Source organism: Metasolibacillus sp. (assembly GCF_025291715.1).
GTDB classification, from domain to species: domain Bacteria; phylum Bacillota; class Bacilli; order Bacillales_A; family Planococcaceae; genus Metasolibacillus; species Metasolibacillus louembei.
In genome coordinates this window covers 57,672-109,998 of the sequence record NZ_JAMBIZ010000010.1, presented here as the reverse complement: position 1 = coordinate 109,998, position 52,327 = coordinate 57,672, and the positions used below count along the sequence as shown (strand labels likewise).

Annotated in this window: 50 protein-coding genes, 1 pseudogene and 1 other annotated feature (1 of these 52 running past the window's edge); of the genes and pseudogenes, 44 read left to right on the top strand and 7 right to left on the bottom strand. The window is 39.1% G+C overall.

Annotated elements, in window-relative coordinates; genetic code table 11:
- Nucleotides 1–75: 75 nt before the first annotated feature.
- Together M3Z76_RS08960 and M3Z76_RS08955 are read right to left on the bottom strand one after the other, a co-directional pair.
- Nucleotides 76–1,893, bottom strand: a complete 1,818-nt coding sequence (locus M3Z76_RS08960; protein ID WP_293922466.1) for an SEC-C metal-binding domain-containing protein — start codon at nt 1,891–1,893, stop codon at nt 76–78.
- Nucleotides 1,890–2,318, bottom strand: coding sequence for a hypothetical protein (locus M3Z76_RS08955; protein ID WP_293922468.1), 429 nt, complete (start codon nt 2,316–2,318; stop codon nt 1,890–1,892). Before M3Z76_RS08955 ends, M3Z76_RS08960 begins: the two co-directional genes overlap by 4 nt.
- A gap of 170 nt (nt 2,319–2,488) precedes the next feature.
- On the opposite strand from M3Z76_RS08955, the gene ric reads away from it, so the two are divergent.
- The 15 genes from ric to M3Z76_RS08880 all read left to right on the top strand — a co-directional run bounded on the left by ric (nt 2,489) and on the right by M3Z76_RS08880 (nt 18,222).
- Entirely contained in the window at nt 2,489–3,187 is a 699-nt protein-coding gene (gene ric / locus M3Z76_RS08950; protein ID WP_293922470.1) for an iron-sulfur cluster repair di-iron protein, read from the top strand.
- Between the two features lie 82 nt (nt 3,188–3,269).
- Nucleotides 3,270–4,040, top strand: coding sequence for a molybdate ABC transporter substrate-binding protein (modA, locus tag M3Z76_RS08945; protein ID WP_293922471.1), 771 nt, complete (start codon nt 3,270–3,272; stop codon nt 4,038–4,040).
- A gap of 1 nt (nt 4,041) precedes the next feature.
- Nucleotides 4,042–4,713 carry a molybdate ABC transporter permease subunit gene (gene modB, locus M3Z76_RS08940; protein ID WP_483310155.1) on the top strand — a complete coding sequence of 224 codons (672 nt, stop codon included), beginning with the start codon at nt 4,042–4,044 and terminating at the stop codon, nt 4,711–4,713.
- Between the two features lie 5 nt (nt 4,714–4,718).
- A complete protein-coding gene (locus tag M3Z76_RS08935) occupies nt 4,719–5,366 on the top strand; it encodes a sulfate/molybdate ABC transporter ATP-binding protein (RefSeq protein WP_293922473.1) in 648 nt (215 codons plus the stop codon).
- Nucleotides 5,367–5,503: 137 nt separating this feature from the next.
- Nucleotides 5,504–9,178 carry a nitrate reductase subunit alpha gene (locus M3Z76_RS08930; RefSeq protein ID WP_293922475.1) on the top strand — a complete coding sequence of 1,225 codons (3,675 nt, stop codon included), beginning with the start codon at nt 5,504–5,506 and terminating at the stop codon, nt 9,176–9,178.
- Nucleotides 9,168–10,754, top strand: coding sequence for a nitrate reductase subunit beta (gene narH, locus M3Z76_RS08925; RefSeq protein ID WP_293922477.1), 1,587 nt, complete (start codon nt 9,168–9,170; stop codon nt 10,752–10,754). Before M3Z76_RS08930 ends, narH begins: the two co-directional genes overlap by 11 nt.
- Nucleotides 10,747–11,322: a nitrate reductase molybdenum cofactor assembly chaperone gene (narJ, locus tag M3Z76_RS08920; protein WP_293922479.1), complete on the top strand. Its 576-nt coding sequence runs from the start codon at nt 10,747–10,749 to the stop codon at nt 11,320–11,322. Before narH ends, narJ begins: the two co-directional genes overlap by 8 nt.
- Nucleotides 11,309–11,998 carry a respiratory nitrate reductase subunit gamma gene (gene narI / locus M3Z76_RS08915; RefSeq protein ID WP_293922482.1) on the top strand — a complete coding sequence of 230 codons (690 nt, stop codon included), beginning with the start codon at nt 11,309–11,311 and terminating at the stop codon, nt 11,996–11,998. Before narJ ends, narI begins: the two co-directional genes overlap by 14 nt.
- 49 nt (nt 11,999–12,047) lie before the next feature.
- A complete protein-coding gene (locus M3Z76_RS08910) occupies nt 12,048–12,500 on the top strand; it encodes a GAF domain-containing protein (protein ID WP_293922484.1) in 453 nt (150 codons plus the stop codon).
- On the top strand, nt 12,497–13,555 hold the full coding sequence (locus M3Z76_RS08905) for a sensor histidine kinase (RefSeq protein WP_293922486.1): 1,059 nt from the start codon (nt 12,497–12,499) through the stop codon (nt 13,553–13,555). Before M3Z76_RS08910 ends, M3Z76_RS08905 begins: the two co-directional genes overlap by 4 nt.
- Before the next feature lie 4 nt (nt 13,556–13,559).
- Entirely contained in the window at nt 13,560–14,207 is a 648-nt protein-coding gene (locus tag M3Z76_RS08900) for a response regulator (protein ID WP_293922487.1), read from the top strand.
- Between the two features lie 19 nt (nt 14,208–14,226).
- On the top strand, nt 14,227–14,754 hold the full coding sequence (locus M3Z76_RS08895; protein WP_293922489.1) for a hemerythrin domain-containing protein: 528 nt from the start codon (nt 14,227–14,229) through the stop codon (nt 14,752–14,754).
- 403 nt (nt 14,755–15,157) lie between these two features.
- Entirely contained in the window at nt 15,158–16,663 is a 1,506-nt protein-coding gene (locus tag M3Z76_RS08890) for a nitrate/nitrite transporter (RefSeq protein ID WP_293922491.1), read from the top strand.
- Between the two features lie 15 nt (nt 16,664–16,678).
- Entirely contained in the window at nt 16,679–17,695 is a 1,017-nt protein-coding gene (locus M3Z76_RS08885) for a ThiF family adenylyltransferase (protein ID WP_293922492.1), read from the top strand.
- Between the two features lie 11 nt (nt 17,696–17,706).
- The gene (locus M3Z76_RS08880; RefSeq protein ID WP_483310154.1) at nt 17,707–18,222 is read left to right on the top strand and encodes a MogA/MoaB family molybdenum cofactor biosynthesis protein; all 516 of its coding nucleotides are present in this window, start codon (nt 17,707–17,709) and stop codon (nt 18,220–18,222) included.
- Here the strand turns inward: M3Z76_RS08880 and moaC are convergent.
- Nucleotides 18,204–18,695 (bottom strand): cyclic pyranopterin monophosphate synthase MoaC, encoded by a 492-nt coding sequence (gene moaC, locus M3Z76_RS08875; protein WP_293923712.1) that lies wholly within the window; start codon nt 18,693–18,695, stop codon nt 18,204–18,206. The genes M3Z76_RS08880 and moaC overlap by 19 nt on opposite strands.
- 82 nt (nt 18,696–18,777) lie before the next feature.
- On the opposite strand from moaC, the gene M3Z76_RS08870 reads away from it, so the two are divergent.
- From M3Z76_RS08870 to moaA, 6 genes are all read left to right on the top strand, one after another.
- Nucleotides 18,778–20,022, top strand: coding sequence for a molybdopterin molybdotransferase MoeA (locus M3Z76_RS08870; RefSeq protein ID WP_293922493.1), 1,245 nt, complete (start codon nt 18,778–18,780; stop codon nt 20,020–20,022).
- On the top strand, nt 20,010–20,252 hold the full coding sequence (locus tag M3Z76_RS08865) for a molybdopterin-guanine dinucleotide biosynthesis protein B (protein WP_293922496.1): 243 nt from the start codon (nt 20,010–20,012) through the stop codon (nt 20,250–20,252). Before M3Z76_RS08870 ends, M3Z76_RS08865 begins: the two co-directional genes overlap by 13 nt.
- 228 nt (nt 20,253–20,480) lie before the next feature.
- Complete coding sequence (locus tag M3Z76_RS08860) at nt 20,481–20,924, top strand: molybdenum cofactor biosynthesis protein MoaE (protein ID WP_293922498.1); 444 nt, start codon at nt 20,481–20,483, stop codon at nt 20,922–20,924.
- Nucleotides 20,917–21,150, top strand: a complete 234-nt coding sequence (locus M3Z76_RS08855; protein ID WP_293922501.1) for a MoaD/ThiS family protein — start codon at nt 20,917–20,919, stop codon at nt 21,148–21,150. Before M3Z76_RS08860 ends, M3Z76_RS08855 begins: the two co-directional genes overlap by 8 nt.
- Nucleotides 21,147–21,728 carry a molybdenum cofactor guanylyltransferase gene (gene mobA / locus M3Z76_RS08850; protein ID WP_293922503.1) on the top strand — a complete coding sequence of 194 codons (582 nt, stop codon included), beginning with the start codon at nt 21,147–21,149 and terminating at the stop codon, nt 21,726–21,728. Before M3Z76_RS08855 ends, mobA begins: the two co-directional genes overlap by 4 nt.
- Nucleotides 21,728–22,741, top strand: a complete 1,014-nt coding sequence (gene moaA / locus M3Z76_RS08845) for a GTP 3',8-cyclase MoaA (protein WP_293922506.1) — start codon at nt 21,728–21,730, stop codon at nt 22,739–22,741. Before mobA ends, moaA begins: the two co-directional genes overlap by 1 nt.
- Nucleotides 22,742–22,999: 258 nt before the next feature.
- Here the strand turns inward: moaA and M3Z76_RS08840 are convergent, their stop codons facing one another.
- On the bottom strand, nt 23,000–24,127 hold the full coding sequence (locus tag M3Z76_RS08840) for an IS4 family transposase (RefSeq protein WP_293922508.1): 1,128 nt from the start codon (nt 24,125–24,127) through the stop codon (nt 23,000–23,002).
- Complete coding sequence (locus M3Z76_RS08835) at nt 24,069–24,434, bottom strand: hypothetical protein (RefSeq protein WP_293922510.1); 366 nt, start codon at nt 24,432–24,434, stop codon at nt 24,069–24,071. The genes M3Z76_RS08840 and M3Z76_RS08835 overlap by 59 nt, the downstream gene beginning before the upstream one ends.
- A 275-nt stretch (nt 24,435–24,709) precedes the next feature.
- Nucleotides 24,710–24,916 (bottom strand) — a binding site (T-box leader).
- Between the two features lie 194 nt (nt 24,917–25,110).
- Here M3Z76_RS08835 and M3Z76_RS08830 point away from each other — a divergent pair.
- The 17 genes from M3Z76_RS08830 (at nt 25,111) to M3Z76_RS08750 (ending at nt 44,297) form a co-directional block, all read left to right on the top strand.
- Nucleotides 25,111–26,055 (top strand): YybS family protein, encoded by a 945-nt coding sequence (locus M3Z76_RS08830; protein ID WP_293922512.1) that lies wholly within the window; start codon nt 25,111–25,113, stop codon nt 26,053–26,055.
- Between the two features lie 12 nt (nt 26,056–26,067).
- On the top strand, nt 26,068–28,038 hold the full coding sequence (locus M3Z76_RS08825; RefSeq protein ID WP_293922514.1) for a DHH family phosphoesterase: 1,971 nt from the start codon (nt 26,068–26,070) through the stop codon (nt 28,036–28,038).
- Nucleotides 28,038–28,484 carry a 50S ribosomal protein L9 gene (gene rplI, locus M3Z76_RS08820; RefSeq protein WP_293922516.1) on the top strand — a complete coding sequence of 149 codons (447 nt, stop codon included), beginning with the start codon at nt 28,038–28,040 and terminating at the stop codon, nt 28,482–28,484. Before M3Z76_RS08825 ends, rplI begins: the two co-directional genes overlap by 1 nt.
- Nucleotides 28,485–28,497: 13 nt before the next feature.
- Nucleotides 28,498–29,856 carry a replicative DNA helicase gene (dnaB, locus tag M3Z76_RS08815; protein ID WP_293922518.1) on the top strand — a complete coding sequence of 453 codons (1,359 nt, stop codon included), beginning with the start codon at nt 28,498–28,500 and terminating at the stop codon, nt 29,854–29,856.
- A gap of 154 nt (nt 29,857–30,010) precedes the next feature.
- Nucleotides 30,011–31,297, top strand: coding sequence for an adenylosuccinate synthase (locus M3Z76_RS08810; protein WP_293922519.1), 1,287 nt, complete (start codon nt 30,011–30,013; stop codon nt 31,295–31,297).
- A gap of 367 nt (nt 31,298–31,664) precedes the next feature.
- Entirely contained in the window at nt 31,665–33,137 is a 1,473-nt protein-coding gene (locus M3Z76_RS08805; protein ID WP_293922520.1) for a peptidoglycan DD-metalloendopeptidase family protein, read from the top strand.
- A gap of 777 nt (nt 33,138–33,914) precedes the next feature.
- Nucleotides 33,915–34,718, top strand: coding sequence for a hypothetical protein (locus M3Z76_RS08800; RefSeq protein WP_293922522.1), 804 nt, complete (start codon nt 33,915–33,917; stop codon nt 34,716–34,718).
- 204 nt (nt 34,719–34,922) lie between these two features.
- Nucleotides 34,923–35,174 carry a hypothetical protein gene (locus M3Z76_RS08795; RefSeq protein WP_293922525.1) on the top strand — a complete coding sequence of 84 codons (252 nt, stop codon included), beginning with the start codon at nt 34,923–34,925 and terminating at the stop codon, nt 35,172–35,174.
- Nucleotides 35,175–35,457: 283 nt separating this feature from the next.
- Entirely contained in the window at nt 35,458–36,168 is a 711-nt protein-coding gene (gene yycF / locus M3Z76_RS08790; RefSeq protein ID WP_293922529.1) for a response regulator YycF, read from the top strand.
- Nucleotides 36,169–36,173: 5 nt separating this feature from the next.
- The gene (gene walK, locus M3Z76_RS08785; RefSeq protein ID WP_293922532.1) at nt 36,174–38,024 is read left to right on the top strand and encodes a cell wall metabolism sensor histidine kinase WalK; all 1,851 of its coding nucleotides are present in this window, start codon (nt 36,174–36,176) and stop codon (nt 38,022–38,024) included.
- Nucleotides 38,021–39,352 (top strand): YycH family regulatory protein, encoded by a 1,332-nt coding sequence (locus M3Z76_RS08780; RefSeq protein WP_293922534.1) that lies wholly within the window; start codon nt 38,021–38,023, stop codon nt 39,350–39,352. Before walK ends, M3Z76_RS08780 begins: the two co-directional genes overlap by 4 nt.
- On the top strand, nt 39,339–40,151 hold the full coding sequence (locus M3Z76_RS08775) for a two-component system regulatory protein YycI (RefSeq protein ID WP_293922537.1): 813 nt from the start codon (nt 39,339–39,341) through the stop codon (nt 40,149–40,151). The genes M3Z76_RS08780 and M3Z76_RS08775 overlap by 14 nt, the downstream gene beginning before the upstream one ends.
- Before the next feature lie 12 nt (nt 40,152–40,163).
- A complete protein-coding gene (locus tag M3Z76_RS08770) occupies nt 40,164–40,952 on the top strand; it encodes an MBL fold metallo-hydrolase (protein WP_293922540.1) in 789 nt (262 codons plus the stop codon).
- 126 nt (nt 40,953–41,078) lie between these two features.
- Entirely contained in the window at nt 41,079–42,353 is a 1,275-nt protein-coding gene (locus tag M3Z76_RS08765; protein WP_293922543.1) for a S1C family serine protease, read from the top strand.
- A 155-nt stretch (nt 42,354–42,508) separates the two neighbouring features.
- Entirely contained in the window at nt 42,509–42,673 is a 165-nt protein-coding gene (locus M3Z76_RS08760) for a CxxH/CxxC protein (RefSeq protein ID WP_293922547.1), read from the top strand.
- Nucleotides 42,674–42,763: 90 nt separating this feature from the next.
- Entirely contained in the window at nt 42,764–43,243 is a 480-nt protein-coding gene (gene rlmH, locus M3Z76_RS08755) for a 23S rRNA (pseudouridine(1915)-N(3))-methyltransferase RlmH (protein ID WP_293922550.1), read from the top strand.
- 157 nt (nt 43,244–43,400) lie between these two features.
- A complete protein-coding gene (locus M3Z76_RS08750; protein ID WP_293922552.1) occupies nt 43,401–44,297 on the top strand; it encodes a DNA adenine methylase in 897 nt (298 codons plus the stop codon).
- 46 nt (nt 44,298–44,343) lie between these two features.
- Here the strand turns inward: M3Z76_RS08750 and M3Z76_RS08745 are convergent, their stop codons facing one another.
- Both M3Z76_RS08745 and M3Z76_RS08740 read right to left on the bottom strand, forming a co-directional pair.
- Complete coding sequence (locus tag M3Z76_RS08745; protein ID WP_293922556.1) at nt 44,344–44,931, bottom strand: AlwI family type II restriction endonuclease; 588 nt, start codon at nt 44,929–44,931, stop codon at nt 44,344–44,346.
- Nucleotides 44,897–46,702, bottom strand: coding sequence for an AlwI family type II restriction endonuclease (locus M3Z76_RS08740; RefSeq protein WP_293922559.1), 1,806 nt, complete (start codon nt 46,700–46,702; stop codon nt 44,897–44,899). Before M3Z76_RS08740 ends, M3Z76_RS08745 begins: the two co-directional genes overlap by 35 nt.
- A 234-nt stretch (nt 46,703–46,936) precedes the next feature.
- Here M3Z76_RS08740 and M3Z76_RS08735 point away from each other — a divergent pair, with 234 nt between their 5' ends.
- From M3Z76_RS08735 to M3Z76_RS08710, 6 genes and pseudogenes are all read left to right on the top strand, one after another.
- Complete coding sequence (locus tag M3Z76_RS08735) at nt 46,937–47,440, top strand: NUDIX hydrolase (protein ID WP_293922562.1); 504 nt, start codon at nt 46,937–46,939, stop codon at nt 47,438–47,440.
- 173 nt (nt 47,441–47,613) lie between these two features.
- A pseudogene (locus M3Z76_RS08730) lies at nt 47,614–47,921 on the top strand (JAB domain-containing protein); the annotation flags it as partial.
- Between the two features lie 134 nt (nt 47,922–48,055).
- Complete coding sequence (locus tag M3Z76_RS08725) at nt 48,056–49,168, top strand: tyrosine-type recombinase/integrase (protein ID WP_097419321.1); 1,113 nt, start codon at nt 48,056–48,058, stop codon at nt 49,166–49,168.
- Nucleotides 49,143–51,056 carry a tyrosine-type recombinase/integrase gene (locus tag M3Z76_RS08720; protein WP_097419322.1) on the top strand — a complete coding sequence of 638 codons (1,914 nt, stop codon included), beginning with the start codon at nt 49,143–49,145 and terminating at the stop codon, nt 51,054–51,056. The genes M3Z76_RS08725 and M3Z76_RS08720 overlap by 26 nt, the downstream gene beginning before the upstream one ends.
- A gap of 1 nt (nt 51,057) precedes the next feature.
- Nucleotides 51,058–51,423: a DUF6262 family protein gene (locus M3Z76_RS08715; protein WP_097419323.1), complete on the top strand. Its 366-nt coding sequence runs from the start codon at nt 51,058–51,060 to the stop codon at nt 51,421–51,423.
- A gap of 656 nt (nt 51,424–52,079) precedes the next feature.
- A protein-coding gene (locus tag M3Z76_RS08710) for an SDR family oxidoreductase (protein ID WP_078081115.1) crosses the window boundary here: on the top strand, nt 52,080–52,327 show its start. It continues 628 nt past the right edge of the window; the window shows 248 of its 876 coding nt (coding positions 1–248); its start codon is at nt 52,080–52,082; the stop codon falls past the right edge of the window.

Below are 52,327 nucleotides of genomic sequence, written 5' to 3'. Positions count from 1 at the left end.
AATTGAACCGCCGTATACGGATCCGTACGTACGGTGGTGTGAGAGGACGGGAGTTAATCGCTCCCTCCTACTCTATTATAAACTGGGCTCAATATATGTCCAGATGATTTGAGCTTCTTCTGGAGAACGAGGTACCACTCGAAGTTTCCGCGGAAAAGCCAAAGAAGGAAGTTTGCCTACTACATATTTTTTCACATACGGATTTTGCTCTAGTGCTTCTTCGTAGTGATATTGCGTTTGAGCTGAAAAACGCTTTGTATTAAAGGAAATCACCCAGCGGAACCAAGCATAATAGGCGTTATCTGTATGAGCGACTTCGTAATGTTTCATCAGACTCTCAGCATCTTCATATTGCTTCATTGTAATCAAACAAGCTAGTGCTAGATAACGTGCCCCTTGATGGTCTCCTGGGTTCAACTGTAGCAAGGTATAAAATTTCGTGAACGCTTCTTTAAACTTACGTTGTTCAAAGTAAAAGGTGCCGACTGTGAAAAGAGCTCGTAAGTATGGACGGTTCGGCACATACATCCACGCTACATCCATTCCTCGTTCAAACGTAGACCTTCCTGTTTCAAGAGCCTGTAGTAGAAGCTTCTCCCGTTTATGGGGTTCCGTCTCTAAATAACTTTCGAGTATATACCCATCAACTAAATAAGGGGAAAGTTCTTGAATCTTAGTCACTTTGTCCTGCGTTACTTCCTCCCGGAACGTTAGGTAGGCTAAACGCTGGGCTTTGTCTTCTGAAGTACCTGCTGTGTAAGGTTTCCCACCGTAGAAATCCATCTGTCTTTGCAGTACGTGTTCATTCGTAATCTCAAGAGATTCCAAATGCTTGAAAAGTTCCCAATTGGAAAGTTCCGTTGCTTTTGGATTGGTTCCTACTTCAAATGCATAGGTGAATTCTTTTTCTTGATTAGCCAAGGTTTGATCATACAGTTGGTGCAACTCTTTTAGGAACAGTTTTGCATCATGAGATAGCTCAGATGTTGAACATTGTTCAAAAGTAAACCAGCCTTTTTCCTGACCAAACTGCAAAGCACAATCTACTGCATAGCTAGGCACTTTTTCAAAAGACTGTAAAGCATGATAGAGCAGTTCAAGAACCTCTTCATTGCGAATATCTGCATCGACTAGGCGCTCTTCTAAATCGCGAATTGCCTGTTCTGTCTGATTCTCCGCTCTAGAATCTGCTTTAAACAACCGGTATACATCCAAAGCGTGTTGTAGTAAATATGCCTGAGGCGAAACTCCCTTCGCTTGTTCAAAACGTTTCACCAACGTTTCTTGTATGGCATGGGTTTGCCCGTTCACAGTGATGATGCTGTTTAGCACCATCCAGTAATTGTCTTCCTCGCGAACATCTGGCACCATAAACCCGAGCACTAAATCATTTTCCATAGCAGGAAAAGATTCATTTACATCCACTATGTATTGGCTGCCAGATAGGATAGATTTTACGGTGGCACGATGTTTTTCGATAGCTATCACGTGACCTGCTATGAGTTCAGGGTTCTGCCAGCTTTTCAAGATCGTCTGAATATCTTCATACTTTGTTTCAACGGTTGTCTTCTTCAAATACGCATTCCAAATATCCACACGTTCTCCAAAAAAGAACAGATCTCCAATGACACTATTCGCTTTTTCTTCATCGTAAAGAGGCACAAGATAATCTTCCGCTATATGTTTCCAGCGCATAAGATTTTGTTGTTCACTAGGAACAGGTTGGGACGTGAAAAACTCCTGCAAAACTTCACGAAGAAGGTTGTCTTGTCGCTCACGAAAAGTTGAGACATTTGATTGATTCCCGCAACATTTCTTGTACTTTTTCCCGCTACCACAAGCACAGCGTTCATTCCGATTCTGAGCAACAGTTGCTGTAGATGCAGGTTTCATAATGAATTTGGTTCCTCAAGTAACAGTCGTTCTTCATCTCGGCTGTGAATCGAATTAACGACAAGGAGTGCGTGGAATTGTTTCATCACTTCGTAAGTCAGTCCTTCTTTTGCTAAAAGTGTACGAGTATCCGTTGCAATAATACGCATCAAGTCGTGGTCACGAGTAAGCTTCGGTATGACTGGCTCGAGATGAGGGTGCTTTTCTGCCATCTCCTGATAGAAACCTTCTTCTTCTGCATTGGCGTGGGCGATGATGCGAGTTTCCCAGTAATCGAGTAAGTGGTCAGCTGCTTGGCGTGCAACAGCAAACTCTTTTTGACGCAATAAATCTTCCACTTCTTCTGTTTTTTCAATAGCTCCTGATAATGCGCCTTCATGGATGGCATGATGGGCATGAAGTTGTTTTAACGATGGACCTGACATAGCGAAAACCCTCTTTCTTATGCATTTTTTTCAGTATAGCATGCACTGACTAAGGGAAAATGCGTGTAAGGGCATTTGCACAACGAAAGAGGGAACTCCCTGATAGAGTATAGCTGCAAGAAGTTGTACTCTCTAGTTGAGAATCAATATCAATTAATGGAGGGATTTATATGCAAACTATCACACCCGAAATGCACGTCGCTGACATTGTCAGTACATTGCCCGAATCGAGCGATTTATTTCGTAAGCTACGCATTGATTTCTGTTGCGGAGGAAAAGTACCACTACGATCAGCTGTCATGGAAAGAGGACTTGAAGAAGAACACGTGATGACGGAACTATTAGAGATTCAAGCCCGTCAAGAACTGCATCAAATGAATGAAGTGACGGAGAGTGACCCGCGTGAGTTGATTGTGCATATACAGCAGAAATACCATGAGAAGCTTCGTGATGAACTGCCAGCTTTAACCCCATTTGTCACAAAGCTTGCGAAAGTACATGGTGAACGCTACCCATACGTAATGCGTTTACAAGATCTTTATCGAGCGTTAAAAGAAGAGCTAATTGCGCACACGGATGATGAAGACCATAACGTCTTTCCAGCAATACTTTCTTATATCAAGGAACCTACTGTAGAGCGTCTGGAGGCACTTCGGCCACATATCGAAGAACTAGAAGATGAACATGAAACAGCAGGCACTGTGTTAAAAGAGATGAGAGAGATCACGAATGGGTTTACTCCACCTGATGATGCATGTAACACACATCGTTTAGTTCTGAAGCGTTTAGAAAATCTTGAGAAAGATACATTCCAGCACATCCATTTGGAGAATAATGTACTGTTCGAGCAAGTGAGACAAGCCATCTAAACAAAGGAGTCGCTTTTTCTGTCCCATCTATTGACAGAAGATAGTGACTCCTCTATTTTTGTCGATAGGGAGTTGAATCGAAATGAAAAAATGGATGGTCGCGTGGGGGGCTCTTGCTTTCCTGTTAGCAGGTTGCACCCAGCCTCCTGAACAGGAGAAGATAGTTGTAATCTCGGCCGCCTCAAGTTTAATAGATGTAACAGAGCAACTGAAAGAGCAGTTTTCGGCAACCTACCCAGACTGGGAATTGGTTTTCACCTATAATTCGTCTTCCAAACTGGCCACGCAGATTCGTCAAGGTGCGGAAGTTGATCTGTTTTTGTCAGCCGATCTGCAAGTTTTAGAAGATTTGCGTCATGAAGATTTTATTCAACATGACATCATTCCTTTTGCACAAAATCGACTTGTAGTGGGGAGCTCGAATAAGTCTTATAAAGGTGAAAATGTTCATGAACTGCTTAAAGAGTATCAGGGTCAAATGGTGGCGGGCGAACCGAAAAGTGTCCCGCTTGGTCACTATACGAAGCAGTGGTTTAAGGAAGCGGGTCTTCTAGAAAGCTATACAGATCGTTTCATTTATGCGAAAGACGCGAGACAGGTCCTTTATCTAGAAAGCGGAAATGCCGAACTCGGTGTCTTATACTATTCAGATGCAGTCAGATCCGAAAAACTCCATTGGTTCACAATTTTGCCTCCGCTCCATGAAGACATTGGCTACTATGCTGCAATCTTAGAAGAGTCGGACAACTCTGAGGAAGCACAGGCGTTCATTGATTTTCTTCTTTCTGAAGGAAGTCAACAATTATTACAAGAATATGGATTTCTATCCATTAGTGAGGAGTTGACTGAGTAACATGGATTATTCTCCTCTATACCTTTCACTTCAAATTTCTGTGGTGTCTACGCTTTTTGTAGCCATCATGAGCCTTATCCTAGCTCAGTGGATGCGTACACGTCACGTTTACGGGAAGAGTGCCATAGAAGCAGTCATTCTTTTGCCAATGGTATTACCACCGACCGTAGTAGGTTTTGTGTTAATTCTATTATTTGGCCTGAATGCGCCCATAGGGTCATTTCTTAACGAAGTGCTTGGCATTAAGGTTGTATTTACATGGGTTGGAGCGGCTATCGCTGCTTTTGTAGTATCCCTGCCTTTAATGTATCAAAGTACAGTTGCAGCGTTCGAAAAGGTTGATCCTCGTTTTGAACATGCCGCAAGGACAATGGGAGTATCGGAGTGGTCTATCTTCAGGAGGATCACTTTGCCACTTGCCTGGCCAGGACTCATTGCTGGACTATTACTAGCGTTCACCCGAGGTCTGGGGGAATTCGGCGCGACATTAATGATTGCGGGGTATATTCCGGGTCAAACGGTAACGATTCCACTTGAAATCTACTTCTCTTACGAAGCAGGTGATATGGAAACTGCAACGTTCTGGGTGGTTGTCGTATCTCTCATCGGATTTGCGATGATTACATGGATCAACTATTGGCGCAATCAAATGGAAAGAAGACAGAGGGGATAATAACGATGTTGCAGATGACCATTCACAAAAAATTAGAACATATTTCGCTTGAAGTGGAAGCAGTTGTAGGGCAAGAAATTGTAGCTCTCCTCGGCGCATCAGGTTCAGGTAAAACAACTTTATTGGATTGCATTGCCGGTTTGATTCAACCGGATACAGGGCGCATTCAATTGGGTGATCAGATTCTATTTGCAGATGACGAAAAACCGATGACTATTCAAAAACGTCGCGTCGGATATGTGTTTCAAGACTATGCTTTATTTCCTCATATGACCATAGAAGACAATATTTACTTTGCGACATCGAAAAAAAAGGCAAACGGAATTCTTCTGGAAACGTTGCATCAGTTAGGTATTGACCATCTATTAAGGAAATACCCTCATCAGATCTCGGGAGGAGAGAAACAACGAGTTGCTCTTGCGAGAGCATTGTCGGTCAAACCCAACCTATTACTTCTCGACGAACCGTTCTCGGCGCTCGATGACGATACTCGGATTCGTTGTCAAAATGAACTCAGACGCATCCATGAGTTATGGCAGATATCTATATTGTTTGTTACACATAGAAAAGAAGATGCGGAACGTCTTGCTACTCGTGTGTTCCATATGCGCGATGGCAAGCTAACTGAATCTCAAACACTAAGTCTCTCATGAAGTCATGAGAGACTTTTTTAATGGAACAAGGGAATTCGAGAACGGGTATAGGAATTTCCCTAATGGGAACTGCTCCATTTCGCACGGATAATATCATCATAGGCAATTAGTGTGAAAAGAAGGAGTGGATAGTAGCAATGAAGAAACGATATGGCTTTAACTTTTTTAAGCCCGTAGAGAGCTATTCGGGTAGTTGGTCCATCCTCGAAGAAAAAAGCCGTGACTGGGAAAATATGTACCGCCAGCGCTGGAGTCATGACAAAGTGGTACGCACAACGCACGGTGTAAACTGTACTGGCTCTTGTAGCTGGAAGGTATTCGTCAAAAACGGAATCATTACCTGGGAAAACCAACAGATCGATTATCCTTCTTGTGGTCCGGATATGCCGGAGTTTGAACCTCGTGGATGTCCGCGTGGCGCTACGTTCTCTTGGTATGAATATAGTCCCCTGCGTGTGAAGTATCCCTATATGCGCGGTAAGTTATGGCGCCTATGGAAAGAAGCGCGGGCTATCCATGAAAATCCTGTAGATGCTTGGGCAAGTATCGTAGAAGATCCGGAAAAAGCGAAAGAGTACAAAGCGGCTCGCGGTAAAGGAGGTCATGTCCGAGTGAACTGGGAAGATACACTCGAACTGATTTCCGCTCAGCTCATTCATACCATTCGTAAGTACGGTCCTGACCGCATCGCGGGATTCACTCCGATTCCTGCCATGTCGATGATCAGTTATGCCTCAGGCGCACGGTTTATATCACTACTCGGTGGAGAAATGCTCAGTTTTTACGACTGGTATGCGGATCTTCCACCAGCTTCTCCTCAAATTTGGGGAGAGCAGACTGACGTACCGGAATCGTCAGACTGGTACAATGCCGGTTATTTGATGATGTGGGGGTCGAATGTACCTCTTACACGTACGCCTGATGCCCACTTTATGACAGAAGTACGCTATAAAGGAACGAAAGTAGTATCTGTCGCACCCGACTTTGCAGAAAATGTGAAATTCGCAGACAATTGGCTTGCGCCAAATCCTGGAACAGATGCTGCCCTTGCACAAGCCATGACACACGTAATTTTAGATGAGTTCTATCATCAACGCAAAGAAGAGATGTTCATCAATTACGCTAAACAATATACAGATATGCCATTTATGATTCTTCTGGATCCTCATGAAGATACCCTAAAAGGTGGTCGTTTTCTTCGTGCAAGTGATATCGGCCAAGAGCAAGAACATGCTGATTGGAAACCGGTAATCTTTGACGAAGCGAAACAACATTTCATGGTACCAAACGGTACGATGGGGCAACGATGGGAGAAAGACAAGAAGTGGAATTTGATTTTAGAAAATGAAGACGGCACGAAAGTAGAGCCAGCGCTAACTGTTGAAGGTCACAGTCACGAGTGGGTTGAGATTGCGTTCCCTTACTTTGACAATAACGGCAATGGCATTTTCAAACGTATGATTCCGGCACGTAAGATCACCCTTGCTGACGGAACAGAACGATACGCAGCAACCGTGTTTGACTTGATGATGAGTCAGTACGGTATTGCCCGGACTGACAGCAAATATAATGCAAAAGGTTATGACGATGCGGAATCTCATTACACACCGGCTTGGCAGGAGAAGATCACGTCTGTAAAAGCCTCTGTTGTTACTCAGATTGCTCGAGAATTTGCTCAAAACTCGTTAGATACTGGTGGACGCTCGATGATTATTATGGGAGCAGGTATCAACCACTGGTTCAACAGTGACACAATTTATCGTTCGATTCTAAACTTAGTTATGTTGACAGCTTCACAAGGCGTTAACGGCGGTGGCTGGGCACACTACGTTGGGCAAGAGAAGTGCCGCCCTATCGAAGGATGGTCGACAGTAGCCTTCGCAAAAGACTGGCAAGGTCCAGCACGTCTTCAAAATGCAACATCATTTTATTATTTTGCAACGGAACAGTGGCGCTATGAAGAGAGTGGTACTGACAGTTTGAAGTCGCCACTTGCAGGAGACGTTAATTACCAGCATCCTGCGGATTATAACGTACTCGCGGCACGACTTGGTTGGCTGCCATCTTATCCGCAGTTCAATAAAAATAGTTTATTGTTTGCAGAAGAAGCAGCAAAAGAAGGCAAGACTTCCACGCAAGACATTATCGATCATGCTGTGAATCAAGTGAAGTCTCGGGAAGTAAAATTTGCTGTGGAAGACCCTGCAGCACCGGAAAACTTCCCGCGCTCTCTATTTGTCTGGCGTTCGAATTTGATCTCAAGTTCGGCAAAAGGCCAAGAATACTTTATGAAACATTTGCTCGGTACAAAAGATGGCCTGCTTGCCTCGCCAAATGAAGACAGCAAACCAGAAGAAATCCAGTGGCGTGAAGACGTTCACGGAAAGCTCGATTTATTAGTAGCACTTGATTTTCGAATGACATCCACACCACTTTATGCAGATATTGTGTTACCTGCAGCTACTTGGTATGAAAAAACAGATCTGTCATCAACTGATATGCATCCATTTGTACATCCGTTTAACCCTGCTGTAAACCCATTATGGGAATCAAAATCGGATTGGGATATTTTCCGCTCATTATCACAGAAGTTCTCGAATATGGCAAAGACGCATCTGCCCGGTGTCTACAAAGATGTAGTCATGACACCACTTGCTCACGATTCAATCAATGAGATTGCACAGCCGATGGGTGAAGTAAAAGACTGGGCAAAAGGGGAAGTTGAGGCTATTCCAGGCAAAACCATGCCAAACTTTACCGTCGTTGAACGAGACTATACAAAGATTCATGATAAATACATTACACTCGGCCCGAACTTAGCTGTAGGAAAAGTAGGTGCTCACGGTGTAAGCTTCTCTGTTGCGGAAGAGTACGAGGAACTAAAACGCATTAACGGGACGTATTTTGACGATTCTATTAAAAATGGATTGCCGAAGATTCAGACCGCTCGCCAAGTAGCAGATGCTATTTTAAATCTTTCTTCAGCAACTAATGGTCGTGTTTCTCAAAAAGCATATGTTTCTGCAGAAGAGGACTGCGGTGTGGAACTACGCGATATATCAGCGGACCGTGCAGCAGAAAAAATCACATTCCAGAGTATTACGGTCCAACCTCGTGAAGTTATTCCGACACCAGTTTTCAGTGGCTCCAATAAAATGGGACGTCGCTATTCACCGTTCACAACAAACATTGAGCGTTTGGTACCGTTCCGAACATTAACAGGTCGTCAACACTTCTATATCGACCATGAAATTTTTCAACAGTTCGGAGAGGCATTACCAGTTTATAAACCAACACTACCACCAATGGTATTCGGCCCGAAAGATAAAGAAGTCAAAGGCGGGGTAGATTCCCTTGTATTACGTTACTTAACGCCCCATGGTAAGTGGAACATTCACTCGACTTATCAGGATAATCAGCATATGTTGACCTTATTCCGTGGGGGGCCGACGGTATGGATCAACAACGAAGATGCCGCGGCTCATGATATTAATGATAACGATTGGCTAGAAGTCTATAACCGAAATGGTGTCGTCACAGCACGTGCTGTGGTCAGTCACCGGATGCCACGCGGGACAATGTTTATGTACCATGCACAAGACAAGCACATTCAAGTACCTGGCTCTGAAATAACTGACACACGCGGAGGTAGCCATAATGCACCGACTCGTATTCATTTGAAGCCGACACAAATGGTCGGAGGCTACGCACAGTTAAGTTATGGCTTTAATTATTACGGACCCATCGGGAATCAACGGGATGTTTATGTCGCCGTTCGCAAGAAAAAGGAGGTTGACTGGCTTGAAAATTAAAGCACAGGTTGCCATGGTCATGAATCTAGATAAATGTATCGGCTGTCATACGTGTAGTGTGACGTGCAAAACAACCTGGACGAATCGTAAAGGCGCAGAATATATGTGGTTTAACAACGTCGAAACGAAACCAGGTATCGGCTATCCAAAACGTTGGGAAGACCAAGAGCTATACAAAGGGGGGTGGCAACTTCGCAAGGGTAAGCTTGAATTAAAATCTGGTAACAAGTTATCCAAAGTGGCACTCGGAAAAATCTTCTACAATCCGGACATGCCTGAGATGAAAGATTACTACGAACCTTGGACGTATAACTACGAGGACCTAACGAATGCAGCAGATCAAGAACATTCACCAGTAGCTCGTGCCCATTCTGCAATCACAGGCGAGAAAATGGATCTTGAGTGGGGTCCGAACTGGGAGGATGATCTGGCAGGAGCGCATATTACAGGGCCTCTTGATCCAAACATTCAGAAAATCGAAGAAGAAATCAAATTTAATTTTGAAAAATCATTTATGATTTACTTACCACGACTTTGTGAGCACTGCCTAAATCCGAGCTGCGTGGCTTCTTGTCCATCTGGCGCAATTTATAAGCGTGAAGAGGATGGTATTGTGCTTGTCGATCAAGAAGCATGCCGTGGCTGGCGTTATTGTATGACGGGTTGTCCGTACAAAAAAGTGTACTTTAACTGGCAGACCAATAAAGCCGAGAAATGTACATTCTGTTTCCCACGTATTGAGTCAGGACTACCAACAGTATGTTCAGAGACATGTACAGGCCGCATTCGTTATCTAGGCGTTCTTCTCTATGATGCAGACCGTGTTCTGGAAGTAGCATCAACACCTGATGAAAAAGATTTGTATAAAGCCCAGTGTGACTTATTTTTAAATCCAAACGACCCTGCAATTATCACTCAGGCTCGTAAGGATGGTATTTCGGATGACTGGATAGAAGCTGCTCAAAATTCGCCTGTTTATAAATTGGCAATCGAACATCAGCTGGCTTTCCCACTTCATCCAGAATATCGTACGCTTCCAATGGTTTGGTATGTTCCACCACTGAGTCCAATCATGAACTATTTTGAAGGGAAGGATTCAATCAAAAATCCCGACATGATATTTCCAGCTATTGAAGAAATGACTACACCAATCCAATTTTTAGCGAACATGCTGACAGCTGGAGACACAGTGACAGTTAAACACTCCTTGCAGCGTATGGCGATGATGCGTTCATACATGCGTGCGTTATCTTCGGGTAAAGAGTTTGATAACAGCCGTTTAGACCATGTAGGCTTGACGCCTCACCAAACGGAAGAGATGTATCGTCTTCTTGCCATTGCGAAATATGAAGACCGCTTTGTCATTCCAAGTACGCACCGTGAAGGGCGAGTCAATCCGTACCGTGCACAAGGAATGGAAGGATACAATAGCTCTGGCATGGGCGGTTGGGGAACCGAATCGGGAGAAGGCTGTGACGGCTGTGGTCCTGTAGGACTTAACCAGAGCGGGACAGCAACAAAAACAGGAAAAGAAATCTACGAAGAGAACTTCTACGGGGGGATCTGGCGTGATTAACACGGATAAATTGTACCTATATAAAGAGTCATTCGGGTTCTTTTCCCACCACCTGATGTACCCTGAGAAACTTGATTTTCATCCGTCGGCAATCGAGGAGTCTTTTGACTCCTCTCACCCTGCCTATTCGCACGTCAATACGTACTGGCAATTGATGCACGAATTCAGTCTCGAAGAAATTCAGGAGATGTACACCGATACTTTTGATTTTGATAAAGAAAGTACCTTGTTTATGACCTTCTTCAAGTTTGAAGATGCAAAAGAACGTGGACAGATGTTGGCGAAGCTCAAGGTGATGTATGAAATGTTTGGGCTGGACATGCCAGAAAATGAGCTGTCCGATTTTTTACCCCTCATTTGCGAATTTTTATATATAGCAGAATGGAAAGGTGACCCCCGAGCGGAAGATAGTTTCCGTATTCTGATGGCGGTTCTAGAAGACGGGACGTATCACCTGGTGAAATCGCTCGAAAAAAGAAAAAGCCCTTATTTCCATTTGATCAAGGGGCTACGTGAAACAATGAAAGCCTGTATAGATAAGGAGGCGCCAGTCAATGGAATGGGTTAATCAGCTGCTGTGGGTCGTATTTCCGTATCTATGCATCGCAATTTTCATTTTTGGTCATATTTATCGGTATCGTGTGGATCAGTTTCACTGGACGGCGAAATCAAGTGAGTTTATTGAAAAGAAACAATTGATGATTGGAAGTCTATTGTTTCATCTAGGTATTATTCCAGTGTTTTTCGGCCATGTCGGGGGACTGGCTATTCCAAAAGAATGGATGCATGCGCTGGGTGTAAACGACCATTTATATCACATAGGAGCCGTCTATATTGGGGGGTTCTTCGGTTTTATGACTCTCCTCGGTATGTTAATTTTGACATTCCGTCGATTCACATTAAAAAATGTTCGCAGACTCAGTTCATTTTCTGATTTAGCTGTAAACTCTTTGTTATTATTCATCGTATTTATGGGTATGTACGCAACAGTTGTGACCAATGCCATTCAACCTGAATTCGACTACCGGGAAACAATTTCCGTGTGGTTCCGTAACCTATTTATTTTCAATCCTATGCCTTCTTTAATGGCTGCTGCACCTTTGTCATTTAAAATGCACGTCTTAACTGGATTTGCGATTTTTGCTTTTTGGCCATTTACACGCTTAGTTCACGTCTGGAGCGTTCCATTGAATTACGTAGGAAGAAGTTATATTCTATATAGACGACATAAGCGAACGAATTGATAAAGAGGGGGGCTCTCCTCTTTATCAATTCGTATAGGAGAGAACAAAGATGGATACAAAAATACAAGCAACGGTGGAATGTATCCACCAAACGGAAGGATTTGATTTGACTGCCCTCGCCTTAGTGGAAAATGAACAAAATCAGTGCGTCTTGAAATGGCAATACTTGGCCGGTAACAAGACCAATCGATTGCGAAAGATTGTGTTACGTTCAGGAAAAGGAATTGCGGGAATGGTATTTAAGATTGGTAAACCTCTCCTAGTATCCGACGTTCATTTATTTAGTACGGCTGATCAGTTATGCGATTTTCCAATTGTATCACTTGAGCACTTAGAAAGTTTAGGCGCCGTACCGGTTTGGCATAACGGACGCGTCGTTGGTGTGCTTCTTGGGGGATACCGTGAACCTAAGAAGTTTACACAAGAACAACTCAATCAGTTACAATTGTTAGCAAAACACACATTTCATACCATTGATGGAAACGAGCTGATGCTGATTTGAAATCATTATATACAGTGAATCTAGATTCGTTGTTACAGAACTTGTATAAGAACAGTACAGAAGCTATGTTTTTCTTCGATAGAGAGGGAAAAGCCCTTGCGCTAAATCCTGCAGCAGAAAAAATTTTGAATGTAGATGTGCTGGAAAAATTGAAAGCAGGTGTCGATCAGGCGATGTGCGGTACCTGCAAAGGATATACAAGTGATCAGGAATTACAAAGTTGCTTGCATTGTTATTTAAACGATAAAGATGCTGGTGATTTCTCATCTTTTCAAGTGTATTTAGATACTAAAGGGAAAGGTGTCATCCCGTATGCCGCTACATTCCATACTATCGATCAAGAACAGGGGATCCGCGTATTTATGTTACGGGATCTCTCTACACAACTCGAAACACAAAAACGTTTAAATCAAAACATGCTGATGCGTCACGTGTTAGAAGCACAAGAAAAAGAACGGAAACGGATTTCAAGAGAATTACATGATGGGATTGCTCAAGAACTGCTGAGTGCGGTCATTGACCTTCGCACGATGAAATATATTTCTAGTGATGAGAAAGTGTTATCAAAGGTGCAAGAGACCCAATCTACATTGTCGCGATTACTTGAGGAGATTCGATCATTATCTGTCGAACTGAGACCTTCCGCACTCGATGATTTGGGACTTGAAGCCGCATTCCGTTCTCACTTCAAACGTGTGGAACAAACGTATGGTGTATTTGTTGAATTTGAAGCGAAGATTGGGAAGTCACGTTATCATACATCTGTTGAAACAGTATGTTACCGTGTATGCCAAGAAGCGGTCATGAATGCCATCAAGTACGCTGGAGTCGATGAAGTACAAGTCGTTTTACGTGAAGAAAATCGTCATGTAATACTTGAAGTTCAAGACGAGGGGGTTGGATTCAACCAGAAGGACCAGCCGAAGGGCACGGGTTTAGGTCTCTTCGGTATGAAAGAACGAGCGGAACTCATTGAAGGCTCTCTCCATATTAGGTCTACGCCCGGTAAAGGCACATGGATCCAATTGTCCATACCCCTGAAAGGAGAGGAGTAAGTGAATGAAAATAGTAATAGCCGATGACCACGCCATCGTCCGAAGCGGTTTTTCGATGATCCTCAACTATCAGCAGGATATGGAAGTTGTAGGTCTCGCAGCCGATGGAATTGAAGCCTATCAGCTTGTCGCGAAACACCAGCCTGACGTCTTGCTACTAGATCTGAGTATGCCGCCCGGTGAAAGTGGACTGGTTACGACGGGTAAAGTGAAAGAAGATTATCCTGACGTCAAAATTCTCATCTTAACCATGCATGACGACGAAGAATACCTGTTTCATGTATTGAAAAACGGTGCTTCCGGATACATGCTGAAAAATGCACCAGATGATGAACTGCTGTTTGCCATTCGTACGGTCTTTAACGGAGGCACATATATTCAGCCACAACTCGCCACTTCTCTTGTGCGTGAATTGATGAATCCGCATGCCAAGTCAGATGAGCAGGATCCATTTGAACTGTTATCGAAGCGTGAACTTGAAATATTACCTCTTATCGCAAAAGGGTACGGTAATAAAGAAATTGCTGCGAAGTTATATATCTCAGTGAAGACCGTGGAAGCACATAAAGCAAAGATTATGGAAAAATTGAATCTGAAAAGTCGCCCTGAGCTGGTCGAATATGCATTGAAAAAGAAGTTGCTGAACTTTTGAGCAGAAAGGATGGATTGCTATGGCTGAAGTCCACACATTAACATTTAAAGAGCCAGCTCTACGCATCTTAGAAAATGAGCATCGCTACCTTCGCTATTTGATGGAGGAGTGGCATGCGATTGTTCGGGAACTTGAAGAGTGGGAGCTTCCCATTGAAGATGCACGCCTACAACTCAAGACGCTAAGGCAGAAGCTGTATGAATTTATTGAGCCGTTTAAAAACCACACAGATAAAGAGGAAAACTTTTTATTTCCGAAGCTTGGAGAATACATCGGGTTTGAGCAAGGTCCTATTGTCGGCATACAAGAAGAACATCAAGAAATAGAGGCATATATTGGTCACTTTTTCCACCATACACGTGGCAGTATTGATCAAATGGACAGCGAGCAAATTCGCACTGTGGCACGCGACGCTGGAGAAGCTTTTGAAGTATTGACGGTACACTTTGTAAAAGAAGAGACCGTGCTGTTCCCTATGGCTGAAAAACAAATAAAGGCCACTGATCTCGATGAACTAGCCGAAAAAATGAAATATCTAATTACATAAATAATAAAGCCTCTTGCCTATAAGCATTGAGAGTGGATAGGCTACATTTAGTTGGACACTTTTTATGAGGTATAAAGGACAATACCCAAGCCTATCAACGAAGAAGAGCTTTACGTGGAGCAATGGGCATGATAGCCTCGTTTGGCTAAGCCAGCCTGATATAGCTGGCTTTCTGGCGCAAAGAGTCATGCCCATAGAGGCTCCATGTCAAGCAACTTGTACACCCCATATGCTTTAAGGGCACCCTTATAAAAGTTGTCCAAAAGTATTGCCATACCAGAGGCTATTTTTATAGGGATTCCTGTACTAAGGTGAGGGTACTCCCTTATTAAAATCACCCCTACTCACCGCTACAATGAAGATATCAAGTACGACAAAATGTGTAGGGAAAAGGTGAATTTGTATGATTAAAAAATTTCAATTGCCACTTCAAACGATGAACCTGATTGTTGGTTTCATGGTGTGGGTCATTATCTCCTCACTCATTCCATTCATCACAGAAGACATTGCGATACCGACAGAAAGGCTCGCTGTCGTGACCGCTGTGCCGGTAGTGCTCGGTTCTATATTGCGTATTCCCCTAGGCTACTATGCCAATATTTTCGGAGCACGCATCATCTTCCTAGTTAGTTTCCTATTACTCTTATTTCCGGTTTTTTATATCAGTGAAGCTTCTTCTTTCACGGACCTGATTATAGGGGGATTATTCCTCGGTATTGGGGGCGCAGTGTTCTCTGTAGGGGTAACATCCCTTCCTAAGTATTATCCAAAGGAAAAACATGGTCTTGTGAACGGGATTTATGGAGCAGGGAACATTGGAACAGCCATTACTACATTTTCAGCTCCGATTATTGCAACACAAATTGGCTGGTCTGCTACAGTTAAGTTGTATTTAATTCTGTTGCTAATATTTGCAGCACTCAACTTTGTGTTAGGTGACCGTCATGAACCAAAAGTTAAAACATCAATCGTCGAACAGATCAAAGGCGTATACAAAAACGAAAAGCTCTGGTATTTTTCTCTGTTTTACTTTATTACCTTTGGTTCGTTCGTTGCTTTCACTATTTATTTACCAAACTTCCTAGTAAACAACTTTGATCTTGAAAAAGTAGATGCAGGGATGCGGACAGCAGGATTTATTGCAGTAGCCACATTCATGCGTCCAGTTGGTGGATGGCTTGCTGATAAATTACAACCTCTCATTTTACTAATGGGTACATTTGCTGTATATACGATTGCCGCTATCGTCCTTGCCTTCTCACCGTCGATTGGCTTGTATACAATTGGGAGTTTGGCGATAGCTTTCATTGCAGGTATTGGAAACGGAGTCGTATTTAAACTAGTGCCTCTATACTTCAATAAACAAGCTGGAATTGTAAATGGTATTGTATCGATGATGGGAGGCCTAGGAGGTTTCTTCCCACCGATTATGCTTGCTTCAATCTATGCGATTACAGGTCAGTATTCCATCGGCTTTATGTTACTCTCTCAAGTAGCACTTGCTAGCCTTGTGCTTGTCGTTTGGATGTATTTCCAAAACCGCTTAGAACTTGCTGCAGAAGTGTTTAATTCTACAGCTCAAGGTATTCTGGTGACGGACGTGTCAGGTAAAATCAATTCAGTGAATCCTGCTTTCACTCGTTTGACAGGTTTTGAGCAAGATGAAGTTGTGGGTCAAAACCCCAATATTTTAAAGTCTGGTAAACAACCTCCCGAATTCTATCAAAAGATGTGGCAACAAATTGGTGAGCGAGGTATGTGGCAAGGAGAAATTTGGAATAAACGAAAGAATGGAACAGAGTATCTGCAGTGGCTGACTATTAGTGCGGTAAAAGACTCGACTGGTGACATCACTCGTTACGTAGGTACATTCTCTGATATAACAGAAGAACGGTTAAAACAGTCATAAAAGGAGTTGTCTCAAGTGGATGAACGTTATTCAAGACAAATATTGTTTCGTCCCGTGGGCGAACTCGGACAAAGACACATCCAAGAATCTACTGTCGGCATCATTGGGTGTGGTGCTTTAGGTACTGCACTTGCGGAAACTTTGACACGCGCAGGAATCGGACAACTTTACCTAGTCGATCGTGACTACGTAGAGTTTTCTAATCTCCAGCGCCAACAACTATTTACAGAACAAGACGCTATTGACATGGTACCAAAAGTTATTGCGGCTGAAAAACGATTAAAGATGATTCGAACTGACATGAAGCTTGTCACTTACTTACAAAATGCCGACGGATTCTTACTCGAACAGTTAGCTCAGAAGTGTGACCTGCTGCTAGATGCTACAGATAATTTCGAGACTCGTTTACTGATAAACGATGCAGCTCTCAAATATCGCATTCCGTGGATTTACGGAGCATGTGTAGGGAGTTCTGGAGTTGTTTTTCCGTTTATTCCAAGAGCATCTGCATGCTTCAGATGTCTATTGCCAGCACTACCATCTCTTAACCAGACGTGCGATACTGTTGGAGTTTTAGCACCTGCTGTTCAGACGACAGCTGCTCTTCAGGGGATGGAAGCATTGAAGTGGCTGAGTGACAATCATCATCACATGCGTAAAAAAGTGCATTATTTTGATTTATGGGAGTCTACAACAATGGATATAGGGATTAGCAGACTAAAACGAGCCGAATGTCCGACATGCGGTGACAACCCAATCTATCCTGCTTTACAAGATTCATCACAAGAGCCTGCAGTACTCTGTGGGCGTAATGCGGTACAGATTTTACCAGACTTAAAACGTCCCCTTACTCTTGACCATGTGGAGCAGGTAGCATGTAAACTACAGACCAGTTTGAAACGAACACCTTACTTCGCGGAACTGCATGCATTCGACCGACGAATCATTGTATTTACAGATGGGCGTTTGTTAATTCACGGAGCCAAGACGGCTGCTGAAGGAAAGAAAATATATCATCAATTGTTTGGATAGGAGGAAATAAGATGTCAGAAGTATTTCAAACATTTACATCTATACATGTAGCCATACTTACTGTAAGTGATACACGTACAGTAGAAACGGATACTGGCGGCCTATTGATTCGCGAACTCGTTGAGAGTGCTGGTCTGACGGTTTCATCTTATACAATCGTCCGAGATACAGCTTCTGAAATTCAGCATCAGTTAAACGAGTGGCTAAACTCAGATGCCATTCATACCATTTTAATAACGGGCGGAACTGGGATCTCAAGACGTGACGTCACCATTGAAGCAGTAGATCCGCTTTATGAGAAGAAAATCGAAGGCTTCGGTGAACTGTTTCGCTATTTAAGTTACGTAGAGGATGTGGGATCTAAAGCGATGATCAGCCGCGCTTCGGGAGGAACCATCGGAGACAAAGTCGTGTTTTTATTGCCCGGTTCCCGAGCAGCCATTCGTCTGGCGATGACGAAATTGATTCTGCCCGAACTCCCACATATTTATTTTGAACTGACTAAACATCAACAGTCACGTGTATAATCACCAGACTTACCACCGGTTTTTGTAAGCAGGAATGTAGGACCTATCACCATGTCCTTACTAGCTGCTTTGCACATATCGTAAATGGTTAGCGCTGCAGCTGAAGCGGCAGTGAGTGCTTCCATTTCCACACCCGTTGGTCCTGTTACTTTGACAGTAACCTTGATATTGATCTGATAGTAATGGTTTTCTTCATCTATCACCCAGTTAAATTCAGCATTCACACCTCCAAGCAATAGCGGGTGACACATTGGAATGATTTGGGCTGTATTCTTCGCTGCCATCACAGCTGCAATCTGAGCGACAGCCAGAACGTCACCTTTTTTATTGGTCCCATCTTTGATTTGCTGGTAAATTTCCTGGTTAATAATGATAGAAGATTGGGCTATTGCCATACGTTGTGTTTCTGTTTTATCCGTTACATCGACCATATGGGCGCGTCCTTGGTCGTTAAAATGTGTAAGTTCAGACATCATGATCACCCTTTCCTTGCGATTGTATGTCGAGTATAACATGCAGGGTTCGCAAGACATATAAGGGGATAGGAGGATTTTTATGCTTGAAAAACGACAACCTATTCTAGTAGGACAAGCTGTCAAACGTGTGCTGGACCGCGTGACACTTCTGACAACAGAAACCATCCCTCTTGAAGAAAGTTACGGACGGATTTTGCGTCAAAATATTGTCGCCACTCATTTTGTTCCCCCTTTTGATCGGTCTCCTTATGATGGATTTGCCATTCGCTCAGAGGATACTAAAGGAGCGTCTGGCAATCACCGAGTCCTGTTTAAGCTTGTCGACCATATTGGTGCAGGTACAGTTTCAGCTAAAGTACTGGGAAGACATGAAGCAGTTCGTATTATGACGGGAGCTCCTCTTCCTGAAGGAGCAGACGCAGTTGTTATGTTTGAGCAGACCGTCGAAGATGATGATACATTCACTATTCGAAAGCCGTTTGATCGATACGAAAATGTATCTCTGCAAGGTGAAGATGTCAAAGAAGGTGAGCCAGTACTTGAAACGGGCACCTTTATTAATCCTGGGACGGTGGCTCTACTCGCTACATTTGGTCATGCAACTGTAAAGGTCGCCAAGCTGCCGTCTGTTGGAATTCTTGTGACAGGGTCTGAGCTCATAGATGTAAGCGAACCTCTTGCTCCGGGGAAAATTCGTAACAGCAATGGCCCCATGATTGCCGCTCAACTGAAGCGAATGGGAGTTCCTTATCATATGTACCGCTTTACGGTTGACGACCTAGAACGCAATAAACAAGAAGTTCGCCAAGCGCTCGACGAACACGATGTGCTGATTACAACGGGTGGTGTATCTGTCGGTGATTTTGATTTTATGCCCGCCATTTATAAAGAACTTGAGGCTGAAGTGCTGTTTAATAAAGTGGCCATGAGACCAGGAAGCGTCACGACAGTTGCGTATGCGAAAGGTAAGCTATTGTTTGGACTGTCAGGCAATCCTTCTGCCTGCTTTACTGGATTTGAACTCTTCGTAAGACCTGCACTTCGGAAAATGCAAGGAGCGAGAATGCTCTATTTGCCTCATACAAAAGCCGTGCTTGGTGAAGATTTTTCAAAAGCCAATCCATTTACTCGTTTTATTCGGGCGTCGTATAACGGTCACACGGTTACACCAGCAGGATTTAATAAATCGAATGCCGTAGCGGCGATTGCTCGGGGCAATGCGCTGATCGTTCTTCCAGGAGGAAGTCGCGGCTATGCTGAAGGTATGGAAGTGGATGTGTTGATACTCGGGCAAGAAGACGGGGTGGCAGAATGGACACTGTGAGGATTTTACAAGTGGTAGGGTATAAGAAAAGCGGAAAGACCACGCTTGTGAAACGGTGGGTGAAACTCGCAAAATCACGGGGTCAACGCGTCGCGGTCATTAAGCATCATGGGCATGCCGAACCTCTCGCTACACCAGATGCGGGGACGGACAGTATGCAGTTTTTAGCTGAAGGACCAGACGCATCTATCGTTAGCGGAGGTGGAGCCATTCAGCTTCAAACTGAATAGTGAAAATCACTCGTTTGAAACGTTACTCGAACTTACCCTTTTCTCGGAACCCCACCTAATTTTAATTGAAGGTTTTAAACAATTGAATTACCCAAAAGTGGTCCTGCTAAGAAATGAAAAAGAACGTTCGGAACTAAACAAACTGACACAGATTAAAAAATATGTAGAAATAGAATCGTTACAAGATGAATTAGATGAATGGTTTGTGGATTACCTGGAGGAGAAGTCATGAAGGCATTTGAAATCGTAGATCAACCACTCGAACCGCAAAAGTATGCAGATTTCGTGTTACGCCCAGAAGCAGGGGCCGTAACCGTATTTACAGGGCACGTACGTGAATGGACAAAAGGGATTCGAACCGTCTATTTAGCTTACGAAGCGTATGTTCCAATGGCGGAGAAAAAGCTTGCTGAAATTGGAGATGAAATCACAGAGAAATGGCCGGAGACTCGCGTGGCCATTGCCCACCGAATAGGAAAACTAGAAATCGGAGATGTGGCAGTCGCCATTGCAGTATCGTCTCCACACCGAAGAATTGCCTATGAAGCCAATGAATATGCCATTGAACGAATCAAAGAGATGGTGCCAATCTGGAAAAAAGAAGTGTGGGAAAACGGCGAAGAATGGGTTGGAGATCAACGACAGAAACCAGAGGTGAATGTAATTGAATGAGATCTTGTATTTTGCAGGTGCGAAAGAGTGGACGGGAAAAGCGCGGGATGAACACAATTTTGCCGGCAAATCAGTGAGTGAGGTATGGGCATGGCTAACAACTGAATATGCAACAATCCCTCAAGAAGGAGTGCGTTTAGCTGTGAACGAAGAATATGCAATGCTTGAAGATGTTATCGAGTCTGGAGATGTCATTGCCCTCATTCCGCCAGTGAGTGGAGGATGATGAAGACGGTAGGTATTTTACTGGCAGGGGGTGAATCGAGACGCTTTGGTTCTCCCAAGGCTTTCGCTGAAAAAAACGGTACGTATTATTATTCGTATGTATTTAATGCGATGACCCCATTTTGCGACGAAATCGTCATCAGTACACGTCCTGAACTTATTCGCCGTTTTAAGCAGCATGAAGTAAAAATCACGGATGCGTCGCCTTTCCAAGGTCATGGCCCTCTAGCAGGAATCTATACGGTGATGGAAGCCTATCAAGCAGAGCGTTATATCGTGTTGCCATGTGATATGCCTTATATGTCTGCGGAAGCAGTAGAGCAGTTACTGATACATGCGTCACCGAATGTAACAGTCAGTGCTGTGCAACTTAAAGATACCCAACTACCACTCGTCAGTGTATGGAACTATCAAATGAAAGAATTGTTGTTGCGTCAACTGGAGCAGGGAAACTTGCGTGTCATGTCTCTATTCGATCAGGTGCAAGTCAACTGGATTCCCGGACAAAAAATCAGCCGTGATGAAGCCACGTTTTCCAACATCAATCATCCGGCAGACATAGAAAGGGGGCAGCCGTAATGAGGTCGCCTGTACAAGATTACTGGAACAGACCGATACGTGACCTGCGAATTTCTGTAACGGACCGCTGTAATTTCAGATGTTCGTATTGCATGCCGAAAGAAGTTTTTGGCGATGATTATGTGTTTCTGCCTAAGCAAGAATTGTTAAGCTTTGAAGAGATCAAACGCGTGACAGAACAGTTCGCCAAGATGGGCGTGAAAAAGATTCGTCTTACAGGTGGTGAGCCTTTAATGAGGCAAGGACTTCCTGAGCTGATTCGCCAACTTTTCACGATTCCTGGTATCGAAGACATGGGACTTACGACAAATGGGCTGCTTCTTGGCAAAAAAGCGCACGATTTATATGATGCGGGTCTTCGCCGTTTGAATATCAGTTTGGATTCATTAGATTCCGACACGTTTGGCCAATTGAACGGACGTGGTATAGCCCCTTCTCATATTTTAAAGAATATTGATTTGGCCACGGAGATTGGTTTTGAAGTGAAGGTAAATATGGTCGTTCAAAAAGGAATCAATGATAGACATCTCGTTCCAATGACAGCGTATTTCAAAGAGCGAGGGGTTACGCTTCGCTTTATTGAATTCATGGATGTGGGAACCGATAATAAATGGAGTTTTGAAAAGGTCGTGACGAAAAAGGAAATTTTAATGCAACTTGAGGAACACTTTGACCTAGTACCAGCTGAAGAAGCGTATTTTGGCGAGGTGGCCAAGCGTTATCGTTTCCGGGATGGTTCAGGTCAGATTGGCTTTATTACATCGGTGTCTGAGTCTTTCTGTTCTTCCTGCACGCGTGCAAGGCTCTCGTCGGATGGAAAATTTTATACGTGTTTGTTTGCAACGGAAGGTTTTGATGTTCGTGCGCTTGTAAGAAGCGAATTGACGGACGACGAGCTCTATGATGAATTAGTAGCCGTGTGGACAAAACGTCGTGACCGTTACTCAGATGAACGAACGGAAGAAACAGCCAAATCCCGAAAAAAAATTGGCATGTCTTATATTGGTGGATAATCAGTGGATGGAATAAAACAAGTGAAGGGAGTTTCTCGTTATCAGAAGCTTACTTCGTTTGTTTTATTCCAAATTTTCTTTTACTATGAATCAATCTTCTTAGAGTCTTTAGAAAGATGTTTTTCAATTAGGGGTCCCGTCACATACCCATCAAGCTAACAACGTAACTAGCTAGATTCGAATCGTTTCTTTCTGATAACTAACCAATGGACGAAAAACAAGCATGCCAAATAAGCCTCGAAAAAAGCGTTTTTTTCGCTAGGCAGCTTGTCTAGGCTTCACCGTCGTTTCATACACAACGCCTAAAATATCAAAAACCGTCATCTTTTTAGCTCGATGACACTTACGACCGTTCTTTGAGAGTAGCTGATACAAGCGATGCAGAATTTTTACCAGTTCTTCTGTGCCAACTGCGATCGCTTGAAAGAATAATGGAAAATAATCTTTAATCATATAAATCGCTTTGTATTCGCTCAGCTCCTGCTTTTTCTTTTCGAGCAGGAGCTGTCGCATTTGAAACATTGTTGAAGAACAGAGAAGAATGCCAATGAGCTGTCCATATAAATGACACTCGAGGCGTTCTTTTTTGATTGTTTTACAGGCATCGATTTCAAAAAATGACTTCCATGTTTTAAATAAAATCTCGATCTGCCAGCGCAATGAATACAGGGCATGTACGTCCTTCGTTGGGACTTCTTTAGGTGATGTGTTCGTGATGTAGACGTTCATGCCCATTAAGCGTTTACTTTTCTCCTTCATGACAATGCCCTTCTTCTTTTCACGAATGGCTTGGTTTTTCAAGCGTGTTTGCGTTTGGTCGTCGGTTAAGCGATGGATGATGACACGTGCTGGTAGCTTTTGTTTTTGACCAATATACGCCTTCTGTATTTCAATCGTTTCACCAGGTGAAAGATTCGCCATTAGTTGGGCCATATTGAGCTGGATGTATTCCGTTTGTTTTTTCAACGTCCCATTTTTGAAGGTTTCTGGCGCAGGGTTCTTGAGATAAATCCGTGTATTGAGCTTCAGCCGTGAGATATAGTACGCCTTTTTCTCATGAATGACCTGTAAGTCGCCTAAATCGAAGTAGCCAAGATCGCGCAGGCATACATCGCCAGCCTCGACCGTTTGAAGACAGATGGTTCCGTACGTTTTATCATTGTTTTTTCCTGGTCCAACATGTACGTTCAGAAATTGACCACTGAGTAAGTCGTATTCCAATTGGATTTTTACACCCGCCGTGTTACTACTGCCACCCGATCCTTGATACTCACGAGCGAACGCATCTGGCAATTGAAAGACGGTCGCATCTAAAATACGGATTCGCTTAAACCGAGACATCAAGGTGTCGGGGGAGTGATTGATTCGCACAGAGCTTTTGTGCAAGCAGCGTGCGAAAGACCTCTCGAAGATAAGCAACGGCTGCCTGATTAAAGCGTTGATTCAAGCCTTCTGCGCTCATCGATACGCCCGTCGAAGCCTCTAACCGACTAGATAATTGGATAAGGGATGTGCTCCCAACCTCCTGACTCAACCAGACACAAAGGGCAATGAGTTCATTGGCTTGATATTTACTTTTGCGTTTGACAAAGCCAACGCGTTTAGCGATATTCTGTAGCACTGCTGGGGATAAACACACATGTAACTCTTGTGCGAAAAGATTCAGTTCATTGGATAGGATTCGATTCATCAAAAACGCCATCCTTTCTTGTAAACTACTGCTGTTAAAGAAAGAATAACGTTTTTTTCATTTTGGGGGTATTGATGTGCTTAGCTTGATGGGTATGTGATGCTACCCCCTCTATATAAAAATAAAAAAACCTCGCCTCAAAAAAAGGGCATTGAAAAACTAGAAACAATCATTTTTTTACAATACAAATCTTGCTTCTTTATTCAATTTAACCATTAAAAAAGTCGATTTATATCACAAAACTTGTGACAAATCGACTTTTTCAGTGCCCTCCCTCAAAAAGAGACGAAGTTTTTCGCGGTTCCACTCTACTTGGTTAATTGTTAACCCACTTTATACTATAACGGTAGCTGCCGTTCATACATACTTTTGTTTCTGTATAAAATCTCCTAGACGAGTTCAAATAGGCTTTCTTATTGCTTCGCACCAACCAGCAATTCTCTGAAAGAACCTCTTATTTTACTACTTCTAATCATGGACTTTGACATTTCTGTTTAGTATATATAAGTTAGAATGTTCAGTCAATATTTTTTGTTAGACCAATCATGTGTTCGCTTTTGTACTTTGTTTGTAGCATAAAAAAATGATACAATAGAATAATGAGAAAGTAAGGTGCTAAAACGTAGCATTTTGACTTCCATATTTGCAAAAGTTTTAAATGATAAAAGGAAGGTTCTTCATGCCGAATAATCAAACAAGAAAATTAGTACACAGTAGTGTTGTAATTGTTCTGTTTACAATTATTATGCTTATCACTTTTTATGTACCATTAGTAAGTATTGTGGCAATGGGATTTGCGCTGTTGCCGATTGCATGGCTTGCAGCAACATATGATCGAGCAAATGCGATTGTTGTTGCGATAATTGCAAGCAGCATTACATTTATCTATGGTGGTATTATTATGTTACTGACATCGATAGTGTTTGCGGTAGCAGGTTTAGTCATAGGTGATGCAATACGCAATAAGAAAAGTAAAATTTATTTGTTCATGTCCACAGGTTTGGCATTGTTATTTACATTTTCAATTTTGTATATAGCGCTTGCGAAATTTTTTAATTTAGATTTTGTGAAGATTAGTCAAGAAATTGCTAAAACAAGTTATGAGCAATCGATTAAAATGGCGGAGCAGTTTCCGTTGCAACAACCTGTTACACGAGAAAGCTTAGATGAAGCGTTCCGACTAATGGAGGCTGCATTACCATCTACAATTATTATATCTGCCTTTCTTTTAGCGTTTGTATTGATATCGATTAACTTACCATTATTAAAGCGTTTCAAAATCGATGTACCAAAATTTGCACCATTTAAAATGATGCGCTTGCCAAGAGCTGTGCTATGGTATTACTTAATCGTACTATCTATTAGCATGTTTGTACGTCCAGAAGTAGGTACATTTTTATATATCATTATACTTAACGCCTCAGTTGTTTTATGGTTGCTTTTAACATTACAAGGTTTATCATTTATCTTCTTCTTATTAGATGAATACAAATCGCCAAGCTTTTTAAAGGGCTTAGTTGTCATTATTGCAATACCGCTTTACTCATTTATCATTTTGCTCGGTATTATTGATTTAGGCTTTAATATGCGTGAATATGTAAAGGGTAAAATCCATAAAAAATAAGGAGCTGTTACGATGGATATGTTTAGAAAGAGATTAATTCGCTATCCGCTTTTTCTGATATCTTTGTTATTGCTAGTGGCGGCTATCTTCTTATTTTTATGGAATATATGGATTGCGATTGGCTATGTGCTAGTAGCGATTGGCGGATTATTTTACGTTTGGAAAATGGAGCAAATAGCGTATGCTGAAACAGAAAAGCATATTGAAAAGCTTTCTTTTCGGATGAAAAAAGTTGGAGAAGAAGCCTTTTTAGAATTGCCAATAGGGATTATCTTAATTAATAAAGACTACAATATTGAATGGGCTAATCCATTTATTTTGAATATTTTAGAAAAAGATTCCCTCATTGGAGAAGAGCTGTTTACGATTTCAGAGGATTTATATAGCGTCATGCATCCAGAGGAAAAGCGAGAGCTGACTGTCACGATTGGTGAGCGTAAATATCGAACGTACTACAAGGAAACAGAAAAGCTATTATATTTCTTTGATGTGACGGAGCAAGTAGAAATTGAAACACAGTATTTTGCTGATCGTACCGTCTTGGCAGTATTATTTATTGATAATTACGATGAGCTGACACAGGCAATGGATGACCAAACGCGCAGTTTAACGAATACGATGGTTACATCTATTGTTAATGAATGGGCTGCACATTATGGAATTTACGTGAAGCGTGTGTCCTCAGATCGCTTTTTAGCTGTGTTAAATGAATCCATTTTAGCTGAGCTTGAGTTAAAGAAATTCGAAATTTTAGATACGATAAGAGAACGCACTTTGCAAAAGAATATGTCGCTAACCTTGAGTATCGGCGTTGGGGCAGGCTCGTCCTCATTAGTTGAGCTTGGTGAGCTGGCTCAATCTAGCTTAGATTTAGTATTAGGGCGTGGTGGAGATCAAGTCGCGATTAAGCAGCCGAGCGGAAAATTGCGCTTTTATGGAGGAAAAACAAATCCTGTTGAAAAGCGTACTCGCGTAAGGGCGCGTGTTATTTCCCATGCGTTAAGAGATTTAATACAAGAAAGCGATCAAGTATTTGTAATGGGACATAAACAGCCTGATATGGATGCTATTGGTGCAGCTATCGGTGTTCGAAAAATGGCACAAATGAATAAAGTAGATGGCTATATCGTCGTTAATTTTGATGATTTACATGGTAGCGTACAAAGGCTGATGAATGAAATTAAAGGGAAGTCTGACTTTTATCAACGCTTTATTTCACCAGAGGAAGCATTATCAAAAATGACACCCAAATCACTATTAATCATTGTTGATACACATAAGCCAAGCATGACGATTGATGACCGTTTGTTTAATAAGATTGATAAAATTGTTGTCATTGACCATCATCGTCGAGGTGAGGAATTTGTGACGAATCCGACACTTGTTTATATGGAGCCGTATGCATCTTCAACAGCCGAGCTTGTAACAGAGCTGCTAGAATATCAGCCAAAAAGTGAAAAAATAACGCCATTAGAGGCAACGGCGTTACTATCGGGCATTATCGTTGATACGAAAAGCTTTACATTACGTACAGGTGCACGTACATTTGAAGCAGCCTCATACTTAAGGACACATGGTGCTGATACAATATTAGTACAACAACTATTAAAAGAGGATGTTGATACGTATATTGAGCGCTCGAAAATCGTACAAACGGTTGAATTTGCTTTTCCAGGAATTGCGATTGCGCATGGAGAAGATAGGCGCAATTATGATTCAGTTATTATCGCACAAACAGCTGATATTTTATTAACGATGAAGGACGTATCTGCATCATTTGTGATTGCACATCGAGCAGATGGTTTAATCGGCATTAGCGCAAGATCGTTAGGTGAAACAAATGTCCAGCTTGTAATGGAAAAACTTGGCGGCGGTGGGCATTTAACAAATGCAGCAGCACAAGTAGAGGCACATTCAATAGATGAAGCAAAAAAATATTTAATTGATGCAATTGCACAAGTAATTGAAGGGAGTAATGAATAATGAAAGTTGTATTTTTAAAGGATGTTAAAGGAAAAGGTAAAAAAGGTGAAATTAAAAATGTAGCAGATGGTTATGCGCAAAACTTTTTAATTAAAAATGGCTATGCAGTGGAAGCGAATAATCAAGCATTAAGCCAGCTGGAAGGACAAAAAAAGCTAGAAGAGAAAAATGCAGCAGCTGAGCTACAAGCAGCTAAAGATTTAAAAGACAAAATTGAAGCATTAGAAGTAACGGTTAAAGCAAAATCAGGAGAGGGCGGCCGCTTATTCGGCTCTGTCTCAACAAAGCAAATTGCAGATGAGTTACAAAAAATACATGGCATTAAAATTGATAAACGTAAAATGGAGTGCAACGACGGTATTCGTTCTTTAGGTTATACAAATGTACCAGTAAAACTTCATCAAGAAGTAAAGGCTACATTAAAAGTACATGTTATTGCTGAATAAGGGGAGCATATAGATGAATGACTCTATGATAGACCGCGTGCCGCCGCATAATCATGAAGCAGAGCAATCGGTTATTGGTGCGATATTTCTTGAGCCACAGGCACTGATTACAGCATCCGAAATTTTAATACCGGAAGATTTTTATCGTCGCGCACATCAAATTATTTTCCAAACGATGCTCACATTAAGCGACCAAGGAAAAGCAATAGATGTCGTTACTGTTACAGAGGAGCTTTCCGTAAAAAAAGAGCTAGAGGATGTCGGTGGTCTATCGTATATTTCTGAGCTAGCGAACGCGGTCCCAACTGCTGCTAATATTGCACACTATGCAAAGATTGTAGAAGAAAAGGCGTTACTACGCCGCTTAATTAGTGTTGCAACGAAAATTGTGCAGGATGGCTATACACGTGAAGATGAAGTAGAGGCATTATTATCAGAAGCCGAGAAAAAAATGATGGAGGTAGCCAACCGTAAAAACGCTGGTGACTTCAAGCATGTGAAAGATGTTCTCGTTGATACTTTTGATAATATTGAGAAGCTACAATCAAGACAAGGTGATGTTACAGGGATTCCGACAGGCTTCCGTGACCTAGATAATATTACAGCAGGCTTTCAACGCAATGACTTAATTATCGTAGCAGCTCGTCCATCTGTGGGGAAAACAGCCTTTGCTTTAAATGTTGCACAAAGCGTAGCAGTTCAGGCACGTGAAAATGTCGCTATCTTCTCATTGGAGATGGGGGCAGATCAGCTTGTAATGCGTATGCTCTGTGCCGAGGGCAATATTGATGCTCAAGCTTTACGTACAGGTGCATTGTCAGCAGAGGATTGGGGCAAGCTAACAATGGCGATGGGGAGCCTTTCAAGCTCAGGCATTTTTATTGATGATACGCCGGGGGTACGAATTAATGAAATTCGTGCAAAGTGCCGTCGATTAGCGCAGGAGCATGGGCTAGGCATGATTTTAATCGATTATTTACAGCTTATTCAAGGTAGTGGACGTCCTGGAGAAAACCGTCAACAAGAGGTATCGGAAATTTCTCGTTCTTTAAAGGGGCTTGCACGTGAATTAAAGGTGCCAGTTATTGCGTTATCACAGCTATCGCGTGGTGTAGAGCAGCGTCAAGATAAGCGTCCGATGATGAGTGACTTGCGTGAGTCTGGTTCGATTGAGCAAGATGCCGATATCGTTGCATTCTTATATCGCGATGATTACTATGACCGTGAGTCTGAAAGTAAAAATATGATTGAAATCATTATTGCAAAGCAACGTAATGGTCCAACAGGAACTGTTACACTTGCCTTTAAAAAGGAATTCAATAAATTCCTTAATGTAGATTGGTCGCAATATGAAGCACCACCAGAATACTAAAAATGGTAAATGATAGCACTAAACACGAACGATCACAGTTTAATATTGTGATAGCGTTCGTGTTTTTGTTTGACATTAACTAGCAAATACTGCTACAATTATTCTGCTTATAATAAGGGACGTAAATAAAACGTCTGTCGGAGGTGCTCGTAGCATGACATCAGTAGTAGTTGTGGGAACACAGTGGGGAGACGAAGGTAAAGGGAAAATTACCGATTTTCTATCGAAGCAGGCGGACATTATCGCACGCTTTGCAGGTGGAGATAACGCGGGACATACAATTAAAATTGCAGGCGAAACATATAAGCTGCATTTGATTCCTTCAGGTATTTTTTATAAGGAAAAAACATCTGTTATCGGCAACGGCTTAGTTGTTAATCCAAAGTCACTAGTAACAGAATTGCAGGGCTTACAGGCACGTGGCATTGACACATCAAATTTGCGTATTTCGAATCGCGCACATGTTATTTTACCGTACCATATCCGCCAAGATATTGTGGAGGAAGAAAGTCGTGGAGACCAAAAAATAGGTACGACAGCTAAAGGAATTGGTCCTTGCTATCAAGATAAAATTGCACGTATCGGCATTCGTATGGCGGATTTATTAGATAAGGAAATTTTTGAGCAAAAGCTACGTGACAATGTAGCGCTAAAAAATCGTTTGTTTGAAAAGTTTTATGAAGTAGATGGCGTAAGCTTTGAAGATATTTTCGAGGAATATTTCGCATACGGTCAACAATTGGCACAATATGTAACAGATACATCAAAAATTTTAAATGATGTGCTTGATGAAGGTGGGAAAGTGCTATTTGAAGGGGCACAGGGCGTTATGCTTGATGTCGATCAAGGCACATATCCATACGTGACATCTTCCAATCCAGTAGCTGGTGGTGTAGCAATTGGTGCTGGTGTAGGTCCTAACTACGTATCACGTGTTGTAGGTGTATGTAAAGCTTATACTTCTCGTGTTGGGGACGGCCCATTCCCAACAGAGCTACATGATGAAATCGGTCAACGAATTCGCGATGTAGGTCGTGAGTATGGTACAACAACAGGCCGCCCACGTCGCGTAGGCTGGTTTGATTCTGTAGTTGTCCGTCACTCTCGTCGCGTTAGTGGAATTACAGACCTAGCATTGAACTCAATTGACGTATTATCTGGCTTAGAAACAGTGAAAATTTGTACGGCCTATGATTACAACGGTGAAATCATTACAGAATACCCTGCAAACCTACATATTATTGAGCAGTGTAAGCCAATTTATGAGGAGCTACCAGGTTGGGCAGAGGATATTACAGCCGTGCGCACATTGGAGGAGCTACCAGAAAACGCTCGTCGCTATATCGAGCGAATTCTTGAATTAACAGGTATCAATTTAATGACATTCTCCGTAGGCCCAGCACGTGAGCAAACAAATATTGTAGCAAATATTTGGGAATAGATGAAATGAAAAAACTATGATTCGCTAGCCTTTTATAACGAATCATAGTTTTTTTATGTATAGAATAGGAAAATTTTGAGTATAAATGACATTAATAAAGTACTAGTAAATTGTATGATTAAACATGTTCTATGTAGGGGGAAAAGCCAGATATAGCGGTATTGGCATCTCTCTTAAAGGTGCAATATAATCTTTTTTTCTATGATAAAATCAGAATGTAACAAATCTTTTTGAAATAATACAGTTTCATTACAAAATAGCAAAACAGTTCAATTGAACTAAAAAATATGGTACATTGTAAAAGTGTGATTTTACACTGAAAATAGTCCTATATGTCTATAGGACAAATTTTGGAAGGGGCTTTACAATGAGTTCGAAATGGAATATAGCAAAAGATGCTCATCGACAGCTAGATAGCCTATTAAAACAGCCAACAACAAAAATAAAACAAGTAGCAGCTACTGTTTTACTATGTTCTACATTAGTCGTGCCTTTTGCCTTTATTAAAGAAGCTGAGGCCAACGCTACTTTCGGGGAAATTTATCATATATATGCAAACAATAGCTACATAGGTGCTGTTTCAAATCCAGAGGCAGTAGAACAATTACTTGCACAAAAGGAGCAACAGGCGAGTGAAAAATACGCTGGACTAGCAGTAGACGCACATTCAAATGTTGAAATTATTCCAGAGCAAGTTTTTGAAGCAAGTGCAAATGATACTGAAACATTAACAAAGCTAGAGGCTGCCTTAGTTATTGAAGCAGATGCCCATTCATTAAAGGTGAATGGTGAGACAATAGCTTATGTCGAGAACGAAGACGCACTGAATGAAGTGTTAAAGCAATTAAAGCTACAGTATGTAACTGAAGATGAGCTAGCATCGCTTACTCAACCAGCTACTGCTCAATTACCCGTTTTACAGGATGATGAAACACGCATTGTAGATATTTCATTATCAGCAGAAGTTAATGGCGAGGCAACAAAGGCATTGCCAAATGAAATTTTAAGCGTTGATGAAGCTGTTCAGTTTTTACAAACAGGTATGCTAGAGCAACAAAAATATGCGATTCAATCTGGTGATGTGTTAGGCTCAATTGCACATGCACATGACTTAACAATTGAAGAGTTAATGGAGCTTAATCCAGGAATCGATACATCAACAGTTTTACAAATTGGTCAAGAGTTAAATGTAACAGTAAATAAACCTTTCATTACAGTAAAGGTAGTGGAAGAAAAGTTTAAAGTTGAAGCAATTGACCATGCGAAAATGGTTGAAGAAGATGAAACGATGCTTAAAGGAGAAAAGGTCGTAAAACAAGAAGGGGCAGACGGCAAGAAGGAAGTCACTTACTTAATTACAACTGAAAATGGCAAGCGTACAGAGCGAGCTGTCAAAGAAGAAAATATTATTTCAGAGCCTTCAAGTCGTATTGTTGTTGTCGGTACGAAAGTCATTCCATCACGTGGAACAGGCTCATTTGCATGGCCAACGAATGGCGGCTATATTTCAAGCCATATGGGAAGCCGTTGGGGCGAATTCCACCGAGGTATTGATATTGCACGTCCTTCAAACTATACAATTAAAGCAGCAGACAATGGTGTCGTAACATTTACAGGCTGGGACGGTACATATGGTAATAAAATCGTTGTTAACCATAACAATGGCTATGAAACAGTTTACGCACATCTTTCACAAATCGATGTAACAGTTGGACAAGTTGTTGCACAAGGCTCAGCACTTGGTATTATGGGTTCAACAGGTAATTCAACAGGGACACATTTACATTTTGAAGTGCATGAAAACGGAGCGGTTGTTAATCCGTTGTCGTATTTAAAATAATATAAAGCTTTCAGGCATAGTAACATGATATTATCCTCTTAAAGTTAGGTTTTTATCATGTAACTAATTGGCTGGCATATGTTCGGTATTTTACTGGGCTCATGCCAGCCAATTTTTATTTAACTTAATCATTATTATAGTAACCAATATATTTCTCAATTATCTTTTTTTAATGCTTCATAGGAGAATATTTCCTCATCATAATACATTTCTTGCTTGAGTAAGATAAAATGCTCCTCATGATTACATTGTCTGGATATGTTGCTTTATGAGACTTGCTTTGGGAATCTTCTGTTGATAGTGTCAACCTTAATCGGAATGAATCGTTGTTCCATATTATACATGCTCAGAAATGATGTAGTGTGTTTGTTTAAGTGAATTAACCATGAACTCAAGCGTTGGGTGTTCCGATAGACTAAACCCAATGATTATCTCCATAATAAAGCTTAAATACAGTTTTCCATTGTTTACACATTTGAATACTGTTACGTCTAATCATTACATTTAACTTGAATTGAACAGAATAAAACTGCTCAGCACCTTACTTGAGATTCTATAGTAATTCCATATTCCCTCAATATATTTAGCTATAGAAAAACATCCGAAAAATTATTCTTTTTACTCTAAATTCTTTTGAGATGTAGAATCGCATGTGATATTTTTTGATAATTATTAATTTATAAAATAAAAAATATATAAATAATTTTAAATATTTACTTATATATAAAATCAGTATAAGATTAAGGTAATCTTACATATAAGCACAGTGGTGTAAATATGAAATTATCAAAAAAAGTGTTGGCAAGTCTAATAGGAGCAACTTTATTTATTACAGGTCCATTGAGTGTGGTTAATCCTGCGAAAACTTTTGCTTCTGAAAGAAATATGATGAATAATACACAGGTTAAAATAGCGAATTCCCTAATAACGGAGAATTCCAATAAATTTAGTCTAGAGGTATCTGATGCTATTATTGATGTGGATATTAACTATACTGATAATGGTGTAAGAGTGGAAACAATAACAAATGGTACTGAAGAAAATATTTTTATTTATAATAAAGATACTAATATTGCTATGATGAATAATAGAGTAATAAATATTGAATTTAATGAATATATTGAGCCTGAATTGATTTATAATTCCGATGAGTTTTTGAATTCTGGTTTTTCTACATTTGCCTCACCTGATGATACTCCAGTATATGTTGTGACTAGAGATATGGCATTTTCAGATGTGGTAGGAACTATTGGGGCTATTGTAGGGGTAATTGCTGGTGTTATAGCTATTGCTAACTTAGCTGGAATAGCAATACCAGCAATATTGATTCAAGCTAAAGTTGCAGATTGGCTTTCAGTAATTGGTATGGGTCTTACTTTTGCTTCTATGCCTTTAAATGGTAAATTTACATTTAAATTATATAGAACAAAGGATATGTTTGATACAGGTTATGGTGGCGTATCAAAGCAATATAAATATCGTTATCAAGATTTACGTACTGAAGGTAAATTAGGGAATTTATCAATGAATATACAATTGGTAGATAAAGGTAATTGGTGGTGGCAGTCAAAACCATATTAAGAATAGTAAATTAAAGATATAAAAAATTGAGATAGCATATTGTTACTTCGATTTTTTATATGCATTCAAATCTATTCATAATCAAATAAGTTTGAATATATCAATAAGTAGATTTAGAGAATTCAATATAAATAATGTTTAATAATAAAGAAGCCTCTATAAATCAATGTTTGTTTTTTAGCCGAAAAGGGGCAGGGGGTAAATATGAATAACATGCCGAAAAAAGATGCTAAAAAATTGAATGACACTAACTATCAAAAGTATAATAGTGAAGCTGCAAGAATTACACTAATGATTTTTATGGTATTTTTAATATTGTGGGTAGTATATGAAGGATTAGTTTATACAAAAGTACCAACAACACCCATATTATTATTAGGTAGCATAACACTCACAATTTCAATAGTTAGAAGTTACTTGATGAAAAAAGATGCTAAATGGAGTAATAAAAAATAAAAGTATCTTCTTGTATTATTGCGAATATATAAAATAACTTAATTAAACATCGAAGGCTGTTTAGAATATCATACATTTTGTATGCTTCTAAACAGCCTTTATTATTTCTCGGGAAATAAAATAAGGGTAATATTGAAAATGAAATATCTGTTTAATGCGCGAAAACGCAAAGCATGGTACAGTAAAATGAGGGGGTTTTTTAAAGAGCCTTCTTACTATATGACTTTAAATATTAAAACTGTTATAGATAGATGAATATTTGACAAATGAGAGGAAGATATAGATGGAAAAGACGATTTTAGTTGTGGATGATGAAAAGCCGATTGCAGATATTTTGCAATTTAATTTAATTAAAGAAGGCTATCGTGTAATTTGTGCGTATGATGGTGATGAAGCATTGCAAAAGGTTGAAGAAGAGCAGCCTGATTTAATGCTTTTAGATATTATGCTGCCAAAGCGAGATGGCATGGAAGTATGTCGTGAAATACGTAAAAAATATAATTTCCCTATTATTATGCTAACTGCGAAAGGCTCGGAAATTGATAAGGTGCTTGGGCTTGAGATGGGTGCGGATGATTATGTGACGAAGCCATTTAGCACAAGAGAATTAATTGCTCGTGTAAAAGCGAATATGCGTCGTCTCAATGTGGTCGCACAAGTCGAGGAAGTTGTAGAGGAAACGAATGATATCGTTGTTGGTTCCTTGACGATCCAGCCAGATGCTTATTTAGTATTAAAACGTGATGAAGCCATTGAATTGACGCATCGCGAATTTGAATTGCTACATTATTTAGCGAAGCATATCGGACAAGTGATGACGCGCGAGCATTTATTGCAAACGGTGTGGGGCTATGATTATTTTGGTGATGTACGAACAGTGGACGTGACGATACGTCGATTGCGTGAAAAAATTGAAGATAATCCAAGCCATCCTACATGGATTGTGACACGACGAGGTGTGGGGTACTATTTACGAAATCCTGAACAGGAGTAATTACTATGCAAAAAGTTGGCTTTTTTAAATCTATTCATGTGAAGCTTGTGCTCATTTATATTTTGCTGATTATTATCGCCCTACAAATTATTGGGCTGTACTTTTCAAGAGAGCTAGAGCAAAATTTAAAAACGAGCTTTCAAGAATCAATTTTCCAACGGATTGATCTTGTGCAGTATAGTATTCGTGAAGAGATTTTACGTGAACGGAATGATACATCACCACAATTAGAGGAAAGCTTAAGCTCTTTATTAGGTGAATTTTCAAGTGGCGATATTTCATCACGCGATATTAAAGAAATTCGTGTAATTGACCATCGCAGCAGAATTCTTGCAACATCAGAAAGCAACAATCAATCAATTGTTGGCCAGCGCTCAACAGATGAGCTTGTACGCAAAGCGATGGCTGCTGAAGCATTAATTGATACGATTTATTATGATAATAATACGAATAAACGCATGTGGGTGTTGGCTAAGCCAGTATTAGATACAGTAGGACCAGATGGAGAAGTAATCGGTATTATTTATATTGAATCAAATATTGAAAAAGTATTTGAGCAGATGGGTGAAATTAACCGTATTTTCGCTGTTGGAACGGCCATGTCATTAATTATTACAATTATACTTGGAATTTTAATAGCTCGAACGATTACAAGACCAATTTCCGATATGCGTAGACAAGCACAAGCGATGGCAAAGGGCAATTTCTCACGCAAAGTACGTGTTTATGGAACGGACGAAATCGGTCAGCTAGCTATAGCCTTTAACCATTTAACTAATCGTTTGCAGGAGGCACAGTCTACAACGGAGGCGGAGCGCCGCAAGCTAGCAACGGTGCTTAGCAATATGACAGATGGAGTTATTGCAACAGACCGTAAAGGGAAGGTTATTTTAATTAATGAGCCTGCATTGAACTTATTGCATGTGACACGAGAGGCAATGATGAATCGACCAATTGCCTCAGCGCTCGGCTTAGACCAAAATTATAGCTTTGAGGATTTAATTCATATGAAGGAGCCGCTGAATTTAAATTTCAGCACACAGGAAGCCCCTTATATTTTGCGCGCTAATTTTTCGGTTATTCAAAAGGAAACAGGCTTCGTTAACGGATTAATTACGGTATTACATGACATTACAGAACAAGAAAAAATCGATATGGAGCGTCGTGAGTTCGTATCGAATGTTTCCCATGAGCTACGTACACCATTAACGACAATGCGAAGCTACTTAGAGGCACTTGCGGATGGGGCATGGCGTGATGAAAATATTGCACCAACATTTTTAAATGTGACGCAAACAGAGACAGAGCGTATGATTCGTCTTGTTAATGATTTGCTACAGCTCTCTAGAATGGACAGTCAGGACTATGATTTAAATAAGGAATTTGTAGAGTTTAATAAGTTTTTAAACCGTATTATCGACCGCTTTGAAATGTCGAAATCGCAAAATGTTACGTTTGTGCGTTTATTGCCAAAAACGAGCTATTTTGTAGAAATTGACACAGATAAGTTAACGCAAGTAATCGATAATATTATTTCGAATGCATTGAAATATTCACCAGATGGTGGCAATATTCGCTTTGGCTTTACAAGTAATGATAATATGCTGACAGTGATGATTTCCGATGATGGAATGGGTATTCCAAAGGAAAATTTAACACGTATTTTTGAACGCTTCTATCGTGTTGATCGCGCACGTGCTCGTTCGATGGGTGGTACAGGCTTAGGGCTTGCCATAGCAAAGGATATGATCGCAGCACATGGAGGGAAAATTTGGGCAGAAAGTGAGGAAGGAAAAGGAACAACAATCTTCTTCACATTGCCATGTGAACTGAATGAAGAGGAGGAGTGGGAATGAAGTATATTGAGCATATAAAATCTATCATCCTATTCCTTCTAGTAGCACTCAGCATGACACTAACTTTTTTAACATGGAACTATAAGCCAAAGTATCAAACGATTGAGGATATACAGGTTGAGCATGTTGCACTTGGAGAACAAAAAGCATTGAATCGAGTTGTGAAGCCCTATCGTCTGCTTTTTAAAGGAGAGGAAAACTTCACAGGCACTATATCAAGTGCAGTGATTGATACATTGATGGATGAGCTTTCAGAGATGGAGGCAAATGACCTAACATTGATCAATCATAATTTATCGGATGATAAGGTTAATGAAATGCTACGTATGCCGAATCGCATGACGCTATTTTTCCAGGCAGATGTCCCAATACCTACATTTGCAGCAATGTTGCCATTCCATAATACTAAAGACATTCCGGAAACGACATTTGATCGCATTGTGATTGATTGGAGTTACTTATCAACAACAAGCCAGCTACAATTTTTATTTATTAACTCGGATAATCGTACATTATATCGTTCCGTTGTGAAGGTAGATAATAAAACGAGCTTTAAGCGCAATTTTATCGATCAAGCAGCGAAATTTGATAATTATATGGAAATCGAACGTCCTGGTACAAAATCATTGTATGTTTTAATGAATCCAACAGAAGTTGTTCCCTATACGTATTCTGTTGGGACGATTTCCACAGAGCTGTTGAAAAGAATATTATTTACAGATCCTAATATTGTGCAACGCAATATTGAAAGCACACAATCCGAAAGGTATACAGATGGCATGTCATTAATGAGGCTAGATATGCAAAATCAATCCATCCATTACGTTTATCCACCAGCTGAAAGCCTTTCACCGATTGCTCCATCCATTCTTATGAAGGATAGCATGGACTTTTTAAATGAGCATGGTGGTATTACAGAGGATTATCGCTTGGCTGCAATGAATTATCAAAAGCATATTATTGACTATCAGATGTTTTTTGAGGATCTTCCTGTATATAGCGATACGACCTTCACTCGTATTTCGACAACGTGGGGAGATAATCGTATTTTCCGTTATCGCAGACCGTACTATGTATTCGATATGAATCTTCCTGATGATAAGGCGGCAAAAGAGTTAGCATCAGGACCTCGAGTGATTGAGCAAATTCAATCAAACTTAAAAACAAATATAAATGATATAAATGATTTAGTCATCGGTTATTATTTGGAGCATGATGCGAATGCAGAATTAATTACGCTAGAGCCCAACTGGTTTATGCTGACGGAAAATGGCTGGGAGCGCCTCACTTCAGAGCAGGTAGGAGGTGTTGAATATGGATTGGAATAAAACAAAATCTATATTCATTTTTGTCTTTTTAGTATTGAATATTTTCCTCTATTCACAGTACGTAAATAGCTATACCGAAAATCAAAACGTAGAGGTTTTAGGGGAAAAAAATATCGAGGCGAAATTGAAAGATGATAATATTACGTACTCTGATTTACCTACTATAGAAAAGGCTCCTTATATATCTGGCAAGGTTAAACTATTTGATTTACCAAATGCATCGCAAGGTATAAATGCAATGTATCGTGTAGAGGATGCTGATACGCTTATCGTGACATTGCAAAAGCCTATAAAGCTACGTAACATGGAAGCAACAGGCTTTCAAGAGTTTATACAGCAGCATGTAAGTGAAGGTGCTTCTTATACATTATGGGAGATTGATGAAGAAGAGCAAGTTGCTATTTATTTTCAACGTGTACAAGACCGCACCTTCTATTACTCATTAAAAGGTCTTGTGAAAGTTTACTTTACAGAGCAGGGTGAAGTTTATCAGTATGAGCAAACGATGCTTGAGCAGTTAGAAGAATTAGAGAAGAAAAAAAATCTATTGCCACCGATTCAAATTATTCAAGTATTGTATGCACGTAATTTAATTAAACCAGATTCGCATGTTATACGCATGGAGCTAGGCTACTCCACGTTGTTCCAATTTACGCAAACGCAAGTATTTGCACCAACATGGGAAGTGCGTGTTCAAACACCTGAAGGCACGATTGAGGAGTATTTCGTCAATGCAGTGGAAGGAAAAGTAGTAGATATGCAGCTTGATGTAAAGGCAGTAGAGGAAGAAGAAGAGTAAGGAGTTTTGGCGATGCGATTTAGTGTTTTAGCTAGTGGAAGTACAGGCAATGCAGTCTATGTCGAAAATGATGAACATGCCTTTTTAATAGACGTCGGTTTAAGCGGAAAAAAGATGGAGCAGCTTTTCGCTAAAATTGATCGAGATATGAAAAAGCTTTCAGGCATTTTAGTGACACATGAGCACAGCGATCATATTAAAGGCTTGGGCGTTGTTGCTCGAAAATATAATGTGCCGATTTATGCAAATGAGAAAACTTGGCTGGCGATGGAAGGGAATATCGGCAACATTCCAACAGATTTACGCTTTCATTTTGAGATGGAGGCAATGAAATCCTTTGGCTCAATGGATATTCAATCCTTTGCGGTGTCTCATGATGCAGCAGACCCGATGTTTTACGTTTTTCATGAAGAAGGACGCAAGCTAGCTGTTATTACAGATACAGGCTATGTGAGCGACCGTATGAAAGGCCATATTCGCGGAGCAGATGCTTTCGTTTTTGAGAGCAATCATGATATCGGTATGCTCCAAATGGGACACTATCCATGGAGTACAAAACGCCGCATTTTAAGTGATGTTGGGCATGTATCAAATGAAGACGCTGCCGTTGCAATGAGTGAGGTTATTTTTGATAAGCCTACTCAAATTTATTTATCCCATTTGAGCAAGGATAATAACATGAAAGATTTGGCACGCATGAGTGTTGCACAAACATTGCAATCATGCGGTATTATTACAGGTGAATTCGTGCATCTACATGATACAGATGCGGAGGAGCCAACGCGCTTAGTAACAGTATAAAATAGGCGATATGGAAACCAATTTTCCATATCGCCTATTTTTTATTGCAGATTTAATTAATTTTCATCTAATTTTAATGTTTGATGTGTATGCTAATAATAACAAATGAACGAAAGGACGATTCATATGACAAATTTTGATGAGCATAACACAGAACAACAACAATTAACGCCATTACAAGAGCGTTTACAACGTGAAGAGCTAGAAATGCAAAAAAAGCGAGAGCGCAAAAATAAAGGCGGTAGCAAAGTAGGCTACTTTATGAGTGGCCTGTCAGGTATTATTATCGGTGCACTTCTTGTATGGCTATTGCTACCATCTCTTGTAGGGCAGCTGCCAGGTACAGAACAGTCAGGCTCAGAAACAAACACAAATCATAGTTCAACAATTCAGCAAAGTGTAACAGAGGTGTCCTCAGACACAATATCGGCTGTAGAGCAAGTGTCTGATGCAGTTGTAGGTATTACAAATATCCAAGAGGTATCGAACTTCTGGAATCAATCCGTTTCTTCACAGGAAGCTGGAAGTGGCTCAGGTGTCATTTATAAAATTGATGAAGATAACGCATATATCGTAACGAATCACCATGTAATTGATGGTGCCAAGCAATTAGAAGTCACACTAGCAGATGGCACGAAAGAGGAAGCTCAATTAGTAGGCAGCGACATTTGGACGGATTTAGCAGTCATCGCAATCGACAGCAAAAACGTTAAAACAACAGCCAAATTCGGTGACTCTGATGCATTAAAGCAAGGTGAAACAGTCATCGCAATTGGTAATCCATTAGGCTTAGAATTTTATGGCTCTGTAACAAAAGGTATCGTATCAGGGAAAGATCGCTCAGTGCCAGTCGATTTAAACAATGATGGTCAAGAGGATTGGCAAACAGAGGTGCTGCAAACAGATGCAGCTATCAACCCAGGTAACAGCGGTGGTGCTTTAATCAATATTGCTGGTGAATTAGTTGGTATTAACTCCATGAAAATTGCAGAATCACGTGTTGAAGGCTTAGGCTTCTCGATTCCGATTAACTCAGCAATTCCAATTATTGAGGAATTAGAGCAGCATGGCGAAGTAAAAAGACCAACAATGGGCGTATCGCTACTTGATTTAACAGATGTACCAGCCTTCTACCAACAACAAACATTAAAAATCCCACAAGAAATTACAACAGGTGTCGTTGTCACAGATGTGGTGCAGGGTTCAGCAGCAGAAGCGGCAGGTGTGCAGCAATATGATGTGATTGTTGAAATGGATGGCAAAAAAATCGAAAATTCCATCGACCTTCGTAAGCATTTATATAATGAAAAAGAGGTAGGCGATACATTAGCATTAAAAGTATATCGCCAAGGAAAAATTGTCGAATTACAATTAACATTAAACAATAGCGCAACATTATAATTGTGGATAACTAATAACATATTCATTCACAGCAAGTAGGAAAGAAAGAGCGTTCTTTCCTACTTGTTTTTTCTTTGTTACAATAGATTGTGGATAACATTGTGGAGAATGTGTATAAGTTTGTGGAAATTTCAGATTATTGGAGGTTAAGAAAAATGAAAAAATTTAGTTGCGAAATGCATATAGATCACGCATTAGACATGTTTGTAGCAGAGCAAGAAGACTTCCCAATTATGGATAAACTATCGAATGACGAAAAGTTATCCACAAAGTGTGATTACTGCGAAGAGCAAGCTGCATATATTGTATCAAGTAAATAACTTTACACAATATATTGAATCCTTATGTTGATATGTGGATAACTTCTGTGGATAAGATGTTTGTAAATGAATTGTAAAGGTGGATAAGCTGTGAATATAACAATCATTTCCGTAGGCAAGCTAAAAGAAAAATACTTAAAAATGGGTATCGACGAATACGCCAAACGTCTAGGCAGCTACGCCAAAATCGATTTTCTCGAAGTCCCCGACGAAAAAGCCCCCGAGCAGCTATCCGACGCCGAAATGGAGCTCGTCAAAAAAAAGGAAGGCGAACGCATTCTAGCCAAAATTCAAGACAATGCCCATGTCATTGCCCTTGCATTGGATGGCAAAATGAAAACAAGTGAGGAAATGGCCACGGATTTAGATGCATTAATGACATACGGGAAAAGCAAGGTTGCCTTTGTAATTGGCGGCTCACTCGGCTTGCATGCGGATGTGCTGAAACGTGCAGATGAAAAGCTATGCTTTGGCAAAATGACATTACCACATCAGCTGATGAAGCTAGTGCTGGTGGAGCAGATTTATCGGAGTTTTAGGATTATTAAGGGAGAACCTTATCATAAGTAAGTGCGGTTTTTAGTATAAAGTAACTATTTTTATTTTATATAATCTGCTCTTGTGATAGCACTTAAAAAGTGTGGTAATATTAAAGAGGTACATTAGAAAGGAACTCTTGTTCTGTTTTCGGAGTGTGTTAAAATATAAGAAAACGGGAGGGAAAGTATTGAAACCAGTAATTAAATACCGTGGTGGCAAGCGTTCAGAAATACCTCTTTTTGAGAAGTATATTCCAGTAGAATTTGATACTTATTTGGAACCTTTCTTTGGTGGAGGTGCAGTATTTTTCCATTTGGAGCCAGAGAAGGCTATAGTTAATGATATTAATAAAAATCTTTACCAATTTTATTATGATTTAAAAAATAATTATCTTCAATTAAAAGAAGAGTTAAAAGTGCTTCAAAATATATATGAAAAAAATCAAGAAGAGTATGAATTGAAGAAGAGTATGTTTCCAGAGGAAAAAATACCTAATAAAAATGAAGAATTATTTTATGAAATCCGTCAAGAATACAATTATCCTTCTGGAAAATGGTTACCGGGAACTGTTTACTTTTTCATTAATAAAACAGCATATAGTGGAATGATTAGATTTAATCGTAAAGGAGAATTTAATGTTCCATTTGGTAGATATAAGAATTTAAATACAGACCTAGTTACAGAAAAGCATCACAAATTATTTCAAAATGCTACCATTCTTAATGGGGATTATGAAAAAGTATTTGAAAAAGCTACTGAACGAGATTTTATGTTCCTTGATCCACCGTACGATTGTGTATTTAGTGACTATGGTAATGAAGTGTTTACAGGCGACTTTGATGAGAAAGAGCACGAGAGATTAGCTGAAAATTTTAAAAATCTTAAATGTAAAGCACTTATGGTAATTAGTAAAACAAATCTAACAACTAGGTTATATAAGGGCTATATTGTCGAAGAATATGATAAAAATTATTCAGTAAATATTAGAAATCGTTTCAAAAATGATGCAGTACACTATATAATACAGAATTACGAAGTACCGGTTCCAAAAAAGGAAAAAGTAGCACAATTACTGTTATTTTAAATCATGAGCAATCTTACGTTATAATTGTAAGATTGCTCTTTTTATTTTAAATATTAGAGTTTATGAAAAGTAGCCATTCTTCAGCAGAATGATGATCTAGATCTAACCGTATAAGCTCTTTAATAGCAGCGTGTAAACTGTTTGGGTAATCAAATTTAGAGACATTAGTTACGAGTTTTTTAAATTGTTCTATTGTTAATGGAAGAACAGGAAATGTTGTTTTGTTCTTACTAATCATCATGGTAAATTCTAAATCAATAGACGGGGCAATAAATAAAGTGAAAGCCTCTTTATCATGATTATTAGTAAGATATGTTTTTAGATGTCTTACAACCGAGTCTGCTTCAAAATCTAATTGGCTTGCTCCAGTACGTAAAGAGCATTCAATTAAAATTGAAAAATCCTCAAATTCGATTAATACATCTTCTACTCCACTTTTAGCATTACCTAAAGGATACCCAGCTGAATCCAATTTAAAATTAGGTTGAATTACGTTGTAAGATTCCATGTTTTCAAATACTTTAAAAGTATTCCATTCAAAATAGTTAGCCGTGTTAATTGTTTCTCGATTCATTATATTATCGAAGTAATTTAAAATCTCAATTAGCTGAGTTGAATTTTGTTTGCCACTCATCAAGAGCCTCCTGAATGCCTTCTTTCATTGCTTTTACTCCATTTGAAGAATTAGACTGCAACGAATTAAGTAGATTTTCGAATAAATTTTGTAAATCACATGACTTTAAAGATACACCTGTTAATTTTAAATTTCTTTGAAACTTAAGTAGATTTAAATATTGTTCGAGCGAAAGTGGAAGAATTTTTGTACCTAGTGTGTCATTATAGTCAGCAAAGTGATTAAAGGTATTATCATTTAAAGTTGGGGCAATAAAAAGACAATATAACTCTTTATTAACTCCTTTTTCTCTCAATTCGCTTTGTTTATTACGGTAATGACGAGTAATAGGTTCCGCTTCCATATTGAATTGAGTAGCACCACTAGAAGTAGTAACTTCTCCTAGCACAATAAAATCTTCATAAATAATTTCCATATCAGCCTGATTTCCAGCAGCGTGGGTTACAGGCGATAGCTCTTCATCAATAATGAAATTATTTTTATATTCAAGAGCGTCACCTAATATAATAAAGCCGTTCCAAACTAACCATTCAAAGACCGTATTCTTGTTAGCAAGGAATTTATCCTTCATATGATTTGTAATAACATTATTTTTTTCAAAGTAAACATTTAATAGATCTGTAATATAATCGATATTTTCTGGATTTTGGTATTCTATTTGTTTTTCTTTAACACGTAATTCAATCTGAAGTTCGTGAAGGTAGTAAATAATATCTTTTAATTCTTCTATAGTTGAATTTAGAGAGATATTAGAAAATAGCTTTTTTTGCTGTATAATTTCTGTTTCAACATTTGGGAATACCGAAGAAATTACATGTGCAATTCGATTGTTTTGTTCGAAATACTTAAGAGCTTTCTGATAAAGAGCCTCTTGAGTTTCAAATGATAATTTTGGAAGACTAGGGTTACCGTAATATTCATGAAATACTTCGACGTCTTTATAATTTGGATTTATAGTAGCTAAACTAATTAATTCATTAATTAAATCCAATTTTTCTGGATTTAATACTAACTTATTTCCACGTGCAACGAATAATCCAGTATAACGAAAGTATCGAGTAGTAGCATCGGCAACATCGACAGCATTTTGCATTTTTACTCGGACTTTATCTTTAGATTTTCCTTCACGAATTGTAGTAGCAGAGCTATAGACTTTTGAAAATTTATTGTAAAAATAATCATCAACAAATTGCAGACGAGCGTTTTCTCCAGAAATAGTTTTTAAGTGGTTTCTGAAGTTTTGAATTTCATTTGCAACGCCATCCAATTGTTTGTTATTAGTGACAGTCAAGCAAAATATTGCAATATCCATTTTACTTAAATTCTCAACTTTTTTTAGTAAGCGAAGCACAAAAATAAAGGGGTTCAATTCCCAATCCGCTTCAGGGTAACCACTACCTTTATGTTGAAAGGAAGGATACTGCCACTTTGCTAATTGTTTTAAAAATACATCTTTAGGACGACGTTCTTCTGCTAGCATTTTCCCTGCTTTAGTAACTTTAATAGTTCCATCTTTAGCAGTGTACACAAAACCATAAGTTTTCATTGGAGCAACTCTGTCTCGAGCAGAAAAAGAAGCTTCTTTTTCATAGGTAGAACCTAGAAATTCAGGTAATTCTGCTAATGCTCTTGCAAATAGTTCTTGAGCTTGATGTCCAGCTTTCCCTCTCCACATTGAATTTTCAAAATTTGTTAGCACCTTTAATTCGGGTTGAATCTTTTCAGGGCTTCTAGGAGAACAAGATACATACCAATTAACTTTTTTCGACATAAAATACCTCCAAATGAGTTCTTTGTAATACTCTGAATAAATCATAACACTATAATTTTATAATGCAAAATAAAAAAGATTGTATTTATCTCGTGTACAAATGTGTTTTTGAGAAGTGCGTTTGTATGTTTATTTTGTTATATTTGAAATAAAGTAGCTATTATGGGTTAATGATATATGAAGAAGAAATATCAGAAAAGTCTTATATAATTATAAATGATTTAGGAGTTAAAAATGTTAAATTATACTATTTGTTTTATAAAAAAAGATAAAGAAATATTACTGTTAAATAGAAATAAGAAGCCTAATATGGGTATGTGGAATGGGGTAGGGGGGAAAATTGAGGGAAGTGAATCGCACCTAGAATCAATAATAAGAGAAACATATGAAGAGACTGGAATAATATTGAATAATCCTTTATATGTGGGTAATGTGGTATGGAAAAGTAACAATGGTGACGGAGGGATGTATGTCTATTTATCAGAAATTCCTGATAGATCGGATGTTCAAACGCCACTTTCTACTCTTGAAGGAATACTGGATTGGAAAAATATTGATTGGATATTAGACTTTGAAAATAAAGGTGTAGTATCTAATATAAAGCACTATCTTCCAAAGGTTTTAAATGGAGAAATAGATTTAATACATCAATTTGTGTATAAAGATGGATTGATACTTGAGTATTCCACAACGAAGTTTAATGAATATTCTATCTCTGAAAGTTTCCAACAGCTATGAAAGTTTCCTTATCAAAAATGAAACTGAGACTTTTGCGTTTTAACACATAATCGAAAGAATTAAGGCATAATCATATTATTAATTTAAAGACGGCTTAAATAATTAAAACGAAATGAATTCGATTTTAAATATATATTATCTCCTTGATATTGAATTTCAAGGAGGTAATTTTTATGATAGTAGCAAAACGGGTAAACATCATGTCAGTAAAGTTGGTCAAAGAAGCAAGTATGCTCTACAAACTAAGAAAAGTTCGAAGCCCACAAGACAGCTACGAATTGTTCAAAGAGTACTTAGAGAGGTTGATCGTGAGCACTTTGTCGTAGCATGTCTCGATACGAAGAATCAACCTACAAACATTTCTACGGTCCACATTGGCAGCCTAAATACCAGTATCGTACATCCACGTGAGGTCATGAAAACTGCAATTTTGTCAAACTCAAATTCGATTTTGATATGTCATTCACATCCATCAGGTGATCCATTAAACATAGTATCCTAAACTAGAGTACTCTAAGTATTCAAAGTTTAGGATTTTTTTATTTTAGAACTATAACTATTAAATATATAGAGGTAATATTTATAGTAGTTAAAGTATTCGATGGTGGTGGAGAAATGAAGGTTCAGAAGGTATTGGTGGAGGACAAATCATATCCATTATACATATTGCTAGATAAGAACTTTGAAGTGGTAGAACCAGTTAAGAGATTTATAAAGTACTTGGATAATACGGGGAAAGCTCCAAATACGATTAAAACATATAGTTATCATCTTAAACTGTTCTATGAATTTATGGGTCAACGAGGGATTGAATTAGATGATTTAAAATTTGAGGAATTAGCGAATTTTGTAGGATGGTTAAGAAATCCAACAGGGGATGTAAAAGTAATAGATTTAAAACCAAAAAAGGCTAAAAGAGAAGAAACATCAGTTAATTCCATACTTAATGCTGTAATTAGTTTCTTAGAGTATTTAAATCGGACAGAAAATTTTATAGCCATAGATATGTCTAAAGAGGCAAGGGGACGAAGTTTTAAAGGGTTTCTTCATCATATAAATAAAGGCAAATCTTATAAAAAAAATGTCTTGAAGCTCAGAGTCAAAAAGAAACTAGTAAAAGCATTAGAGCATGAGCAAGTTAAAGTGATATTAGATGCATGTTATACAAAACGAGATAAGTTACTTATTATGCTTATGTATGAGGGTGGCCTTCGAATAGGTGAGGTGTTATCCCTCCGTATCGAAGATATTTCTACATGGGATAACAGGATTCATATCACACCGAGAGATCACAATGAAAACGGTGCTTATATTAAGCTAAAAAAAGAACGGACAATTGATGTTAGCAAGGAATTAATGGGCTTATATACCGATTACTTAGTTCATGAGTACGGGGAAGAATTAGAGCATGATTATATATTTATTAATCTTAAAAATACTTATTTTGGTCATCCCCTAAAGTATCAAAGCGTATTGGACCTTATAAGGCGCTTAGTAAAACGGACAGGGATTACTTTCACTGCCCATATGTTACGTCATACACACGCCACTGAGCTGATTAGAAGTGGTTGGGATGCAGCTTATGTACAGAAGAGATTAGGCCATGCACATGTACAAACAACAATTGATACATATGTTCATCTTTCCGATCAAGATATGAAAAATGAATATAAAAAGTATCTACAAGGGAGAGAACATACTAATGAAATTACCAAGCGTAGCAACTAATCGGAAGCTCATTACTAGTACAGCCATTAGTGAAAAAATAGCAGATATGAATAGTGTGTTAAAAGGGTTTTGGGCAGCTGATAGATGGGATATAAGAATCTGTCCACATCCTAGTGCGGTTGAGTTAAGTAAAAATCCAACATTAAGAAATCGATGGGTGAATTTCGATAAAGTTGAAAATATATGGTTAAGAACTGAATTAAAATACTTTTATTATGTTCACTTAAATAATGGAACTTGGAATGCAAAATCTGTTTGGATTAGAAAAGGAACGGTGATAAGCCGAATGTTAGGTTTTTTAAATTTAAAATACCCTGGCATTATGTCTATAACTGAAGTTCCCATAGAAAAAGCTTTGATGGAATATCGAACTTATTTAACAGAACAGGGAGTAAGAACAACAATTACAAATTATAAACTTGATATTAATCAACAGAAAATTCCTGTTCTTGCGAACTCTTATTATGTTACTAATCTTAAACAGTTTATGGAATTCTATGAGGATTTCTATTTCGATGGAGAAGAGTGGGATAAAGATGTTTGGAATCGAAGAAATCTTTCATTACCGGAAGATAAAGTAAATCCAACATCTTACGAATATATAATCAATTTTAAGGGCTTTGAAAATGATTATTTTAAAGAAGTATCTAAGCGTTATTGTAAGTTAATGTTAAATACACATAGTTTTTCCCACGTAAGTGATGTAGCGTCGAGACTAAGAGAATTCTTCAATTTTATTAACAAAAATGATAAGAACATACGAAGGATAAAGCAATTAACTAGAAAAGAAGTTGAACCTTATTTAATTGAAATTAATTTAATGGGTTTAAGCCCTAGAACCGTAACTGGAAGAATATCTAATTTAGAAGTTTTTTTCTCTACCATTACAAGATTTGACTGGGAAGATTCTCCTTCTAAAACACTAATTTTCCGAGAAGATTATCCTAAAGTGCCGAAGGCACAACCGCGTTATATTGATGAACATGTGCTTGAACAATTAAACGAGAAATTAGATAAATTGGAACCTTATATAGCCACAATGGTTATGGTATTACAAGAGTGTGGAATGCGTATCAGTGAGCTTTGTACATTAAAAAAAGGAAGTGTTATAACAGACAAAGAAGGGGATTGTTTTCTGAAATATTATCAGTGGAAAATGAAAAAAGAACATATCATCCCTATTTCTAAAGAGATTGCAGCATTAATACTAGTTCAAGAGCAAAGAGTGGCTGATGAAATGGAAAATGAATGTGAATATGTATTTCCACGAAAAGATGGCTCTCCATTGAAGCAGGATACCTTTAGAGTTAAATTAAATGAATTAGCTTATAAAGAAAAAATAACGGATAACAAGGGAGAAATTTTTCGATTTCATGCTCATGCTTTTCGGCATACAGTTGGTACTAGAATGATAAACAATGGGGTACCTCAGCATATTGTGCAAAAATTCTTAGGTCATGAATCCCCGGAAATGACAGCGAGATATGCGTATATTTTTGATGAGACCCTAAAGAAAGAATTTGCGAAATTCAAGGAAACCTTAGTGACAAACAACGGTAGCATTCTAGAAATAAATGAAGAAGAGAGTGAAGTTGATAATACAGATCTTCAATGGTTTAAAAAGAATATCAATGCACAAGCACTTCCTAATGGTTATTGCCGTTTACCGGTAATTGCCGGACCTTGTCCTCACGCAAATGCTTGTTTAGATTGTACAAATTTCTGTACAAGCAAACAGTTTCTAAATGAACATGAAGAACACTTAGAACGTACTAAACAGTTATTAGATAGAGCTAAACAGAACCAATGGCAGCGTCAGGTTGAAACTAATGAACGTGTTAAAAACAGGCTAGAACAGATTATTCACTCGTTGAAGGAGACTAATTAGGATGACACGAAAAAATAACACAACTGCCATAATTAAACTATCAAAAGAGAAATCGGAAAAAACAAGAATTAGAGTTGAAAAGGCTATTTCAGAAATGGCACTAAAAAATGAGAAAATTAATTTTAATACGGTTGCACAAAAAGCAAATGTTTCAAAGTCATGGCTTTATAAACAAGAAGACATTAGGACTAGAATAGAAAGATTAAGAGGACAGCAGATTAGTGAATTAATACCCCGTAAACAAAGTAAAAGTATCCGATCTGAGGATGTATTAGTAAAGACCTTAAAAACTCGTATTAAGGCATTAGAAGAAGAGAATAAGCAATTAAAAGATCAAGTTCAAAAATTATATGGCAAGTTGTTTTAGCTTTTTTGTATATTTTTATGATGGTTTTCTTAATTTTATATAGAAGTTATGTAATATCTTCAGCTTAGTGTAGGTTTTAAAATAAATTTTGATTAATAACACCGTCGGTGTTATTCCAGAAAAGACCAGATTGTTGAGGAAAGTAATCACCTATTCCTAGATGATTCAATTGGGATTGTGAACAAATGTACTTACACTAACGTGGCAGGTTAGTGAAAGAGTACAGATTGATATTTGACAAATCAGGCCCATATGTTATACTTGAACTAACTTATGATGAATGGAGGCTTCTTAATGATTGATATCCTAACTTTGAACCGTTAGTTTAATACGTTCAAAGGCTCTGCTTATGCTCAGAGTATTAGGATAAATCTGTCTTCTTATAGGAAACCTTTATTATACGGTTATAGTAAAAAGGGGGAGAGGAATCTTCCTCTTTTTTATTTTAAAGGGAGATCTCCCATGACACTTCGTAGAAAAGGGTACATCAATGAATTTGATGGCTTATTTGTGATACCAACAATCGGATTAATCCTGTTGAAATTTTATATTTCTATATTTAGAGCATAGGCAGATTGCCTGTGCTCTTTATTTTGTTTGTTTTAAATTGGTATTGAATGATACCAATATTACATGATTAATGGAGGAGATTATTTATGACATTTAATAACAATGAAAATACACGTGTGTGGTTTATTACAGGTGCAAGCAGTGGACTAGGATACGAATTCACAAAAAAAGCATTGGAGTCAGGAGAGAAGGTTGTTGGTGTTGCTAGAAATATTGAAAAACTGAATGAGTTAAAATGCCAGTTTGAAGGAATGTTACTTCCTTTAAGTCTTGATGTTACTGATAGAAGTGCTGTTTCGACTACAGTGGAAACTGCCATTAAACATTTTGGAAG

Excerpts from the sequence above, each read along its gene's own strand:
- M3Z76_RS08960 (WP_293922466.1), bottom strand. The coding sequence starts at position 1,893 with ATGAAACCTGCATCTACAGCAACTGTTGCTCAGAATCGGAATGAACGC.
- M3Z76_RS08955 (WP_293922468.1), bottom strand. The coding sequence starts at position 2,318 with ATGTCAGGTCCATCGTTAAAACAACTTCATGCCCATCATGCCATCCAT.
- ric (WP_293922470.1), top strand. The coding sequence starts at position 2,489 with ATGCAAACTATCACACCCGAAATGCACGTCGCTGACATTGTCAGTACA.
- modA (WP_293922471.1), top strand. The coding sequence starts at position 3,270 with ATGAAAAAATGGATGGTCGCGTGGGGGGCTCTTGCTTTCCTGTTAGCA.
- modB (WP_483310155.1), top strand. The coding sequence starts at position 4,042 with ATGGATTATTCTCCTCTATACCTTTCACTTCAAATTTCTGTGGTGTCT.
- M3Z76_RS08935 (WP_293922473.1), top strand. The coding sequence starts at position 4,719 with ATGTTGCAGATGACCATTCACAAAAAATTAGAACATATTTCGCTTGAA.
- M3Z76_RS08930 (WP_293922475.1), top strand. The coding sequence starts at position 5,504 with ATGAAGAAACGATATGGCTTTAACTTTTTTAAGCCCGTAGAGAGCTAT.
- narI (WP_293922482.1), top strand. The coding sequence starts at position 11,309 with ATGGAATGGGTTAATCAGCTGCTGTGGGTCGTATTTCCGTATCTATGC.
- M3Z76_RS08910 (WP_293922484.1), top strand. The coding sequence starts at position 12,048 with ATGGATACAAAAATACAAGCAACGGTGGAATGTATCCACCAAACGGAA.
- M3Z76_RS08900 (WP_293922487.1), top strand. The coding sequence starts at position 13,560 with ATGAAAATAGTAATAGCCGATGACCACGCCATCGTCCGAAGCGGTTTT.
- M3Z76_RS08895 (WP_293922489.1), top strand. The coding sequence starts at position 14,227 with ATGGCTGAAGTCCACACATTAACATTTAAAGAGCCAGCTCTACGCATC.
- M3Z76_RS08890 (WP_293922491.1), top strand. The coding sequence starts at position 15,158 with ATGATTAAAAAATTTCAATTGCCACTTCAAACGATGAACCTGATTGTT.
- M3Z76_RS08880 (WP_483310154.1), top strand. The coding sequence starts at position 17,707 with ATGTCAGAAGTATTTCAAACATTTACATCTATACATGTAGCCATACTT.
- moaC (WP_293923712.1), bottom strand. The coding sequence starts at position 18,695 with ATGTCTGAACTTACACATTTTAACGACCAAGGACGCGCCCATATGGTC.
- M3Z76_RS08870 (WP_293922493.1), top strand. The coding sequence starts at position 18,778 with ATGCTTGAAAAACGACAACCTATTCTAGTAGGACAAGCTGTCAAACGT.
- M3Z76_RS08865 (WP_293922496.1), top strand. The coding sequence starts at position 20,010 with ATGGACACTGTGAGGATTTTACAAGTGGTAGGGTATAAGAAAAGCGGA.
- M3Z76_RS08860 (WP_293922498.1), top strand. The coding sequence starts at position 20,481 with ATGAAGGCATTTGAAATCGTAGATCAACCACTCGAACCGCAAAAGTAT.
- mobA (WP_293922503.1), top strand. The coding sequence starts at position 21,147 with ATGATGAAGACGGTAGGTATTTTACTGGCAGGGGGTGAATCGAGACGC.
- moaA (WP_293922506.1), top strand. The coding sequence starts at position 21,728 with ATGAGGTCGCCTGTACAAGATTACTGGAACAGACCGATACGTGACCTG.
- M3Z76_RS08830 (WP_293922512.1), top strand. The coding sequence starts at position 25,111 with ATGCCGAATAATCAAACAAGAAAATTAGTACACAGTAGTGTTGTAATT.
- M3Z76_RS08825 (WP_293922514.1), top strand. The coding sequence starts at position 26,068 with ATGGATATGTTTAGAAAGAGATTAATTCGCTATCCGCTTTTTCTGATA.
- rplI (WP_293922516.1), top strand. The coding sequence starts at position 28,038 with ATGAAAGTTGTATTTTTAAAGGATGTTAAAGGAAAAGGTAAAAAAGGT.
- dnaB (WP_293922518.1), top strand. The coding sequence starts at position 28,498 with ATGAATGACTCTATGATAGACCGCGTGCCGCCGCATAATCATGAAGCA.
- M3Z76_RS08810 (WP_293922519.1), top strand. The coding sequence starts at position 30,011 with ATGACATCAGTAGTAGTTGTGGGAACACAGTGGGGAGACGAAGGTAAA.
- M3Z76_RS08805 (WP_293922520.1), top strand. The coding sequence starts at position 31,665 with ATGAGTTCGAAATGGAATATAGCAAAAGATGCTCATCGACAGCTAGAT.
- M3Z76_RS08800 (WP_293922522.1), top strand. The coding sequence starts at position 33,915 with ATGAAATTATCAAAAAAAGTGTTGGCAAGTCTAATAGGAGCAACTTTA.
- M3Z76_RS08795 (WP_293922525.1), top strand. The coding sequence starts at position 34,923 with ATGAATAACATGCCGAAAAAAGATGCTAAAAAATTGAATGACACTAAC.
- yycF (WP_293922529.1), top strand. The coding sequence starts at position 35,458 with ATGGAAAAGACGATTTTAGTTGTGGATGATGAAAAGCCGATTGCAGAT.
- walK (WP_293922532.1), top strand. The coding sequence starts at position 36,174 with ATGCAAAAAGTTGGCTTTTTTAAATCTATTCATGTGAAGCTTGTGCTC.
- M3Z76_RS08780 (WP_293922534.1), top strand. The coding sequence starts at position 38,021 with ATGAAGTATATTGAGCATATAAAATCTATCATCCTATTCCTTCTAGTA.
- M3Z76_RS08775 (WP_293922537.1), top strand. The coding sequence starts at position 39,339 with ATGGATTGGAATAAAACAAAATCTATATTCATTTTTGTCTTTTTAGTA.
- M3Z76_RS08770 (WP_293922540.1), top strand. The coding sequence starts at position 40,164 with ATGCGATTTAGTGTTTTAGCTAGTGGAAGTACAGGCAATGCAGTCTAT.
- M3Z76_RS08765 (WP_293922543.1), top strand. The coding sequence starts at position 41,079 with ATGACAAATTTTGATGAGCATAACACAGAACAACAACAATTAACGCCA.
- M3Z76_RS08760 (WP_293922547.1), top strand. The coding sequence starts at position 42,509 with ATGAAAAAATTTAGTTGCGAAATGCATATAGATCACGCATTAGACATG.
- M3Z76_RS08745 (WP_293922556.1), bottom strand. The coding sequence starts at position 44,931 with ATGAGTGGCAAACAAAATTCAACTCAGCTAATTGAGATTTTAAATTAC.
- M3Z76_RS08740 (WP_293922559.1), bottom strand. The coding sequence starts at position 46,702 with ATGTCGAAAAAAGTTAATTGGTATGTATCTTGTTCTCCTAGAAGCCCT.
- M3Z76_RS08735 (WP_293922562.1), top strand. The coding sequence starts at position 46,937 with ATGTTAAATTATACTATTTGTTTTATAAAAAAAGATAAAGAAATATTA.
- M3Z76_RS08725 (WP_097419321.1), top strand. The coding sequence starts at position 48,056 with ATGAAGGTTCAGAAGGTATTGGTGGAGGACAAATCATATCCATTATAC.
- M3Z76_RS08720 (WP_097419322.1), top strand. The coding sequence starts at position 49,143 with ATGAAATTACCAAGCGTAGCAACTAATCGGAAGCTCATTACTAGTACA.
- M3Z76_RS08715 (WP_097419323.1), top strand. The coding sequence starts at position 51,058 with ATGACACGAAAAAATAACACAACTGCCATAATTAAACTATCAAAAGAG.